A 57671-nucleotide genomic window follows, 5' to 3' on the forward strand; every position below is an offset into this window, starting at 1 on the left:
GCGTCTGCTATTGAGTTCACGAAACTCCTACTCTCGACGCATTTCGTGAACTAGGAATCGCAGACGGATTTCTTACATTCGCTCCGCGCTAAAGGGGTCTGTTGGCACCTGGTGCCGGCCACCTGCTAGGCGTTTACCGAAAGACGCGTTTCTACGACAGCACTTCCCGGCTCAGAATCCTGCGCGATCGTGCGCCGGGCATACCCGACTTAACCCGCACGTCCCTGATGGCTGTTACCATTCGCAAAAACGACATTCGGGCCGCAAAGCTTTACCTCTTGGGCTTTGCCTGTCGCGCCTTGCCCGTCCTGCTCTTCCTGCCTGTCGTCGGTATGAGCCCCCTGGTGTATGGGGGCACGTTCGGGGTTACGCTGCTGGTGCAGGCTGCCCTTGGCGCGGGCGTGTGGGCCGGGTACCGCTGGGTCAAGCTCCTGTTGGTGACGGCGGTCACGTGGCAAGTGGCGATGCAGCTACTTAAACTGGTCGGGTCTTCCAATCCACGCGGGGCCATCCTACTGGAACTGCTTGCGTTGGGCCTGGAGGTAGGGGCCGCAGTAATCATCCTTAAGGACCTGTTCACGCGGGCACCAGCAGAAAAGACTGCCGTCTAAACAGTGTTCACTTTAACGGTGATTTAAACAGGCGCTTTGCGCTGCCCGAGAAGCAACTTTATGTTAACTACAATTCCAAGAAACAAAAGGGAAAGCCCCCCCAGCACTATTCCCAAAATCCTGTTTCATTAGGACCGTAGAAATGAGGTGTCGCTGCCAACTCCTATAGGCGCTAGCGAAAATGGCGCTGCAGAATGGCGTGTACTTTTTCGCTGGTGAGCGGTTTGGTGAGAACCTCAACCGCGATAGGCAAGGTGTGGAGGCGCTCTAAGTCGCGAGGATGCTGCGAGGACGTGAGCACGACAATCACGGCGGGGCATTGTTGCGCGAGCGGGTGCTGCTGATACGTTGCCAGAAATTCTAGCCCGTTCATGACCGGCATGTGTAGGTCTAGCAACACGAGCAGCGGGCCGACCAGCTCCGCCGGTTCGGCGCAGACCTGTTCCAGCGCGTGTAGTGCTTCCACCCCGTTGCGTGCCACCAATAGCTGTTCGGCGACCTGCAAGCGGCGCAGCAGCTGCTCATTCAGAAACGTGGCAGTTGAGTCGTCATCGACTAAGAGCACCTTGGCGATCTTTTTCATGGGCAAGTTCGTTGCCGCACCGTGTTTCTGCAGCTACCTAGGAAGTACGAGCTTTAATTTACCGTAGTAGCCCTGGGCGCGCAAACAAACGCGCACCGCCCAGCTTTTACGTATAAATGCAGAGGCTGACCTACGTATTTTCCCAGCTAAGGCAAGAGATAAAGACTCGTTGGGAACGCGGAAGCCGGCTCGCGCTTACTGGCCCGCTAGTGCAGTTCCACAAAAAAGCAACTGCCGGCACCCTCTTGGCTCTCTACCCAGAGCTTGCCGCGGTGCAGCTGCACAATTTGCCGGGTGATAAACAAGCCCAGCCCGGTGCTGGCCTCGCCTCCCACCCCGGAACGACTTGCGGGACTAAACTTCTCGAACAGACTGGCTTGCAGCGCCTCGGGAATGCCAATGCCCGTATCGCGCACCGTGAGCAATACACAGCCCGGGCATTCTTGCAGGCCCACCGTCACGCGGCCCCCGGCCGGGGTAAACTTGAGCGCGTTGCTCACCAGGTTGTCCACCACCCGCTGGAAGGTATCGGCGTGCAGGTTGGCCTGCAGGGGCTGAGAGGGCACGTCTAGAACCAGCGCCAAGCCCTTGTCGTGGGCTGTTAGCTGGTGCGCCGCCAGTCGGTTTTCCAGCAGGGCGCCTAAGTTGGTGGGCTGCTTCTTTACCTGGGTGGTGTCGAGTGAGCCGAGCAGCAGCACATCGCCCAGCAGCTTGTTGGCGTCGGCGCAGGAGCGGCGAATCAGGGCCAGGTACTTGGCCGTGTCTGTTGCGTCGTCCGTCGCGAACGTGGCCGCCTCCACTTGCCGCTGTAGCAGGTCGGTCAGCAGTTGAATGTGGGCGATGGGCGTTTTGACGTCGTGGGTGATTAAATGCAGGATTGTTTCCTGCGCGTCGTAGAGGCGCTTGAGGGATAGTTCCAGGGCCTTGCGGTCGCTGATGTCTTCCAGCTGCGTGAAGCCTAATTCTTCCCCGTTGTCGGGAAAGCGCATCGAGGTGACCTGGCACCAAAAAGAGGACCCATCGGTGCGTACCAGGCAGGTTTCCAACGTGAAGTGGGGCAGCTTGTGGGCCCAGAGCCGCTGCTGCAGAAAGTGCCAGTCGTCGCGGTAGTCGGGGTGGGCAAACTCCTTGATTTGATGGCCGACTACTTCCTCCGGGCTAGCACAGCCGAGCATGTCCAGCACCGCTTGGTTAGCTTGCCGGATCACGAGGTCCGAGGCGATGATTTTCTGCCCAAAGGGGGCGTTCTCAAAGATGGTCCGGAACCGGACTTGGCTTTCCTGGTAGCGGTCGGTCAGCGCCTGGTGCTCCGCCTTGTCAATACGGTCAGCCTCCAGCCGTTCTAGTTTCGCCCGCACCGCGCGTAACTCCGTTTCGAGAGCGTGATACCCGTCAGCTGATTTCATAGCGGGGTATACGGGCCAAGCGCCGAAAGAGAGAAGCGGCAAAGGGAAGAAAGTGGGCGGTACGGGTGCTACATGTGCCGCTTTTTCGCGTAACGACGACCAGGAATGGTTTAGCAGTTTACGTACTTTTATTTCCGGTTGCTATCAAAGGCTATCCCGCACATGGAGAAGATACAGCTTGCCGCTTAGGGAGACGACCACGGCCCCGGCCGAGACCCGCGCACTAACCACTGCACCCGGTCCTCAAGTATCTGCTGGCCCAGGGCAACCGCCCGGCCCAGTGGTGGCAGGAGGATGGGTGGCGGTCAGACCCAAGAGGTGAACTGCATTACCTCTACCAACCCCATCAACGCAGCCCAGCGGCGTGAGCAGTTTGCTTTCCCTCTTCAATTCAGCTACAAGAAGATGGGTCTACTCAGGATAGTCTGAATCGGGTACATATCAGCCACGCCCGAAAGCAGCAACCCTTACGCATTACTATCCTCGTGGCATAAAGCAAAATGCTACCTAAATCAATAAGATAAAAGGCTTTCTCAAGCAATTGTCATTTCACAAGGGGTGGCCTAGAGTATGCTATCCTTATGGTGCCCCAAGTTGTATCATGCCTGCTGCACTCCACGAGGCCACTCAGGCAGGTTGCTTGAATACGGATAAAGTTCGTTTAGCTTTTAAGCTAGCTTGGGGTGCTGGTGCTCAGGTAGTAAATTAATTGGAGGTTCATTCTTTTTGCCAGCTCTTTCACCGAGTTGCTCGTCGAGAAGCGTATACTCTCCTGACGTCTACCAAGAAGCCATGGCCCCACTTGGTCAAACGAAGTCCGTTAGATGTGTAAATGCTCGCGTTTCACGCAACGCGTACGTCGTCGTATCGTAGGAAAGTTCACAAAAGAAATCGGCCAGCTGGTAAAGCCCCACCGCGCGGTGAGTTTCCCAGCGGCAGGCCAGCAGCGTGCCTTCGGCAAACAGTAGAGCCGCTTGTTGGGGCAAGGGCCAGGCGCGAAAGCACTCCAGGGAGATGGTAGCGGGCAAAGCAGCAGACCTCATGGGTGGCGGCTTATGGCAGCCGTCAAGGCAGCGGCCTGGTCAAGCGATTGGGCTTGGGGGAGCCCAGAGCAGACGCCGGCCAGCGTCTGCTGCAGCACTTGCTGCACGCGTGCTGAAGCTCGGCATATGACCATAGGAATACCTCGCCGACGCAGCCGTAGCTGACACGACCACAGCAGCCACACCGCCGTGGGGGAAAGCGTATCGAGCAGGCGACAATCCACCCACACGGCGGGTCGGCCGCTACGACAGGCCTGCGCTAGGTGATCCGCTAGTTCGGTTTCTGTAGTTGCACCCGCATCGGGCGCCAGGGCCAGCAAGTAGCCGGTTGGCAGAGCTTCGTGATAAACGACCATGGAGAAAGCGCCAAGGAAACGAAGAAACAACGTGCTAAGGGTCTGGTAGGCCGCGGCACCCCGATCTAGGTTTATACCTAATCGTGCAATCGTGCGGTTGGAACGTTGCTCGCCGCACACCTGCTGAGCGAAGAATATGCTGCTCCGCGCTAGCCAGAGCAGCAATTTAGCATAGCAGTAAGCCCCTGTTACCGGCCCGTTTACACATGGTCTGTAACAGAGGCTCGCTACGAGATAAATCGAAGTGTATTTATTCGGCTTTCTGATTGATATAATTGATGGCTAATTCATTGAGCTTCGTATCGGTGAATTGCTCTTCTTCTAAAGTTTGACGCAGTAAGTCCGCCGTTTCTTGCTGACCCAGTCGTTCGGCAAAATGCGCCGCTGTGCCGTAACCGGAAATCTCGTAATGCTCGATACGCTGCGCCGCTGCAATTAGAGCCGCATCCATCACCTCTTCCGTAGCGCGCTCCGACATGGTTTCCTGCCCCTCGGCAATGAGGCCAGCCATGGCCTTACATGTGTGCCCGTCTAGGTCTAAGCCCATCGACTGACCGATACGCTCCAGGCGCTGCACTTGCTGTTCTGTTTCATGCAGGTGCTTCGTAAAACCGGCCCGCAGGCGGCCATCTTTGGCCTTTTCGGCCATTAAGGGCAGGGCTTTCACCAACTGCGATTCCGCGCTGTACAGGTCCTTGAGTTGCATCTCGAACAGATCATCGAGGGTTTCGAGTTTATCGAACATAAGACAAGCGTAAGGGGGTGGAAAAGTAAAACTGCCGGCTTAGGAATGCCTGTCCGGCCACGTTGTTGCATACGCTCGGAAAAGAAACCTGATGATCCCACGCATACGTTGTTTAGCTTCGTTAGCGGGAATAATGTATCTATTTATTATATTGATTATGAATAGATTAAACACATGGATTTCTTATTTCCAGAACTAATTTGCACCAACTACGGAGTTGTAGATTAGGTACTATTCCAAGGTAAAATCAGTAGTTTTTGACTCACTTCAATCAGCTAGTGTTAACGATGCTGCTTGGGTGACAGCCATTCTCCTAAAAGGATTGGGAGCACCTGATCGTTAAGCATAGAAGCGCTGGCGTGTTAGTGGTGTCGTCATCGTCGACGAGCAGGGGAATTCACCTCAGCCAGCCCTTTGTGAGTGCAGTTTTCACTAGCGCGGCAGTGTTCTTGGCGCCAGTTTTTCCATGATGTTCTGACGATGGGTTTCCACCGTGCGGGGGCTGGTAAACAGCTTGTCAGCAATCTGGGCAGTGATCAGCCCGTCGGCCACCAGCCGCAGGATTTCCTGCTCTCGCATTGTGAGGCCGCTCACGGGCTGGGTAGTAACTTCCGGTACTTCCGTCAGCACTTTCTCCAGCATCGTGAGCCCTAATTCCGAGCACAAAAACCGCTTACCAGCCGCCACGGCCCGCACGGCCACTACAATCTCGTCGTGGCCTGCGTTTTTGAGCACATAGCCCTGGGCCCCGGCCGCCAGGACCTGCCCGATGGCGCGTTCGTGGTCGGCCATCGACAAAATCAGTACCCGCACGGTCGGGAACTCGGCGCGCAGCCGCTGGGTGGTAGCCAGGCCGTCGAGCCCGGGCATGTGCAGGTCCAGCAGCACGATGTCGCAGGGCGTGGTGGGCAGTTGAGCCAGCAACTGCTCGCCGGTTTCCGCTTCCCCGACTACCTGTAGGTCGGCTTGCTGCTGAAAGAGGGTCCGTAGGCCAATGCGCAAGATGGCGTGGTCATCGACGAGGAATAAGCGGATCATAAGGTAGCAGAAGTAGGTAGGGGAATTCGGATGCGGACGTACGCCCCACCAGCCGGGACGGCACCGGTTTCCAACTGGCCGCCGAGCAGGACAACTCGGTCGCGCATGCTGCGCAGCCCCAATCCAGCGGCCGTGTTCTTCGCGCCAAACCCGGGGCCGTTGTCTTCGGCTCGCAGCAGCACCCAGCCCGGCATCGTTTCCAACTCCAAGTTGGCTTCCGTGGCGCCCTGGGCGTGCTTGTTGATGTTGAGGGCCAGTTCCTGGGCCATGCGGTAGAGGGCTAGCTGCAGCGGCAGTGAGAGAGGAGCCGCGTCCTCGTCGAGCAGCACGTGGCAGCGCAGGCGCAGCTGCGGGGTGCTCATCGTGCGGCCAATATCCTGCAGGGCGGCCCGCAGGCCAAACCGCTCCAGCGTCAGGGGCACCAGTTCGTGCGAGAGAGCCCGGGTCTGGCGGATGGCCTCACTTAGCAACTGGTCAGCCTCATTGCGGGCGGCTACCAGGGTAGGAAGCGTATACAGGACTGGGGCGTGCAACTGGTCCAGGCGCAGCTTGGTGGCGAACAGGATCTGGCCGATGCCGTTGTGCAAGCTCTCAGCCATGCGCTTGCGTTCGGTTTCCTGCGCCGCCTGCACGGCTTCGAACAGGGCCTGCTGCTGGCTCAGGCGCAGGCGCAGGTTGTCGGCTTCGAGGCGTTGCAGCTCACTGATGTCCAGATCCACGCCTAGCACCCGCACGGGCTGGCCGGCCTCGTCGCGGAGCACCACAGCCTTGACACGCACGGTCTTCACCTGCTCGCCCACGCGCAGGCGCAGCGTTTCCTCAAAGGTGCCGTTGCCGGTCTGCATGCGGTGCACCAAGTCCTCCGCCCGGGTCCGGTCTTCGTCCACCACGTAGTGCAAATAGATGGCAGGCTGTACCGGCTGACCCAGCGGCAAGCCGAACAGCCGGTACATCCCATCGGACCACCGAAACTCCTGGCTCAGCAGGTCGTAATCCCAACTACCCAGGCCGGCCACGGCTTCGGCTTGTTCCAGCAGGCGCAGGGTTTTCAGGCGCTCCTGCTCGGCCTGTTTGCGGGGCGTGATGTCTTCACCCACCACCAGCACGCCGTCGTCGAGCTTGGTGGCGTTGCTGCGAAACCAGACCGTGAGTTGGTCGTCGTGGTAGGGCAACTCCCGGTCCTCGCCAACCCCGGTCTCAATCACGCGGCGGAAGGAAGTCAGAAAGCCGGCGGTTTCGGCTTCCGGAAATTCTTCCAGGTAGCGCCGGCCCACCAGCTCCCGCCCGCCCGCAATCTGCTGGGTAAGGGTGTTGATGAAGATGTATTCTAAGTCCACGACGTGGCCGTGCGCGTCGCGAACGGCTTTGAAGGCGCTGATGGAAGCCGATTGTGACTCGGCGATGCCGTGCAGCAGGTCGCGGCTTTGCTGTAGCTCCTGGGTGCGCGCGGCCACCTGTTGCTCCAGTTCGGCGCGGTGCCGCTCCTCGGTGTGGCGTACGTCCTCCTCGGCCAGCTTACGGGCGTGGATGTCCGTCGCGGCCCCGTACCAGGCCCTGACCGTGCCGTGCTCGCTCAGCAGGGGACGGGCCTGTACCTGAAACCAGCGGTACTCGCCCTGCGCCGAGCGGATGCGGTGCTCTTGCCCCAGCGGCTGGCCGCTAACCACGGCCGTGTGGTAGCGGTGGCTTGAGGCGGCCCGGTCATCGGGATGAATAACGTCCGTCCAGCCGTAGCGGGCGGCTTCGGCGGGCGTCTGGCCCGTGTATTCGTACCACCGCTGGTTGTACCAGGTGGTGTCGCTGTCGGGGGTGCTGCGCCAGAGCAAGTCGGGCACCAGGTTGGCCACGGCGCGAAACCGCTCTTCCGATTCGCGCAGGGCTTCTTCGGCCTGCTTGCGGGCCGTGATGTTGGTGGCCGCGCCCAGCCAGCTCGTCACCTCGCCCTGCGCGTCGAGCACGGGCACGGCCCGCGTATGCGCCCAGCCCACGGTGCCGTCGGCCTGCCGCACGCGGTGTTCCAGCGCCAGCGGGCCTTTGCGGCCGATGGCGTCGGCGATGGCGGCCTGCACCCGCGGCAGGTCCTCGTCCGGAATGTACTGCGTCGTCCAGGTGCGGGAGGGGCTTAGCGTATCGGCCAGAAAGTCTTTGCCGAGGAGCTGCTCGAGCTGCGTACAGTCGGCGCTCAGGCGGTACACCGTGTCAGAGGTGGTCGTGACCAGCAGGCGGAACTCTTCCCCCGACTGGCGCAGGGCTTCTTCGGCGCGGGCGCGCTCCAGGGCCGCCCAGGTGCGCTCGGTCGCTGCTTCGAGCAGAGCCACCTCGCCCGGCGTCCAGGGCCGCACGTCCGCCGACAGGGCGACGATGGCCCACTGCGGCTCGTCGGCCCCGCGGCGCAGCGTGGCGGCGACGAGGGCCCGCATACCGAGCGCCCCCAGGTTCTGGCGGTCCGTGTCGGAAAGACCTTCGGTGTGGGTTAGGTCGTCGATGACCAACGTCCGATCATAGGCCACGCGCAGGGCGTCGGGAAAATCCGACAAGCGCACCTCGGCGGGCAAGGGGGGTATGCGGTGGTTGCCTACCTGCTGGGGGAAAATGCCACGGTCCTGGGCTAGGTCATAGATACCGATGTAGCAGCGGTCGAGCTGCAACTGCGCACACAGCAGGCCGAGCGCCCGGTACGCCACGTGGGGGGCACTCGTTTCCGCCCGTAAGGCATCGGAAAACCCAAGCAGGAACGCTTGCTGCTGCTGCTGCTGCTTGCGGGCGGTGATGTCGTGAAAGAGCACGCCGACCTGGCGGGCCTCCGGCGCCCCCACCCGGAAGGCGTGCACGTCGAACCAGCGGCTCACCTGCGGCACGTGGTGCTCGAAGCGCTGCGGCTCGCCCGAGCGGGCGACCGCGCCGTAGGTGGTGAACCAGAACGGGTCCAGGTCGGGCAGCAACTCGCGGATGCTGCGGCCCAGCGTGTCGGCCGGCAGGCCCGATTGGTGGACAAAGGCCGGGTTGAGCTCCCGGTAGCGGAAATCGATGGCCTGCCAGCTCGTTTCGTCGAAGACTACTTCCACCACGCAAAAGCCCTGGTCCATGGCGTGGAACAGGGTCTGGTACTGGTCCGTGGCCTGCCGAGCCAGCTCGCTCTGTAGCTGCCGCGTGGCGGCTTCGCTCTGCTGGAGGGCCGTAATGTCGCGGGCAATGCCGAGCACGGTTTCCACCCGCCCATCGCGCAGTTCGGGTACCAGGCGGGAATAATACTGCACCTCTCCGTGCGGCGTAGGAAACGGATTATAGTGTTCCTGCGGCTGGCTGGTGTCGAATACGCGCTGCAGGGCGGCCAAGTAGGGTCCGGTAATATCGGCCGGCACGTCCATCTCGGCGAAGGTGCGGCCGAGCAGCGCGTCCAGAGGTTGCCCAGCCTTAGCCGCAAAGGCGCTATTGGCATAGCGTAGGCGCAGGTCGGGCCCCCACCGGGTAAGTACGTCGGGGGTGTTTTCGGCCAGGGCCTGGTACTGCTGCTCGCGTTGCTTTTGGGCGGTGATGTCCTGGCCATAGAGCATCCAGCCGGGGGATATCGGAGTGGCCCAGAGCGCAATCCACTGCTTCTGTCGCGGTAGAAATATCTCCCGGGTTGCTGCCTCGTCTGGCTTCAGCAAGGAGAGCAGCGTATCCCGGACGGCCGCGGGCAGGTCCGCTTCTGCCAGCGCTTGCCCTAGCAAGGCTTCGGGAGGAACCCCGCACCACTGGGCAGCTTGCTGATTGATGCGCTGAATGACTTGGTGTTCATTTAGCATCAGCAAGCCCCAGGGCAAGGCAGCGAGCAGCTGCTCCGCGGTTGGTTGAGTCGGGGGTGGAAATTGTTCGGGGTGGGCGTCGGCAGGGGATTCCATAGCACCAAATAGCAGCAGATATGCGCTCAAGGTAGCAGCCAGGAATTAGAATCCGCTGTATATACTTCAGCTATTTGATTGAAAAACAATAATATAGCTGAACGGTAGCCGTGAAGTTAGTACAGCTACCGGCTTACGGCCAACCACTTGTACCACTTGTTTTCTACTAGTTTTCGACCAGTACTACTCCGCAGTTTCGAGGTTAGGCACCGGTGTCTGCCGGTGAAGGCGTTGGCTGCGCTTCAGTTCTTGGCGTTGACTCAAAGTAGAGCCCGTTGCCTGTTGTGTACGTTACTCGTTTGCCCCACCATAGGACCCGTGGAACGGGCGGTGCCAGGTGCCCATAGCGACGTAAGCTACCACTGAGGTTTGGTTTGTCACAGTAGATAGATAGCCACACCGGCTATCAAGCACTGGCCACCGCGGTCAGGGCCAGGGGTACGCATCGCGCAGCTATTCGGTAAGCGTGGTGCAACACGCGTCAGGTAGGTCGAACGGGGTGAAACCGGGGCTAGATAAGCATTAGGCTACTTGGCTTGCTGCGTAGTCAGGGCACGGCTTGAGGCTAACCCGCAGTGAAAATTCAGTAATAGCTGGACTCCCTAATTAGGTATAAACCCAGACCCGGTGCATGCTTACCTGTCTGATCTTTGAGGTGTTGCTTCTTTGCTAGTTTCTTGACGGTTCCTCCATGGTCATTTATCACGAAGCTCTCCCAACTGGCTATTTGCTGGCGTTGGCCCCCGATGCTGGCGCCTCGAACGAAGCGGAACTGGCCGACCACTTGATGCGAGCCTGTTGCAGCGGCCGGCCCGCCGTGTGGGTGGATTGCCGCCTGCTCGATACGCTTTCGGCTACGGCGGCTTGGCTGCTCTGGTCGTGTCAGCTGCGGCTGCGCCGGCGAGGCATGTGCTTGGTCTTGTGTCAGGCCTCGGAGCGCGTCCAGCAAGCTTTGCACCAGACATTAGCGGGGGAATGCGCCACCCTATGCTATGCTTCCTCGCTCGAAGAGGCTGTGGTCCTCACTGCTCCGACGATCAGCCGGCTATGACGCCCTCTACCCAATCGGCTGCTGTTTCTCTGGCGCGCTTTCGTGCGTTGCCGCTGCTACAACAAGCCGCCATGTTCTGTGTCGAGAGAATCAGAATGCTCCTAGCCCAGCGCTGGGCTAGGAGTATCAGGCCATACAGTCCTATCAACTCGCTAATTTCTTCTGTGAGCTGGCTTACGATACAACCACCTACGCCGGGCGCGGGCGTCTACTCACCTAGCCGATTTCGTTTGCTGAGCCGGGGACGTGACAACTGTTGCCTTCAGACAATTGGCAGATAAGCAAGATGCTTCCGGCTACGTTGTCTACGGGTGCGCTTTCCCCAGCGGTTACTGCCTTACAACCGAATTAGTCGCCGGCAGTAGTCTCTCCAAATTCGAAGAAGCCCAGTTAACAAGCAGGTGCTACAGCACTTCCTATAACGCCCCGCAGTAACGCCATTTGGCCCTGGAGTACGTCGCCCTAATGACTTTGAATCTCGACTTACGCCCCACTTGTAGCCACCTCCTTTGCCCCTGCTCAGGTCGTAGGGGCGCGATCGGCTTCCGGCGGTAGGAACTGCAACAACAGACGACCCAACCCTTCTTCCTCGAACGGCTTACTCAAGCACGCATCCAGGCCGGACGCCAGATACCGTTGCTGATCGGCCTGGAAGGCATTGGCCGTCAACGCAATGAGGGGGATCGTCGCCCGCCGCGGATCAGCCAGTTGCCGCACGGCTTGCGCGACTTCCACCCCGCTCAGCCCCGGCATCTGGATGTCGAGTAGAGCAACATCGTAGGGCTGACTTTGCAGACGGGCCAAGGCGTCCGTGCCGCTCGTGACGGCTTCCACCTGCACGCCCCAGTGTTCGAGAATCATCAGGGCAATCCACTGGTTGACTAGGTTATCCTCGGCCAGCAGCAGGCGTCGGCCTCGCAGCGCTTCGTAGCTGACCGGAGCACCGGGGGCCTCGACCGGGCCGCACGCGGCCCGCGGCAGGGAGAGGGTGAAAGAGAACGTAGTCCCTTGCTGCGGGACGCTGCAGACCTGCAACAGGCCGCCGAGCTGCTGCACAAGTTGCGCACTAATGGTGAGGCCCAGGCCGGTGCCGCTCGCCGGCGACGAGCCGGGGGCACTCGCCTGGGCGAAGGCGTCAAAGATCTGCTCCTGCTCCCCGGCTGCGATACCGACGCCGGAGTCCTGCACCCAGAAGCGCACCCGCACTTGCGTCGGAGTGTCGGCGAGCATGACCGCTCCGAGCTGTATCCACCCCTGCGCGGTGAACTTGAGCGCATTGCCCACTAGATTCAGTAGTACCTGGCGTAGCCGGCAGGCGTCGCCCAACACGTAGAGCGGCGTCGGGGTCGGCTCGCGTACCGTTAGCGCCAGCCCCTGTTGCTCGGCCACGGCGGCCAGGGTTTGGGCGGCTTCCTGCAGCACCTGTCCGACCGCCAGCGGCTCTTGGGCCAGGGGTAGCGGCGCGGTGGAGAGCTTAGTCAGATCCAATACCTCATTGACGAGGGTGAGCAAGTGCTGCCCGGCGTGCTGGAGCGTCTGCACGTACTGCTGCTGCGGAGCCGACATCTGGGTTTTCTGCAGCAAAGTCGTTAGGCCCAGCACGCCGTTGAGTGGGGTACGGATCTCGTGGCTCAAGCGAGCGAGAAAGGTTTCCTGCGTGCGGGCTTGGGCTTCGGCCTGCTGCTGGGCTTGCTTGAGGCTCGTCACATCCGTGCCAACCACCAGTATCTGGGGGCTTGCGTCCCCGTCCTGAAAGGGATGCATCTGCACCTGCAGATAGTGGGTTTGCCCGGAAGGCAGTGGGACGGGCAACTCGGCCGTGAGGGGCTGCTGCGAGGCGAACACGTGCTGGTGCCAGGTGCGCAGTTGCTGGCCCGGGGCACCCTCATTGCCACCATCAGGGGTTCGTGGGGAGCAGTGAAAACAGCTACTGGCTTGCGCAAAGGCGGCATTGCGAAATACGAGTTCGTCATCCTGCTGCACGACGTATACCAGATTCGGCAAGGTATCCACGACCAGTTGCAGAAAAGCTTGTTGCTGTGCCAGCTCGCGGGTGCGCTGCGCGACTAGGGTTTCCAACTGCTGATTCAGGGCTTGCAAGCGTTCGCGCGCCAGCACCTGCTCGGTCACCTCGTGGGCGAAAACCACTACGCCGTCCACCTGCCCGTGCTCGTCGCGCCGGGCCTGGTAGGTGAAATTGAAGTAGCATTGTGCGAGGGGACCGCCCTCCTCTTGGGCTAGGGGCACGAGTAATTCCCGGCCTTCGATCGTTTCACCCGTGGAGTAGACCTGCCGTAGCAACTGTGGTATCACATGGGTGGCCAACTCAGGTAGGGCCTGCAGGATAGGCAAGCCCAGTAGGCACCGCCCCGCGGCCAAGCGCTGATAGGCCGGGTTGACGAGTTCATAGACAAAGTCGGACCCCACCAGCACGCAGACGGGTTGCGGGGCGTGGTGCAGCCACTGCGCGAAGCGAGTATGCCACAGCGGATCAGCACGTAAGGACGGTACGGAAACAGGGGGGATATCCATAACAAGGGCCAAGAGCGTAAGTACAGAAAGGCAAACGAGAGTATCGCGAGTGCCGCCGGAAGGCCTAGGTCGGTAGCCTAACCTGGGCTATGCTTACTCAGGATAAACAGATCTGCTTTTCTGGCACCTGCAGTTGACCGCGGGCGGGCGAAAGCACTTCTGCGCAACCAAGGCACAGCTGCTGAGCGCTCCGATACGTGGTTAAGGTAAGGATTACTGAGAAACAGATGCAACTACCCCGTTTTAGTACTACGCGAAAAGGTTTTGCAGCATATCTGGCTATGGAAGCTATTAGGGCGAAGGCAGAAGCTCTCCTCAGCCCACATGGTTTGCTCGCGAAGAACGGACTGCGACTAAGTGGCGCAACTAGATTTATGGCCGTCGGTATTCTTCAAACTGGTAGGTCATTCAACAAGTCATAGGTTTCAGGCCCTATCCTTTTCCTTATCAATTCTGCAACAAACGCTCTAAAAAGTAGGGCTAAGAAGTGGGGCCAGAAAGAAAATAGCGGTTGTCTTTGTGATCCTAGCTTTTTTAGCCACTAGCAAGAGGTGTATTTATTGCGCATTTCAGTGTCACAGATGCTTTTATCTTTTACTATTAAGTAAGCAGGCTGACACAGCCTACACGGTAGACTGGCATGCTCTCAGTATATCCTTTACCTCACCGCGTAACCCCGTCATGTTCAACTTAACCGCCCCCATACTGCCGGGCCATTCCGCCGCAGGTATTCGGTTAGGGCAACCCATCGAAGAGGTCTTGTTCCATGCCCCTGTTCCCATCGTTGAAACCCTGTCCACCCTCACTGTGTACCGGTTTGGGGCTATATGGGTCTGGGTCCAAGACGGACGGGTGCACCAAGTCGGCGTGTTTGTCGGCTACGCCGGCACGTTGCCTTCGGGCGTGGGCTTGGGCACGTCCTTGGCCGAAGTCCAGCGTCGCATAGGGCGGGTGGTACAGGACTGTGACGGCACACTGATAGTAGAAGGCAGCGACGGGTGGTGCTTCGACACGAGCGCGTGGAACGGCTTCGAAGTGAAACAGAATCTGGAGGCTATACTAGTCGAAATGTTTGTGCACGCCTCAACTAATGGCAAATGACGAAGTGTTCAATATTTCGCTCCTTTTCGTGTACACCTTCACGAGCAGTAGCAATTGAAAAATTGGGCATTAAGAGGCCGCTAATCAGTTCACTAAACTAGTACAAGGAGCGAAGTACAGAATACATATTTCCTACGTGAGAAACCTGTAATCGTGCGATGATAAGGAGCTACGCTCCTCGCTACTACCTAAGATTAGAATCTCACCTATAATGATAGAGCCGTAACAGCAGGAGCTACCGAAAGCCCCAGTACCAGCCGCCTTACCCCTGCGGCCGTGAAGTGGCATCCTCGACGGGTCCGATACCCGGAGGCCGTAAGCTTAGCCGCAATGCGCCGATAATCCCACTGTTGGCTGCGGTACAACCGCGCCAGCTCGGCCGCTTGGCGGTTGGCCAGACTCGCCTGCGCATTCAGTTGGCGCTGCTGCTGACCCTTGACCCGCGCTTCGACCGTCAGGTTGGCGGGCGTGCCCAGCTGAAAGCCCCTCGCCTTCTTAGCTGCCAGCGCATCCTTCGTGCGGGTCGAGATGGCCTTGGCTTCTTTCTCGGCGACGGCGCCGAGCACGTGGATCGTAAACTCATCGGCGGCGGGCATATCCACGGCCTTGAACCGGACGCGGCTTTCCATAAGCGCCGTGAGGAAGGCCAGGTTCCGGGCCAACCGGTCGAGTTTGGCCACTAGCAGCACGGCCCCTGTCTCTTTGGCCACCTGCATCGCTGCTGCCAGTTGGGGGCGGGTATTTTTACGACCGCTCTCGATTTCGGTGAACTCCGCTAAAATCTGTTCATCACCCGAAAGAAATGTGCGCACCGCTGCTTCTTGCGCATTAAGGCCGAGGCCGGACTGGCCTTGGCGGTTGGTGCTCACGCGGTAATAGGCAATGTAGTTGGGCACGGGTTACTATAGTATAAGGAGTAGAACAGCCAAGGCTCGAAGCTACCAGTTTTGGTGCGTATCATTACACAAACGGACGTTTATGTAATGATACGACTGCAAGCTTAGCTCAAATGGCCATACTACTGGTTTCCGGTTGGTACCCCCCTTACCTATTTTCCGTAGACCTAGATCCAGGTGATTCCGGCGGGGTCTTCATCCGCTTATTACGGGTAGTAGTAGGAAGCACCTGTATTAAATCAGCGGTACTCCCCTGCTTGGTAGAGTGTCCAGTTCAGCGCGTGGCCAACCCCTCGGCTGCGTCCATCTTCCCTGTAGTTAAAGCTTCATGGCTACCATCTCCGTAAGAAACCGGCTCACGTTTGACCAAGTAGGCGCCTTAGCCGTGGGCGATCGGCTCTTGGAAGTAGACTTCCCCGAACACGGGCTGTATTTGCCGCTGCGGATTGCGTCGCCTCCCCGGCTCACGGGTGAGGGTACTGACAACCGCTATGTGACCTTTCTAGCACTGCTGGAAGATGACCAGCGGATTGTCGAGTTTAGCCTTTCCGAACAACAGTATGCGTTCGGTGCCCCGCTGTATACCCCGGAGAACGTGCTGTTCCTCGAGCAGTAAGTTTCCTTCGGATCCCTGGATGCGGGAGGCCGTTAGCTTTCGCTCAGAGCTGTGCCAGAGCAGCAGTATACTGAGCGCCATCACGCGGTATTTTTTGGGCAAAAAAATTTTGGCACTGCACTCACTACACCCGGGGGGTACCCTCCCCACCCCGGGGGAGAGGGGATATATGTGGCCTTAAATGGGAGATACGGCTTCCTTTAATCCTGTAGACGATGTATTGTGGTTTAAAACGCTGCTGGCTTACATTTCTCCCAGCCACACGGGAATAATGCGTCTTTATTCGACGGATGATAGGCATATGAAGTACCAGAACTTTCTAGTAGAAGTACAGATAACTTTTGGACTTCCAGCGCTAAAAAAGAGCCCCTCTGCCCTGTTGAGGGGCAGCATATACAGGGATCAAACGTGCCCCAATGATGTACGCTGAATGATATACACGTTGTCCCGATGTTCTGGTGACGGCTACTATTGTGAAGGGCCCATTGGAAATGTTGCGGGCCTCATTAACGATCCCGTCGGCCGCCGTGCGAGTCTTGCCACATTCTCGATCAGCCAGATAAACTAGTGAAGAGCCGCCGCCACTCTGTGCTGGGTAGCACCCGCGCCTGCCTGCTGTGGGAAGTGGTGGCTCAGGGACAACCCTTCAGCGCCGATTAAGCGGGCACCAAGCAAAGACACAGCAAGCCGCGCTTATTTTGCTCTGTATCCGTTGAAACTTGCTCAGCACCTGTTTTTTACCTAACGACTTAATTTATGTCGCTGCAGGCGGGCTCACAGGCTTAGGCCAATTGGCGGCCAGTTGCTGCGCTCGGGCAGTGCCCAGTACAGCTTCCACCACAGGGGCTACGGCTGCCCAGCCTGCCTGCGGCTGGCTCATCCCATGGCGGTGCAGCAGCAAGATTTCCCCGCGCGTTAGCCCGGTTACCCTTAGCAGGGAGAGCGCCGGGGTGGACAACCCTACCTCCAGCCGCGTTGCCAACTCGTTAAGCGCGTCGTCGGGCAGCGATACTGCCGGGTAAAGCGCCTGTACAATCGGGACGACGGAGCGCAGGTGAAATCGGGTAGCGTCCACGATGCGGCGGATGTCACCATAGTTGACCGGCACGAAGGCAGAGTTGGTGAAACGCTCCTCCAAATCTTCCAAGGGGGTGCCAGCCAGCCATGCTTCTACCAGCAGCGCCCGTTTAGACCGTCGCAGGTAAGCCACACCCACCCCCGACCCACTTGGCAGAGACTGCTGGTAAAGGCTGGCCAAATCGCCACCGAGCTGTTGGGCTACCTCGTGCGGCCAACTTTTTTCCTTGGTACCATTTTTGAAAAGCGGGGTGTAGGTTTCATCCAACTCGGGCAAAGCCTGCGTCAGGGCTAACAGTCTGGTAAGCGTCAGCGATGTGATGCTCAGCCGTCGCAGTAACTGCAGCAGGCGCAGCACCGACTCGAATGACAGGGTAGAGGTGGCGCATGCTTCTCCCACAACCGTCAGCCGCAGCATATCTTCTACCTGCTCGACGATGCCAGCGGACAGCAGTTGCTCCAGCAGGTAGCCCAACTGACTTTGTACCTGCGGCCGCCAGGCGGGATTCTCGCGGCTGGCCACGTACCCCCCGTACGTGTTGGCCAACAGCCGGGCTACCTCCGCGCGCGGCACTTGGCCCACCTGCGCCAGCAGACGCAGCACCCACGTAGCCAGGTGCGCGCTGTTGAACGAGGAAGCAAGGTCTTCCGGCCGACCTAGCACGTAATGCTGAAACAGGTGTCGGCGCTCCATTGCGTTGCGGGCAATGATGAAGGACTGGCCGCGCTCGTTGTAGCCCAGGCGCCCGGCCCGGCCCGCCATATTTTTGTATTCGGCAATAGTGAAGGGCTGCTGGTCCTCACCGGTAAACTCAGTTTCACCCAAAATCACCGCCGAGGCAGGGGTATTTATGCCGGCCGCGATGGTGGTGGTGGCCCCGAGCACGCGGATGCCGCCCTTCGGGTCGCGAAACGCCCGCTCTATCACCTCCCGCTCCTCACGCGCCAGATTGCTGTTGTGGAAGGCAGTGCCGCCGCGCAGGCACTCGCGCAGCCGAATGGCCGTGCGCGACTGGTCCTGCGCGGGCAAGGCCGCCGCTACGGCCGGCGCCCCGGGCAAGTGCAGGTCACGGGCTAGGTAACCAGCAACTCCTTCGGCCTTGCCACGCATGTTGCGAAAGACAATCACCTTGGCAGTTGTAGCCTGCGCCAGCAGCTGTCGCACTAGCGGTACGATAACATCTTGATTGCTGGGTTCTTTGCCACGCTGTACAATGGCGGACGACGGCAGCAATTGAGTGGTATACGCTTGGTTCGTGGCTGGGTCCACGTACTCGAATACGCCAGCGCGGTCGATGACCCCCTCTTCCAGCGGTACCGGCCGGCGCAGGTGCACTAGGGCTCGGCATTGCAACCAGTGCTCAAAGCCGTTGGTATCTCCGATAACGGCCGACAGCGCCACCAATTGCGGAGAAAGGCCTCGCTCGCGGGCCGTGAGCAGGTAAGTTAGCAGCAGTTCCACGCTTATGCCCCGGCCGGGATTGGTGATAAACTGCGCCTCGTCGAGCACCACGGCTCCGATGCGATTAAGCACCCCCGGGCGGCTGACCAGTAGACTCAGAAACATTTCGTAGGTAAGCAGCGCTAGGTCATACTTGCCGCGTACGAAGGCGCTCGTAGCATCTTGGTAGTCGCCGGTGCAGCGAATTACTCGCAATCCAATTGACTGCTCATAGGAAGCCACGAATTGCTCGTACTTCTCGTTAGCCAGCGCCTTGTAGGGCACCAGAAACACGGTGCGCCGGGTGTTGACGGCCGCCCGCACGGCCGCTAGCTCGCCAATAAATGTTTTCCCGCTGCTAGTAGGGGCCACCACCAGCAGCGACTGTCCATCCAGCACCCGGTACTCATTGATAGCCGCCAATTGCAGCTCGTTGAGCCCAGCAGGAAACTGCCGCTCCCACACCATGAGCACCTCCTCTGGCAGACCAAAGCCACTCAGTTCCCGCAAGCTGTTCGACACGCGCAGCCCAGTTTGCTCGGGAAATGCCCGGTAATAGTGTGGGCCAGCCTGCAGGGCTGGCAGCGCAAAACTGCCTTCTACCTCCCCTACCCAGCGAGGTGTCTGCACCGCACCCAACCGCTGAGCTTCGGCCTGTACCCGACCGCTTACTTCGGTCAGTAGGCTGGTTACGGCCAGCTCGCCCGATGCTGCCCGTAAAGCAGCCAGCAGCGCAGCCGTAAGCAGCCCGTGCTGGCCTGACTCCCAGGCTTCCTCCGTGACATTGGCAGCCGCCAGCAGCACCCGGCCGCGACCGGTGAACGCCTCCTCCAACGCATAACCTGCGCCCCGAGGTAACAGGCCGTCTTCGATTACTTTAGCGGGCGCCCCCCCACTGAAACAGCAGTCTAGTACCAGCAAGATGTGCCGGGCTCGGCTGCGACGAAAGCGCTCGGCCAAGCTAGCCATGGCAATGGTAGTGGCCGCCAAGTCGTTCAGGCTGGTATCGTAGGCGACCAGCCGGTGGTTGTGCGTACCATGCCCGGAAAAAGTCAGCAACACGGTATCATGCTCAGTGGCCTCGTCAAGCGTCCGAGTCAATAGCTGCTCGATGCCAACGTGCGTAGCTGCCTCGTCTACCAGCAGGCAGGGCGAAGTAGCGGGCAGCGTATCCTGCCACAGCGCCCATAAGGCCGTGGCATCACGTCGGGCGCAACTCAGTTCCGGAATCTCGGCATCCAGGTGGCGGTTAATGCCAATAAAGCCGGCCAGCAAGCGGGGAGTTTTCATCACGCGTAAAGGTGGGAACGTTCCGGGTAGTAGGTCCTATCGGCGGTGCACTTTTTGCCAGCCCGTTTCTCACTACCTGCGCCCATCCAGTTACACATCCTCAGCGACCGGCACCTGCAGGCCACGCAGCAGTAGTGGCAGAAAGCGGGGGTCAAACTTCGGGGCTGCCAGCAACTGCTGCCGAAAGTCATCCCGGCCGAGCCAGGTTGCCAGCGAGTCACGCAGCGGTTCAAATACGTTCACCAGCAGACAGTAGAAACCTGTATGTAGGTCGGTAGCGTCGAATACTAAGTCTAGCAGCGCGACTTGCTGCAGCGTGGCGCGGGCTACCCACACGTACTTGGGTAGAACGCTCACTAGGATGCGCCGTAGGGGCTCCCCCTCCACCGGCCGGCGCTGGCGCAGTTCTTCCTTGTAGTGATTGCTGTAGTCCAGGTAGATGTCCCACACTACGTCGGCCCGCTCCTGGATAGTGCCCGCGAACAGCTGCTCAAATAACACGGTCTGCCGGAATACCTGCTCGTAGGTGATGCGAATGTCGGCCGTAAGGGGCACGAAAATGCTGTAGAGGGAGGCGCGCCGGTACGCGTGCCAGGGCCCGGCTGGCTCCCAGTCGTCCAGCGGCCAGGGAGTCAGCAGGCGGCCGTCGTCGGTAAAGCCGTAGCGGGCAAATGGTCCCATCTGGTCGTCGTGCACGTAGAGGCGGTCCAGCGCGTCCGAAGTCAGGGCAAGTTCGACAGGGCACTGCGTGCGGCTAGTCGCTAGGCGGTAGCCGGTGACCGTTACCAAGTGACCTCGCTCTTCCCGCTCGTCGAGTAAAATAAACAGCAGCACGGGCAGGCCCAGGCGCACATAAGCGTAGATGAGTCCTTTGGCCCCCCGCAACTGCTCGCGCAACACCACGGCGGCGGCTTCGGAGTCCGCCCCCCACTCCGCAGCTTGCCGATAGTTAGTTAAATCGGCTACCAGCCCCACAGACTGAATTGCTTCTCCTATTTGGGTGTGGTCGAGGCCGGTGCTGGGAAAGGTGCGGCCCCGCCGGTAAAACAGGTTACGGGCGGCCGACGTGATGTGGTAGGGCGAGGGCTGGGTGGTGTGAAACAGCGAAGCCGTCTTGTGGAAAGCCATCCACAGAGCAGTTGTGGCGCAGGCGCTAACATTGTTGTCCTGCTCCTGAAAAATCAGGGTTTCCAGGCGTAACTGCTTGCCCAGTACGTTGATTTCATAAGGGCGCCGTGCGGGGTAAGCCCGCTGCTTGTCAGTCGCGGGCTGGTAGGGCTGCAGTAGGGTTGCCCCAATCTGTCGGGCCGGCAGGGGTTTGATGACGATGTATCCCAGGTAGGAGTTCCACAGCTCGCCCCCGGCCTGCGGGTCTAGCAGAGCCACTTCCAGAGCGGCTTGGTCGAACGCCTCCCGAAAGAAGTGGACTCGCTTGCACAGGCGCTCGTAGGCCGTAAAGCCCCGGGCGTAGTAGTCGGCATAGTCGTCCAGAAACGACTGGCTCAGGTACGGGCTCTCTACCATGATAGTACGCGCCCCTAAGCCATCGTGCTCGTGGCCCAAGTACTCAGCAAAGTAGTAGAAGTGCTGCCGACGGCGAGTAGCCTCCGCATCTACCCATTGGTTGCTGAGCGCCTCGGCCAGCGCGGCCGGCGTGAAGGGAGATACGGTGTAGGTAATATGTTGAGGCACACTATGGTGGCTAAAAGGCCAGGTTAAGGCACAAAAAAAGGCATCCGTTGCGGGATGCCTGCCAAGCTGTCGGCGCGGGCCGCCCTACAGGCGGGCCCGTACCTTCAGGCGGTCGCGGTCCACCACGGCCCGGTCAGAAAGTTCATCGGCCGTGCGCAACGCGCGAGCGACGCGTTCTTGGTTTTCACGGCCCTGAAACTGGGCCCGTTCCCCCCGAAACTCAATCACCAGCTTGGGGGACTGTTCAGTAGTTGGCATGGCAGTAGCGGCAAAATGGAACGGCAAAAGTACGCTATGTCGCGCAGATTGCCGCAAATTAAGTCAATAATACGCTGCTTTACGATAAATTCGTGCGGGCAGTTCCTATAAGGCACCCTGAGAATGGTGCCAGCGCGGGCACCCGCCCCGAGGTAGCGCGCCCAGTGTTTCGGGCTATCTTGCCGGAATTTCGCTTCTTCTTTTTTTTCTAAAGCTATGCGCGCTGCCATCTGCATTGGAGTTGACCGGACAACCAGCCTGCCCCCGCTGTCGGCCGCAGCCAAGGGCGCAGAAGACTTTGCTCGCTGGGCCGGGGCACAAGGATGCGACGTGCAGCTGCTGGTTGACCGGACGGAGCCCGTGCGGCTCCACCACGTGTTCGAGGCTGTGCAGCGGGTGGTGGAGGCCGCTACGTACGCGCAGCTTTATATCTACTTCTCGGGTCATGGTATTCTTAGCGCACCCGGCACAGAATATTGGCTGCTTTCGGGAGCTCCGCGCAACCCTAACGAGGCGATCAACCTGTTTCGCAGCACCGAAGATGCCCGGCAGGCGGGCATCCCCCATGTCATCTTCGTCTCCGATGCCTGCCGGTCGGCCGCCGGTGGTGCCCCGCTGAACGGGGTACTCGGCGGGGTTATCTTTCCTAACCAGCCAGCGCGCTCCGCCAGCACGGGGGTAGACGTGTTCTACGCTACGCAGCCCGGTGACCCAGCCTACGAGGTGTCGGAGGCGGAGGCCGCGGCACACTACCGGGGGCTGTTCACCGATTGCTTGCTGGCTGCTGTCAGTACCCCTGAACGTTCGCTGGTGGAGGACCTAGCCGCCACGCCCCCGGTGAGCATCATCACCTCGCACCGCCTGAAGGACTACCTGGAAAGGCAGGTGCCCAAAGCGGCGGCAGCCATTAGCCTGAAGCTGAACCAGCGCCCACAAGTACGCGTCGAAACGGTCAGCCCGAAATACTTTGCCCTAACCGCGGCGAATATGGCTGCTATGCCCACTGCCCCGGTGACCGAGCCCGCTACGGAGCGGCCACTAGAGCCCTTTACCACACGCCCCGTCTTCCCTTGGTCGGAGCAGCGGAATAGCCGGGGCTTAGGAGCTCCCTGGCTGGGGCCGGTAGCGGGTACCCAGGTTAACTTAGTGCCGCGCATCCGGGATACAAACAGTGAAGCAGTCGACGAGCTACGCCGCTACGCCCAATACCTGCCCGCCGATACCGCTACCGGCTTTACCATAATCGGAGCGGAGTTGGTCACGGCCGTGGTTTCTCCGGCTTGGACTGTAGAGCGGTTGCCTGCACCCGCCGCCCGGCCGGACGCGCACTATCTGCGGCTGACCGTGGACGCGATGGCTCTACCATCAGCGCTCGCCACCTCAACCATCGTGCTGGAGTTTGCGGGCGAAACGGGTGCGCTGCTAGCGGTGCTACCAGGCTTTATTGGGGTTGTTGTCGTGGAGCGGAGCCGTGTTGTCAGCGTAAACTACCGGCTGGCTCCGGCCACCCGGCCCCAGCGGGGGGATGCCCACACAGTGGCCTGGGAGGAGTTGAAAGCCGTTGCCGCCGTGACTTCCCGGCAGGGTAGCTTCGTGCTACTCGACCAGCAAGATGAATTACTCGCGCTGACGCGATTCTGGCAGGCCCCCGACCCAACCATGGCCCTGTACCTAGCTTATGGTTACGCCGAGCGTGGCCGCCCCGATCAAGTGGTAGCTACCCGGCAGCAATTGGCCGGTGAAGATACCCTGCCCCGGCTGTTCGATCTAGCCCTGCTGACGGCGCGGCACCAGGCAGTGTACCCTGCAGCAGCTGTTACTGAGCTGGTTCCCCTGGCCCCGCTGCTCGCCCAGGGCTGGGCCCTGCTTACGCCGGATAGTCCTTTGTACCAACCCTGGCACGGCCAGCTGCGTCCACACCTGCTGCCTTCCTTTTGGAGTACATACACCCGCGCGGGCTTGGACCTGGTCCGCACCACCTTTTTATCTAGTCTATAGTCTATGAAACTTGTATTAATACACGGCCGGGGGCAGGCAGGCCTCGACCCGCAGCTACTGCAGCAGCAGTGGCTGACAGCCCTGCACCACGGCTGCGCCCGGGCTCGCGTGCAGTTGCCGGCCGACACGGTCGTGGAATTTCCCTACTACGGCGACGCGCTGGCCCAAGCAGTTGCGGAAATAGACTCACCCTTGGACGCTGCCATCCGGGCGAAAGGCCTGCTGGCAGGTCCAGACGTAGCCCTTGCAGGTGAAATTCTGCTGGAGTTGGCCGCTCACGCAGGTATACACGAATCGGATATCGTGTTGGAAGTTGGCTCGGTGCCAGTAGAGCGCGGACCTGCCAACTGGGGCTGGGTGCAGGCCTTGCTGCGGGCCGTTGACCGTCTGCCTGGGCTAAACAGCCAGCTGCTGACCGCCTTTACGCGCGATGTATCCGTGTACCTAAGCTACGACGGCGTCCGGGCGCGGGTCAACGACATAGTAGCGGCTACATTGAGTACCACCGAACCGTGCGTGGTGCTTGCCCACTCGCTCGGTACAGTCGTAGCCTACGATATACTGCGCGAGCGGGGTGCTAGTCCGCAATACCCCGGTCTGGTGACGGTAGGCTCGCCGCTAGGTATCCGCGCTATTCAGCGCCAACTGGCCACTCCCCTAGTATCACCGCCCGGCGTGGCCCACTGGTTTAATGCCTACGACAACCACGATGTAGTCGCCCTGCTGCCGCTGGATGCCCGCTACTTTAACGTTACGCCGGCTATTGAGAATAAATCGGATGTGCTCAACCATACTGAAGACCGTCACGGCATCATGGGTTACCTCACCGACCCTGTGGTGGCCCGGCGCATCGTTGAGGCCCTAGAAGGCCGGCACCCGGCCTAAAAATGATTGGTAGTGCCTAGCTTTACGCAAGTCTACATGTACGGTCTGTGGTTCTCCAGACTACTGATTGGCGTTTTGTCGTCCATGCATCAAGGAATACCCTGTTGCGTTTGGGCCTAGTTGTGCGCTAGATCATTCCCCCAAAGCTCACCTTGTCCTTGAAACAGAATACTGGCGCTATTGGCCTGATGAACATCGATTCGCTCGATAAACGCTTCACCGTTATATACCTTTCGCGTCTCGACACTGGTGAAGCGAACATCAACCAGTTCTTTATCTTGTAGGATACGCGTAAAGGGAGCCAGCTCATCCGTTTTAAGCGGGAGAGTTATTTCAATGACCCAGCTACGCTCCCGGCCAGGTTGGTCGACATTGAGCACCGCATCGACGCTACCGACCTACATACAAGTTTCTACTGCCTGCTGGTGAACGTATTTGAACCGCTGCCGTTGGCTTTGATGTGAGCCCAGTTTACGTAAAACAAAGATAATGAATCCTATAGAGCGGGTTAAGTGAAGGAAAGAAACCACTCCCAGTGCCTGTCACGGGCCATCTCCACGGTGAGGTTGCTCAAGGTGGGCGTGGCGGCCATGCCTAGGCCGTACGTCATACACCTAGCCTACAGAGTAAGAAAGTAGGTCCAGAGTGCAGACGGGGTTTCCGCACCAGTCTTAGGCCACGAAGGACTTCGGCTCGCGGTCGAAGGAGATGATGCTGGAGCCGGAATGACACGCCAGAGGCTTGCGAATCTTGAGGGTGCGCTGCCAGTCGCTAGTAATGATCTAGCTGGGCTCAATGGTGAGGATGCGGGGTTCCATGCTTATCGTTAGCTACGGAGCTGGTAGTCGTCTTCGTTTTTGACCGTAGTGGGCTTGAAGGTGAGCTTGATCTCTTGAGAGAGCTGGGCCTTGATCTCGTTGAGCAGGGTGTTACTTTCTACGACCAGCTGCTTAACGTCCTGGAGCAGGTCGTGTAGGGTGGGCTGGGACTCGGTGGGAAGGGTCATGCTACGTGGTTGGTTTAGTGCGCTTTAATTTTGGCAGCTTAGATTTGAGTTGCGAGATTAGCCTAACAAGCGCCGGAGCAGGGCCATGCCTTTCACGGCCTTCACGTAGAGTCGGGGGCGGCAATGGGTGCGGCCATACTCGTTTATATGGGGCTTGGGATATTTGACTTCAAAATAGTCCTTGTACTTGGCGTAAGGCGTGCCGCTCTTCTTGATGACGACATCTCGCTCGATCAGGAGCTTATACAGCTTGTTCTGGCCGATCCGGGAGTTGGGCAGCATATTGGCGGCCTGTTGCAGGGTGAGCAGCTCGTTGCTAGCCGTGAGGAAGTCCGCAATGGCTACGGACTCGGCCTGCTGCTGGATCACCTGGTGGGCGGCTTCGGCCAGTTGCATAACGCGCTGCGACTCCTGGAAGGCGGCCTCGGCGCGGCGAGTTTCCTGCTGAAGCTGCTGCTCTAGCTTTTCATTGTTCTCTACCTTTTCCGCCAACTGGCGTAGTGCGTCGGCATAATTAGTTGGCAGCGGGTGAGTGTTGACCATTTGCTGGATGGCTTGGCGAGCCTGGCGGTAGAGCTCAAACACTTCCCGATTGCCACGGACCACTAGATACTCTGCGCAGGAGATGCTAAGTTGAAAGATCTCTACCGTCGTGGCCCCTACTTCCCGCCCCTCCACGCGGCGATATGACTGATAATCATGGCCTTCTGTAAACTTACTGCGCAGGGCCTTCACGGCGCCATCCTTGCGCGCATAGCCAATGGGCCACACGTGATCTAGGAGGACAGGAAATAGCTCGCCGGTTCGCTCGGCCTGCAGGATGGTGGTGAAGTAGCGCTGAAGCTTTGCTGAGTTGGTGGGGTGGCCGTTCGGCAGCTGAATAACTTGGTGCTGGGGAGTGGCAGGCTGGGAGTCCATCATGTGGGAAACGTATTTATAAGTGTTATGGGAAAAATCTGAGCCACTCTAGATTCCGGGGTGGTTCTTTTCGTTTAGGCCTGCGGGGTGGCCAGCGGATTGAACCAGTCGAAGGTGGCTCCCGTGGGCACCGGCTGCGGGGCTGGCTGCTGCAGGACGTCTGGGAGGGGCTGGTAGCCAATGCTGCGGAATGCCTCGTACACGCGGTCCAGTACAGCCACGCTGGGTGTGGTCTGATTGAGCAAGTTGTGCGCGTGGCTGGCGCTGATGTTGGCCTCCCGAGCTAGTTGCGCCAGGAGCGGCCGGCGGGGACGGTGAGTGGCCCACCAGGCCCGTAGGTGAGCCAACTCGGTCGGTAGATCACGGTTAGGTGGAGTAAGAACGGGGCGGCCTCGACGGCGCTTGACGTATGTGAGTTGTTGCTCCATATTCCGTAAATACTCGCCCCGGCTTGCGCCTTTTTAGAAATTCAGCCAATGTGCCCGTTCTGTACCTTCACCCGGCAAATAACACGCTGTAAATCAGGTAAAAATTATTTTTCAAAATTAGGCTTGCGTGTACCCCGGAGCGCCGACCTGATCGTCTGAGTGTCAGTAAAAATCGCTACGTAAAAAGCCCATACTTGACCTGCGAGGCGCTCGTGTCCCACTACTCCAGGAGCCGGAGGTAGCGCTTGACGCGGGACTCGCTTATCTTGGTCGCGACCACCGTTACGTGCACTGACATTGCCGCTCCAAGCATTTCTTTACCTGGGTGAACTTGGCCTCATCTACGCCGGGGCGACGGCCTAGGTCTTTGGCCAGGGCGATGCCGACGGCCGAACGCTCGCGGATACTCTCGCGGTTGTATTCGGCCAGCGCGGCGATGATACCTAGTACCAGGCGCCCGGCCAGGGTGTCTATGCCCAGGTCCGGGGCCACTAAGCGCACGCCCCGAGCGCTGAGCTCGCTGACGACCTGCCTAATGTGGGCGCTGTTGCGTCCGAACCGGTTCAGGCGGGAACAGTCACCTGATCGCCCGCGTGCACCGTGGTGAGCAGTTTTTGCAGTTCAGGGCGCTCGGTGGTGGCCCCGGAGCCCTTTTCCTGGATAGAAGTGAGCGGGGGCGATACCGGCGGCCGTGAGGGCACCTAGCTGGGTGTCGAGGTGCTGATCTTTGGCTGAGACGCGGGTGTAACCAAAGTGCATGGTCGGTTCAGGAAGTTGGGCCCCACAATGCAATAAGTTAGACCCACATTTAGTCCCTGATTTTGCGGGGCTGAAGGGCTGCCGAATAAGTGGGCATACAAGGTGTACCTTTCTGAACGTGGCCAGGCGCCCCGCTGCGGAACGCGGGCGGGCGTACATACGTGGGCGCGCGGTGGTGGTTGAAGCCCCTACGCTGCTTCTCACTTCGCTCCTTGCTCCTCCTTCGTCGTCACCGTCACTCAGTAGACCTGCGGCACAACAGCTCACCGTAAGGGACGTACTTTTCTTTATTCGATAAGGAAGCCCGAAGTCAAGGACTACGGCAACGGTGGCCGCGCAGCAGTGGCCGTTGTCGCCTTCCATATGGCGCTGGTTTTTGTTACGAAATGGAAAACCGTTACAGAAAACCCGTTTCGCTGCGGATTATTGAATCACGGAGCCGGGGCTCCATTTTGAGAAGGCCGCCGCCCTACGCCATCGCTGCGCTCGGCTAAACCCCAACGGAAAGCTAAAGCTTTACTATCGGTATTGGTTTTTATATCAGTGTGCCCGAAATCGAGGAAATCTCGAAGAAAACAGCTTTCATTTACAGGTAACCCACTTTTTCTTCCGCTGAAATGGTGGCCATTAACCACCTACTTGTAGCCCAGTAGCGGGCCCAGAAGCGGATGCCGTAGCCCGAATCAGTAAGCCGCTTACCGGTAGCCTAATGCTGAGCTTATAGCACCCATCCATTTTTATCGTGAAGCAACCTTTTGCCCGCCCCGGCGTTAGGCCGCCTATTATACTGAATATTAGCGAGTTATTCCATAACGGCAGGGATGAATTTTGCGTATAGTTGTACGGTTGCAGCATGCTTAAATATTTTTTCAAATTTTTCTCTGGAAACGGCCATTTCCAGGGGAGCTGCAGTTTGGAGCGCGTATTTAAGCTCGTGACGGTAGTCGTCACGGTCCCAACAGACCTACCTGCTGGCGGCTGGCCGGGGAGATTGGTGTGTTGCTCCCCGGCCAGATTCCACCGCTTTTTACGCACCACCTGCTTGGAATCAGGTACTGCCTCGGGCTGGCGATAACACCAGCAGCAACACACCCATACATGCCTTCAGCCGTTACTAAACGCCTTTGCCTCCCGGCTAACCTTGACATCCCGAAATTCTTACACGATTTGGCTCACTTTGGTGAGAAGATCGCTGAAGGCGGGCTCTGCTTTCTTTCTTACGTAGTACAAGCCGGCAGCTATGGCGATCACGTCATTGATGACGGCTTCGGCCGGAACTGGCGCCAGGTACACTCCGATATTCCGCGCAGCTTTCTGACCGATGACTATGTCGCGGTCCTTGACTGCATGATAGCCAGGGGCTACATTGAGCGCATGGATGCCGATCCGGAAACCGGCGAGTACTTTGCGGATGGTTTCTACCTGCGGCCAATCGCCAGCTTGAAAGGTCGCGAAAGTCAGGCTAAGCAATTTCGCATCCACGCTCAGCAACTGGGGAGTGACAAGAAGTATAAGGTACTCAACGTAACCTTGGGTCAGCGAGAGCTTAACAAGTTTGTAGGTATTGAGAACCGCGTAACTTACGTGAATGAGAAATACCGTAACCTGGTGCGCGAGTCGATGAAGAAGATAGTATTACTGGATACGGCCGAGTCGCGGGCTGCCATCAAGAAGCTCTATGAGGAGAACAAGGTGCGCGTGACGCCGGAAATTTTTCTGGACGTCTTTAATAACCAACCTTTCAAGGAGGTGCAAGTTGACCGCTTTGGCTATCGAGTGCACTCGCAAATGGTTACTGTGCCGAAGCTTTTGCGCGAGTTCTTGCGCTTTGACTTCGACATGGTTACGTCGCTGGTAGAGATCGATCTGGTGAACTCGCAGCCGGCCATCTTTGCCTCCATTACGCCGGCGCTCATCAAGCGCTTCGCACCGGAGTGCAAGGGAGCCATCCCGCTGTTTAAGGCGGTAGAGAAAGATGCTAACTGGCAGCTATTTCAGCAGCTCTGCTTCGATACGACGATTTACGAGACGCTGCAGGATGCTTATAACAAGGCCTACCAGCATAAGATGTTAAAGAAGCTGACGCGCGACGAGGCTAAATTGATCTTTTATCTGGCGGCGTTCGGAGACTACGATTACCTAGAGACCGAAAACGTTGGCCATCTAGAAGGGCTAATCAATGAGGGTATTTTATTTGGTGAGAATGACGAAGTCATCGATAAGCTAAAGAAACGCATCTTCGCAGCTCAGGCCTACATCATGTTCAAAAAGCTATTCCCGACGGTGCACCAGCTCTTCTATGAGCTAAAGGCCCTGAAGTGGGACTTTAACCCCGGCATTAGCTACTCCAATAATTGCCTGCTAGCTCAGCGCATCGAGTCCGGCCTGGTCTATACTACGCTGGTGAAAGCCACGCACGAAGCCGGTATTGAAGTGGTGACTATTCACGATTCCTTGCTGGTGCGCCAGGAAGACGAGGTCCGCGTGCGGACCATCGTGCAGCGCGAGCTGGCAAAGCTGAAGCTCAAGTTGCGCCTGAAGAAAAAGGCGTAGGTCCTCCCCTACTTCCCCCCTCTAATTAAGCTCAATTATACATGCTGATTGATATAGTCTCGCTGCTAATCTTAATGCCTGTAACTTTTATACTCAACACGATCGCCCATGAGTTAGGCCATGCTGTAGCTGGTAGATTGGTGGGGCTAACTATTCACGAAATATTAATTGCAACAGACGTAAGAAAAGGCCAAGTGAAGCCACGGTTTACAGTGGCTGGCACCGAGTTCTACTTGGCCCCTAATAGTCTCTTATCGTCTGTCACCACATCAGGTGTTGCTTTCAGCCAACATCCCATTAAGCAAATTATCTTCAGTCTGGCGGGTCCACTGAGTGGCGCTTTAGTAGCAACCGTATTCGCCTACTTTTCTGTGGGCCTCACGGGCACTGCTGCCGTCAACGTCATTGCGCTGAGTATTTCCATCTTCTATATCATTATGGACTTGGCCAACCTTGAGCCGCAGTATCAAGCGTATAATATACCCAGTGATGGTATGAAAATACGCAACGCTTGGCGACAACTGCGAGCCAGGGAGTAGACGTTAGCGCTTTACCAGGTAGTCCACCCCAGCGCGGCTTTCCAGCTGGAAGCCCTGACTCAAGTACAAGCGCAGCACGTGCTCCTCGAAGGTTTCCTCCACTAAGATCTTTTTCAGGAAGGGGCCGGGGTTAGTAAACATCTCCCGCACCTCGGCCAGCGGCAGTGCTACTTCCTTCGCTGCTAGCGCCTGAGCCTTCGCTGACCGTTTCGGAGCAGGCCGAGCTTGCTCCTCCAGAAACTCGGCCAGCAGGTACTTCTCGGCCAGCGCTTTATAAATGGCCCCCGAGGCTCTTTTCACTTTGCCCAACTCTTTCTGCTTGGTGACCCGGTTGAGCACAAACTCTACGTAGTCTAACCCGTACTCGCCCGCGGCCAGCTGACCAGCAATTTGCTCCAACGACCGTTTGCTCACGCCAACGGCTAGGAGCGGCTGCTTCCAGTCAGCACTCTCGGCTGGCTCGGCACTTTCAGTATGCTCAGTATACTGAGCATCTTTGGTAATTTCAGTATTCACAATTTTCTCAGGATGCTCAATCAGAAATTTGATGCGCTGCACAATCTGATTTTGCCGTTCGGTCTCGAAGTTGAATGGCATATCGGTGGAGGCTAACTCCCGCTGGGCCTTATCTAACACCCGGGCCTTGAACGAAGAAAAACGCGGGTACTCGTTTTCGGCAATGTCCAGAATAAAGCGCAACTGCTGCAGCGTCATCGTGCGCTCGCCAAACGTAGCGTACTCCTTTAGAAGCCAGTAGATCCGGAGCGCATACGGGCTTTTCAGCTTCCGGAGCTCTGCGAGGGTCGCCGTCGTGAAGTTGCCCGATGACCGGAGCTGTAGCAGGTACGGCATGATCAGCGGGTTGAAGATGGCCACTACTCCCCCTTCGTCGCCTCTGTATTCGGCCTTGGCCAGCAACGGGATGTACTCGAAGTGGGGCTTCTTGCTTCGCTTTCGGGTGCCCTCCTCCAGCTTCTCGATGTAAATGGTAAACGAGCTAAGCTTCTTACACATCAAATCGATCTGGTGGTAGGCCGACCCGCCCTCCGGTTGGAAGAAGATCTCGCGGATCGGAATCACGTGCTCCTTGAAGTCGGCGTCCTCGTACTCGATGCGGGCGAGCAACGACAAAAACAGGCGCATCTGCAGCGGCTCAAAGCTAAATCTGGCATTGATTAACGCGTTGTGCTGGGCGACAATACGGGCGTTGTTGTCCATGGTCGAAGGGAGTGAGTCGGGGCATTTTTGTTGCACCCTGAGCGGTTTACGTTAAAAAGGTAGCACCCTGGTGAAGCATTCTGTTGCGCCCTGACGTCATTTTTGTAGCACCCTGGCTAGTGTGGATAAGTCAAGGCATTCTTGTTGCACCCTGATCGGCGCAGGGCATTTTTGTTGCACCCTGACGGCATTTCTGTTGCGCCCTGGGGGCATTCTTGTTGCAGCCTCACGGCATTCTTGTTGCAGCCTGACCGTACATCCTGCTGAAATTCAGTTAGATATGACCCCTGTAATACTATAATATCAATAAGTAAAGTAAACTAGCTAGTAGGAGCTTCTTCAAAGGGCATTCTTGTTGCACCCTGACCAACTGCCCCTGCGGGGCATAAGCCGGTAGTACAAGAATGACGGGCAACTATAGACTGCCCCTAATGGGGCAAAAAAAAGTTTATTGCTTTAAATATAGTTTTTTACTAATATATACTGTCTAAACCTCCGAGGGCGGCTTTCCATTCATTAATAGGTCCAACTTTAGTACCCGATACTTTGCTTCAACGATGCGAATGATTTCCTTCAGCTCTCCTCGTTGACGGACTCCTTTCAATCCAAGAGCTACCGTTCCAGTGAGCTTGAAAACGTTTGGGCCAAGCAATAACCACACATCGTCATTCGACATTTCACTGCTTATTTCGCAGTAGAGAAGCGATGTTTTTGATTGGAGGCCATTAAGGTGCTTCAAGAGTTGCTCGAAGGTGTTTATAGCCATTATGCCCCCAGTTTGCGATTAGTTTTGCGCAGCTTCTCCAGTACCTGGGCGGGCAGCTCCCTTTGTGCCGCGGGTAATTGCTGCAGGGCCTGCTGCAGGGCGTTGTCCACAAACTCACGGATCTCGAAGCCGGGCTCGTAGTACTCGGCCTGCTTGAGCTGTAGATAAATGGACCGGTGCACGTAGGAGCCAAAGGCCACCCAGGGGTCGGGGTCCTCCGGCGGCGGGGCGGGGGCCTGAACGGGCGCCGTGGCATCGGGGAACATCAGCCCATTAGGCGCGTCTAGTAGGGACGGGCTGGGCTGGCTTAACTTAGTCTTCAAACGTTCAGAACGGGCGCTCATAGTCGGGCTAGCATTTCGGTGGTAAGTTCCTCGTAGTCCTGGGCGCCGGCGCTCTCAGGGGCGTAGGAATAGAGATCTTGCTTTTCAATCTGGGCCTCGGCCAGCTTGCCGTTCTGGCGGATGCTGGTGGCCATCAGCAGGGGCGCCATCACGGGATTGTCGCGCATGACTTCCACCACGTCGTGGTGCATGCCGAACCGGTAGCTGGGCGAGTATTTGGTCAGGAACAGGCCGCCCACTTTGAGCTTCTGGTTGAAGTTCTTGGCCATCACGCGCACGGCCTCCAGCAGGGTATTAAGCCCCTCGTAGCCGAAGAACTCGGGCTGGGTCGGAATGAAGACGGCATCACTGGCCACCAGGGCGCCATACGTGAGGCTGGTGAGCGCCGGCGGGGTGTCGATGAGGCAGTAGTCGAATTCGGCCGCAACGTCTTCCAGCTGGTCGCGCAGAAAGAATTGGTAGGCGGGCTGCTGACCGAGCACCTTCTCCAGTTGCGTGAGCTCCAGAGCCGCCGGCGCCAGGGCCAGGTTCGGGCCCACCTTGAGCAGGATCTGGCGCAGGGTTTTCTCGCCCTGAATCACGTGGCCCAGGTGACTGACCACCTGCACCGGGAACGACATGGTCAGGTTGTGCTGGGGGTCGCAGTCCAGCAGCAGCACCCGGTGGCCCCTGTGGGCCAACTGCTGGGCCACGGCCAGCGTGCTGGTGGTTTTGCCCACGCCGCCCTTGTGGTTGGCAAAGGTAAGAATCCGCATGTGGTAAGAGGGTTAGTTGGCCCAAACATACCTGGTAAATCGAATATTTCCAATATTTATAAAATATTTAATATGTTTGGCAATCTCGGTATACTAAAAATATTGAATATACTGGGCGTATTTAGTACGCCGGGTGCAGCAAGCGCCGGTCGTAGTATCTTCGCGCCCCAACCAGCGCGACCGATTAGCGCCAAGAAGCTAAGCCTCCCCGACAACTTAACCGCCTACGGCACCAATAAGGCCTACATCCGTATTTTCAAGTATACCCCGCTCAAGCAGTTTGATCACCTGATCTGCATCAATGGGGACCGGAGGCAGGGGACGACCGGCGAAGTAGCCCACCTGAAGATTAGCGAAAAAGTCTACAATGCCATCGCCGAGCGCTACCCGATTGCGCAGCGGGAAGCTGGCCTGAAACGTAGTGAGCTATTCGTGGTCGCCGACGTACTGGAGTTAGTGGCGTCCGCCTAGAGGCCAACCATAAGCCAGGGGACAAACAAAAAAGCCGGCTCCTGTTAATAGGAGCCGGCTTTGCAGCATGAAGTAATTCGGCAAACAACTAGTTAATGGCAGGCCACTTTTCCAGCTGCCCAGTTGGCAAGCGGTGAGCCAGCCGGCAGGCATCGGCCAGATTACGCGCGGTAGTTTTGTCGATGGTGCCTAGGATGAGAGCATGTGCCGGATTGGCCGGCTCTGTGATTGTTGCGTCTATTGCATCTGGCACGCAAGTAAGACTGCATTCTTGGGGCTTAGCAGCTGGCAAAAGGCCTGCCATGAAAAAGCCACCAGCTTTGGTTCTTTGACTAAAAGCTGCTCTATCCAAGCACTGTTCTTCGGTATTTAAGACGGTAAGCCACACCCGCATGATGTCCACCGAGACACCATCCAACGCGTGGGTAGGCTTGTACTTGAATACAGCACTGGATAACTGTGGGCGCTCTTGCGCATCAAGAATAAAGTTGCCAGCCGCGTCCAGTTCTACGTGAGAGGGCTGCAAGGGAATACGCCGGATTAATTCATCCACAAGGGTAATGGCTTCTGGCATTACGGGCACCTATTCGTCGTTGAAAATTGCGTACCAATTCACCGCGTCACTCAACTCATAGGTTTCCCATAGCACTTGGTTGGCTGGCCCAAAGAAAGTGAATTCTAGTCTTCCATTCGGGCTGATTTCAATTTCTAGCGGCCAGCGTCCCCCGTTTATATCTAACTGTACGCCCCCGTTGCTAAGCGGGTACGCCGCTAGGCGGGGGTGCTTAGCAGCTAGCAGTTGTAGGAAGTCAGGTTCCTGCATAACTGTCAACGCGGCCTCTATGGCGGCAGCCTGGATGGTCTGCGCCCCATAGGAATCCCAATCGAGGGGCAGCGTGCTGAAATCTTGCACTACACGGGCCACCCGTTTCAACAAGTTCACCAGTCGGGCGAAGGTGTTATTGGCTGGCGAAACTATTATTCGCGGAGTTTGATGCGCGGTGGCTTGGTACACGGCCGCGTCTGCGACCATATAGTGATGCCAAGTACGGAGCGCCAACACCTGCGCCTGCTCGACGTTGAGAGCGGAACGGGAGCCAGCCAGCGACTGGCGACGGGTTGGAATTAAGGTATCAGGCATGATCGGAGGGGCGCAATTCGTAGTTAGCCAGCTTCAGTATCATAGTCAGCACTAAAAAAGCGCTTTCCAGTCCATATTCAGAGTCATCCATCAGACCGTGGGCAATGCGGTTGCGCAAGTTCTGACCAACTTTCTCCTGCAAGTAAAAGCGAATGTAGAACAAGTCTTCGGCTTCGATGCGGCCATCCTCCTGTAAGTCGCGCAGCAGCTCATCGAGCAACTTTTCGTGCACGATACCCGCTCGTTTGGGCCGAAAGGTAGGGATACCGAGCAGCTCGCAAAGGTAGCGGAGCAAGTATTCCACCTTCAAGACCAGCGAATCGGTGGAGGCAATAAAATCCGGTTCTTCCGTGTGGCCAGCCCGCCAGCGGTCTAGCTCGGCGAATAGCATCCGGATACCAGAAGCGAGCAGGCGGAGGGGTTGTGTCTGGCTTTCGCGGCCATGCTCACGTATGGGGCGGGGCTGGCCCACCCAGGTCTGAGCCAAGTGCTGAAGCACGCCTTCGGCTGTGAACTTGCCGGCTTTGTAGGCTTCCAGCATCAGTTTCACTAACGACTGGGTAGCAAGCTGGCCGAGCAAACCGTAGGCTTGCAACACCCGAAACTCCTGTTGCTCCTCTTCGGTCTCGAACTGCTGCACGGGGTTGCCGTGCTTATCCTCCACAGTGACGGGTAGAGCATCGAGAAACGATGTATGGGTGGTTTCCTCGTAGGCTCGTACGGCGGCCAGAGTAGGGAACATGGGCGTCAGTGTCATGATATCCAGTAGCTCGTTCTCGGAGCCCTCCTCGACGTGCTGCATAATGGCGGCCAGCCGCGCCTGCTGCTCATCGGCCGGCAGGGAAGTGCTGACTTGCCCTAACCCAAACTTGGTGCGCCATTCCTGGTATTGTTGCTCTAGGCGGGCCACGGCAGTGTGGTCGTTCAGCTCTTGATACAAGCGTAGTGCCTGTTGCGTGAAGGTGACGGCCGCCGAGTTGCCATCGGCATCGGCTTCCTGGCTGAGCAACTCGTATTGTTTGGCCACCAGCAGCTGCCACGGCCGGGTGTCGAGCTTGGCTAGCTTGGCTAGCTGCGCCGTGGCTTGGGCTAACTCCATTGCTCCGTACCGATAGGACTGACCCAGCACCTCAATGGCTTGGCGGTTTTTCTCCAGGAAAGCTGTCAGATTGCCGTTTGGAAGGAATAGGGTGAGCTGTTCGGCCACAAGGCTGGTAAACGTGCCGAGCAACATGGGGGTAGGTCGGCGGGTTGGATCCCAGGCTTGGTGTTGGGTAATGATGGCTTCAACTAGAGTGGTAAGCAAAGCCGCAACCGGCTGGTCGCGCTGTCGGCTGATGGCTAGGCGGAACGCCAGTGCCAGCGCCTGCACAGCATGTAGGATGTAGTGCTGCGCAGGTTCCTGTACGTCGCGCTGGAAGTAGTGCGTGCTGAGCTGAAGTAGCACGTCCACCAGCGCCGCCACCTGCTCAGGGCGACCCGCCTTCTTGCGCAGGTACAGAAACAGCCCATATTCACTTTTCAGATACAGGTTGCCAGTAGCTTGGAACCGGGCCGTGAGGTAGTCATACTCAGCGGAGGCGTAGGCACTAGTATCGGGCCAGCCCACTTCCTGGGTGGAACCGTCGGGGGCGGTACGGGTTTGGGAAATCTGGTAGCCCACGCCCGTATCAAGCCGCTTGCTGGCGGCCAGTACCTCCTGTTCAATTCGGGCCATTCTGGCAACTTCAAGCTCTCGAGCAGCTTCTAACTGTATGGCCAACTCGCCTAGGTGAGCGGTAATATCATGTTGCTCGTTTACGTCGGCTTGGCGCTCGGCTAGTTCTTGCAGGTAGATTTCTAGGATGTTGGGCATAAGAACGGGCAATTGACGGGTATGCCGCCACGGCTAAGGTAAGGGGCGAAGCGTAGATAAAATACCACCCGTCAGGCTGCAACTTGATAGGCTAATGTTAAAAAACAAAAAAGCCGCCGCACAAGGAGGGACTGGCCTTTCACTATGGCAACGGCAAAAGCTTATTTGGTCCTTTTTCGTCTTTGCCGTCGAAGACAAGTCAGCAGCTCGCCGGTATTGATGAATGTGCTGGAGCTGCTTGGCTCGTTGGCAATGCGCACCATGCGCACCGGATGACTTTACCAGCTTACAGGTTTTTAATTAAGTGGGGTAGTGGTAAGTTATGCAAGCGGGCAAAAGCTGAAAAATCAAACAAACAAAAGTATACTGGCTAGCGAGCTTAGCCAGGATTATTGGGTTAGTGCTAGTTTTATTTGCCGAACTTTCTGCCTTGACCCCTGTCCCTGTGAATTATCCTGACTTCGGTGCCCGCTGGCTTAAATCCGGCGGCGCCAAGCATTCCAACTACCGCCTGTTTCTGCAAGACCTGTGCGACCCACTGGGCATGCCCCGGCCCCAAAACCGACGACGCTGCCCAGGATACCTATGTGTTCGAGCAATGCAAGCTGTGCGGGCCGTAGTGCAGCGGACCGCCGCGCCACTGAACGCTGCCGCCGTGGCCGCCCGCTTTCGGGGCAGCAGCGCCAAAAACGTTCAGCCGCTGCTCGACACGCTGGCCGCGCTGGCACACATTCGTCAACTCGAAAACGGAACCACCTATGCCACCTAACTATCCTAGAAGCCAATTTGAAGGCCTGAAGGGTATCAGTGAAAAATGCAGCCATCTTGTGCGGCCAGGCGAGTTGTTCTCCGGTTTGGCCTTGTCCAGCGGTATTGCTCAGGTTATGCAGATTGCCAATCCTTATTGGGAGCTGCACAAACGAATACAGGCAATGCTGCCCAAGACCCCTGACTTTTCTGGTGTGTTGGCTGCCACTCAACATACCCAGTCTATCTCAAAGCAGCTACAGTCCCTATATGGGTTGGCCCGTCCATTCGCACAGTTCGACTTGGCAGCACTTGCGCCCAAGAACCCGCTTGGTGAATGGGCCAAAGCGCAGCAAACTCTTGCTGCGCTAGGCGACTGGACGAAACTACAGCAGAATGTATTGAGGCCCCTAGGGGCGCTGCAGCAGCAAAACACCCCGCTTGCGTCCTTAGGCAAGCAGCTAACCCAGAGCTTCAGTGGGTTGCAACACATTATGGATTGGGCGCGCACCAGCCAATCCGCCTTATCCCCAGCGACGTGGTCGACCCAGCTCCTATACTGGGCTGGTAGTTTCGACGCGGCTTTTGCAAAATTTGATGACCAAGCAGAATACGACCTGACCTCGGAGCAAGAGGATGTGGCCATGCCCGACATGGTCTACAGCCTAACCCCGCTAAGTGAGCAATTCGAAACGCTGGAAGTCACCACTGCCGCTGATGTAGCGGCTCTGCGTGCATATCTTGAAGAGTTATATATAACGTTGGCAACGGCAGTTAGTTTGGCTACTTCGTACCTGCTACGAAACGGCAAAGTCGGTGTTGCCGGCCTATTGCTATATGCTGGGTCGTGGGGCGGGCTCCAGTTTCTCATAGGCTTGCCAGCAACCATAGACTTCTACCTGCAAAAGGTAGACATCCGGCTCCATCCCGAACACTCGGCTGCTACGAAAGAGGACCTAACGCAGCTGAAAGCCGACATCATTGCTAGCATCAAACAGCATGCGACTGAACAAGGCCAGTTACGCGCCGTGGCCCGACGGCTCCGGGTCCGGATGAAGCCCACTGAGCAATCCACATGTCTGGGTACTATTGAAGCGGGCCAGCAGGTGGTAGTTCTGAGGAGGGGCAAACGGGCATATATCTCCTATCAAGATGTAGACCAGCTACCCATGCACGGATGGGTACTGAAAAAAAACTGCGGATTGTAACTAATCCACCACAATTGGTCCACTAAGGAGAAGCTGCTGGCTGCGTATCTAACTATTCAGTAGGTCGTTGCAGGATTGGCAAAAACACTATTCTTAACCACTAATTATGAATCCATTATTTACGGCCGAGCAGTTGCGGGCTCCGCTAGCGCGCTTTCGCCTAAGTCAGTTCGCCGACCTTCGGGCTAAGCAAGCTCTACTTGGCGAATGGATTGCACAATTAAAGTCGGGCAAACTCACCAGCCTGAAAGAAGAGGAAGTGAAGTCTCGCTTTGTAACAGACTTTTTCGGCGAAGTGCTAGGCTTTAACAGCGGCAACTCTCGCACTTGGCAGCTGCGAGAAGAACTACGTACGAAGGTAGATGCCACCAAGGCAGATGCTGCGCTAGGCTATTTCAGCACTGACCGCGCAACGGATATTTGCCGAGCCGTTATTGAGATTAAGGATGCTGCTACGGAGTTAGATGCCCGCCAGAAGCGTCCCGACCCCAAATCGGCCGTTGACCAGGCATTTGAGTATGCCCCCAAAATGCGTGGCGAGTGCCGTTGGGTAATTGTTTCTAATTTTCGAGAAATCCGCTTTTACTGGGCCAATGACCGGAGCCGCTACCAGCATTACCTGCTGGCCGAGCTAGCCCAGGAAGAAAAGCTGAAGGAGCTACTGCTGCTGTTTCACAAAGACCGATTTATCACCCGAATTGGCGAATCACGCACCGATAAGCTGCTTCACAGCACAGCAACTCCGGTGCCCGTTGCAGGTGAGCAGCACGTTGTGGATGAGCTATATCAATGCTTGCAGCGCTTCGAAGGGCTGAATTTTGTAAATCCCAATTACCTGGCGTCACTCTACCCCTTCAATATCCTCAACCAGCACGTGTGGCATTACCAGGATGGCACCCTCCTGACGCTAAACCCACACATTTGCTGGTTACTCGAAGGCTTGTCAGTACAGGACAATCAATTGGTGCTCAGCGAAGCCTTGCATGATGAATTAGTAGGAGCCGGGGTAACTAATTATGAGCACAAGCTTGCATGGACAATCCGGTACCTGAACCGCTGCCACATCACGTATTTTAAGGCCGTTCGCGACTACCAGGCTATAGACGCCCGCCACAAAAACACCATTGGCTTCAGCTACCGCCACATGTTTTACGTCGGCGAGCAGGATGGCATCGAGAAAGAGCTGGACTTGTCGCCAAAAGCTACGTGTCAGTGCTTGATATGCCTGTACCGCCGCCTTGACCTTACCGCGTTTCTGGAAAAGCTGAAAAGCGCCGCTGGCTACGAAGAATACTACACGCTTGAATATGCCTATGGCAACTACCTAGCTGCCACAAATAACTACCGAACGGCGCACGACATTTACCTATTTATTGAACGCCAGGCCAAAAACCAGCAAGACCAGGGCGTTACCTACTTTCTGGCCAAGCAAAACCGCTTGCACCTGCATAACCTGCTTCAGTCCAGTTATTTCCACGACGATCAGGAGCAGTTGCTGGCCAATATCCGCGACATTGACCTAATAAGTGTCATCAGTGACGAACTGGAGGGGGAAATCCATCCTGAAGTACGCAAGTACCTGCTCGATATTGAACGCGACGACCTGGCCTATAAAGTACAGGACGAGCTAGATGAGCGAATAACACGCCTGCTCAACCGCCAACGGGCCCTAATGCGGGGTGGTACCTATCAAGGTCCTGATGACCTCCTGCACCTGTGGTACCAATATGATTTGCTCTACCGGCACATCAACCTGAATTACTTTGTCTACGATGGGTTTACAAAGTATCGTTCACTAGCCAAACGGCTTTTTGAAGCAGCGCTGATTGGTTATTCCATACCGGAAGCAGACGAAACAAGGATGCATGAGTACTTTGTTAGAGAAGCCATATTTCACATCAACTCCCGCGACTTGGCCGGTATACTGAAGAAGACCAAGAAGCTAGTAGTAGCCGAGCAGGGCCGGCAAGATTTGCTGAGCCAAACTCGCAATTTGCTAAAGTCATTTTACCAAAAGGGCATTTTTAATGCTCCTTATGCGACATCATTACTACAAGAGTTCTTGCTGAACCGCCGCTTTGAAGAAAACATCACGGATATTTTCAGCAACCTTTTCATTATTCTAGCCCGCCTTAGGCTGACCGTTGAAGATGTCAATGAAATGGCAGAAGCATTGGCCGGTTTTCTATCAGTAGAAACGGTTCTTGGCTGGAGCGATGTTGAACATCTTGCGTTTTTCTTGCAACGCAAAGGCAAGCTGTTCACCCAAGCGCATTTGCACAAGCTGCTAGAACTTGTGCTGCTGGAAAATCGGGTGCGCGGCAACCGCTACCAGCCGCTGATTCCGCCCATTGTGGAAGCGTTGTACGTGCAATATCCCGACTTCAAAATCACTGAAAAAAGCTTGATTCGCAAGGTGGTAGCCAACTGCTACTCAGGCACAGGTGTACGTGCTGGCTTTAAGCACCTAGCCCAACTGCATCGCATCACAGACTCCGCTTGCACGACATATTTACGAGCCGAGTTTCAAGAATATCTCAACGAGCACTTTGACACGGATTTGTACCGCTCGCTGCTCTGGCATGATGCTCTGGCTTACGACGAGCACACTTATTTCGCCCAGTGGGTACAAGAAGTAGCCCCAACCGCTCATAGAAGCTTCGGTGGCTTTCAGAATGGTAATCCTCAGTTTCAGAATTACACGTTCTTAAATTTTGCTTTACTGATTTACGAGAAGAATATTCCTTTTGACACAACGGCTTTACAGCAACTCACCGACCTACCTGATTTTGAGAGTTGGCTCATACGCCCCGATGAGTTCGATTATGAACTGTTTGATGTGAACTGGCTCACCGTACTACGGCCCTATAAAGCCTTTTTTACTCGTCTGCGCACAATAGCCCCTTTGCACTATGCCACCAAGCATTACATAGAGAATAATTTCAATCCAGATGTGTACACTTTGTACAATAAGCATTTACAACCCGGAACCGAGAATGATTGATTTTTTTAGGGGTGCTATAGCTCGCAGTTATTTCCATACAGTTGGTTTATCAGTTGTCATTTACGCTTTAAGTACTCTTACAAGCACACCATAGCCGTGCGGTCGGGGCTGTGTCCATATAAGGCATGACAGTTGAAACAATCAAGCTCGGCATTAGCATAATGCTTATCATATAGTCCTTAAATAACTGGAATAAGCGTGAGAAAGGCACTGCTATAATTTTGCTGGTAGTAAACGATGATAGCGGCCTGCACAGTGGGAAAATGCTTGAAAATCGGAGTATTAATCAAACCTTTGCTTCAGGATGACGCACATCATAGGAGAAGTGATAGTGCTGTCCAGGTAAGCCAGAATTTTGTCTTTGGAAGTCGGTAGCTCAGCAGCAAGCTGCCTAATTCTTCTAAAATCGGCCGCCTAATTAACGCTGGGCTGATTTTTAGTGTTCATTGGTTCAGGACCCATTCATTTAACTTATCGGCTCCTGCTCTGCTTATGAATAGAGGCTTACTTGTCGACTTCATCTACCTTTTTTCTGAGCCTACCTTGCCCATTAAGGAGTATCTTGCGGGTATCAGCCGGCTACGGCGCCTGCAATATGTGTCGCATTTATTAGGCTACCTCAGCCAGATACCGGCTCCAAAGCGGAACCACATCACGGACATGCAGCAGTTCTTTGGCGCCCACAACCACCTGTTTGCCGACGAGGTGTACACACGGGTGAAGGTGCTCCAAAACCGGGGCCATGACCGGCTGAACTTTCTTCACCCTAAAACGGTGTTGCAGCTTTACTGTTATTGCTTTGAACTGCCGGATGAGCCCGACACTAAGTCGGCGGCCGAATTAGAAAAGAGCTTATTTAAAGCGTGTCTGCTACTGAACGGCGCTTACATCGCCGAGCAAGACCAGGCTTCGGCTGCGGCGAAAGCACTGCTCCCTACCCAGCCGCTCGCGGCTATGGTCTTGGCGCTCACGTTTTCCGATTTTGAGCTGGTGAACCTACGCTTGCTTAATATAGCCATCCTGCAGTTAATTAAGTCAGTTCGGTTATTCGAGTTTCTGGAGAAGGAGGCCCGTTTTGCTCCATTACTCCAAGCTTTTCTGCAACGTTTCGACTGTAAGGACTGGCCTGAATACTTTCGAAAACTCAGCGGTATAACTAAGCCTGTCATGCAGGCGGAAAATCCGGGACGTATTTCAGTGGAGATACCCGACAGCCAGCCGGACTGCGAGGGTGGCCGGAACTTCCTGCGTTACTTTGCGCTACGCGAAGGCCAGCCGCTCGATAAAGCGGACTTCACTAGTTTACGGGCTACACCGCTGGTAGAAGAAACGCCGGGTACTTTCGTGTTGGCCTACCCAGTGCTTGTGTTGGAAACTATGCATAAAGGTCTATACTTTCAATTTAACCTGGCTAACCGGTCCCTGCCAAAGGGCCAGCGAGAGCCCGATTGGCGATCAGTATACTGCGACTTGTTCTCAGAGCAATACCTGCTTTATCTACTGCTCAATACCATTTTTCAGGGCCGAGGCTTGGCACTGAGTGGCCGGGCCATTTTCGAAGGCTGGCAATTGAAAGGGCAATCCGAACCGGACTACTACTTCCGCCATGACCACCGGGCTGTGCTATTTGAGTCAAAGGACGTGCTGGTACACAAGGATGCTAAGGCCGGCCACGACTTCGCTACCTACTTGGAAGAGGTAAAGAAGAAGTTTTACGAGGATGAAAATCACCACCCCAAGGCAGCAAAACAGCTAGCTAATAACGTGGCGCGCCTACTGCGCCATGAATTGCTCTTCGACAACGACTTCGCCCCGGCCGAGCTAATTGTTTATCCCGTGCTGGTGGTGCACGACCGGCTTTATAACCAGCCAGGTCTGAACTTAGTCGTCAATGACTGGTTTCAAGAGGAATTGGCTAGTTTGAAGCAGGAAGGGCTTCCAGTGCACAACGTACATCCATTAATTATCATTGACGCGGATACCCTTTTAGCTTATCACGAAGACTTCCGCGACGGAAGGATGGTGTTCGAAGATGTATTGGAGGAATACGTAGCCTATATGCGGGCTCCAGCTTGGGCAGGTATCAGCGCGGTCGAGGACGAGCAGCGGCTACTGCAGAGCATCCACCCCTTCGCCTTATTTCTAGAGAATTATGCAGAGAGGCGCGGTATGCTGGGCATACCCAAGGACATGCTTTACCAGATTCTGCCCATCGTAAATCGAGGCGCGGCCGAATAGCCAAGAGCATAAATGGCCCAAAGTTATCGAGCTTCCTGTTTTGTTACCTTTCACTCATTTAGCCAGAATCTAGAGCTTGGTGTTTCTTGATACCGAAAATCTAGCCCACTGCCATGTTGTTAAATCTGACAAGCACTTCCTAACAGATACAAAATGTCCAGTATGACAGTCTTAGTCCCCGATTTAGCAGTAAGTACTAGGCTGAATTAGCAAGTATATTCGCTCCGAATTCGGGGTAGGCTAACTCACTGATCCCGCGACGGTGCGTCGGGCGTTAGATGAGATTTACGCGCTACTGTTAAAAACTTAGAGCAGGTAGCGGTGGGTTCTGCGGAGTGTAGCCGAAAGTATCGTGGAATAGTTGCTTTACATAATCGGGGTTGTCTAATGCATTTTGTTTCTATGCTATTTGCTCGCTAGCTCGGGTGGAGTCTCATCCCGTAGCAAGTTGCTCAGCTTCTCATCTCGCTGAGCAAACGGAAACTTCTCGAGCAGCGCTTCTATAAAATCTGCCTTAACCTGGACTTTAGGTGCCTTCGACAACCACTGTTGTAGCAGCACCTCTTGCGTGTGCAGGACAACCCCATCTGTGGTGGCCGTAAGGTCAGTGAAGGTCACCTCGGGTGCCCATAATCTAATTTCGTATCGTATATTGTCTATGAGACAATCGCGGCAGGATTCATAGAACTCGGGTATAGATAACATAGCCATGCTAGAATTTGTACAAAGGTCATGCCCATTCCCCTGTAGAGTAGGTCCCGTCACAAGCAAGCCATTAGAGGAAACGAGTATACCGGTAGTAGCTCTCCACTAGAGTCCCGCAGCCATATGGGTGATGTCCGGCCGCGATTTATGTGAACTCGTAGCTTAAGAGGATGCTTTCAACTTCATCAGATGCAGCCAGCATAGCTGCTCCACGTATGGATAGCGTAGGCCTTACTGACTATGCCCAACAATAAAGAGAAGCGTCGTACCCCCAACAAAGTAACTCTGGCACAACCAGAAATAGCTACTGCTCTGCCAGAAGAGTTAACCAGCTATATAGAGGAATTGGCCGCTCGCCGGGTGGGGGGCATCATTAACTTGCGGGGCATCAGTTTCCAGTTACTCTATGCCTGCGAACGAATGCTCAATCTGCTTCTGCCGGGCAGCCCAGTTGCCATTCAACTGGAGGGGCTAGAAGACGTGGACCTGCACAATGTGCTTGTTATCGGGCAGTCGGAGTACGTGCAACTGAAAACATCCGTGAACGATTTGGCCGCCGCCCGCTTCTGGGAAATGGGGGTTCTGCAGAACTTTCTCGAGGTATATAAAGGCGTATCAACGGCCACGTTTACTCTGGTGCATAATATGCGCCTAGCCCCGGCATTGCAGTCGCTAGTGCAGGGCGAACCTGCTGCTCTGGCGCATTGGGGCGCCAAGCTGCAAGCGTTCGATAAGACCCTGAGCCGTGAGCAGGCCACAGTTTTCCTGCAGCGGCTGCGCTTTGAGTACATCACCGAGGCGCAACTGCACGAGCGATGCGTGCAGGCCTTACTGGCCAACTTTGACATCCATGCCCGTAGCGAGGAACAGTACCTAAAGGCGGTCTTCTATCACGCTTTTGACTGGTCGCGGCAACGGGTAACGGTCACCTACCGCCACTTAGCTGAGAGCATTCAACGGGTAAAGGATAGCTATTCCTCTGCCCCCCTCAACGAGGCCCTGCGGCACAACTGGCTGGAACGAGTGAGTTACGGGGGGGAAGTGCAACGACCGGCTGCCGCCTACTTCGCGGGCCAAGCAGCGCGCCCTCATCACATTGCCGACCATTTGCCGGTACGTCGAACATCCTGGGAATCGCGCATCGAAGCTGGGCTGGCGGCTCATGCCGCTGTAGTGGTCCGATCATCCAGTGGGCAAGGGAAATCCACCTTGGCCTGGCAAGCCGGCTACGCGCAACAGCAGCGCGGGGGGCAGGTATATGAAATCCGACACTGCAGCCAGCTGGAAATGGCCAATGCCATTGTGGAATATCTGCGAGCGTGGGTACGGGTAGGCGAGCAGCCATTGGTCGTGATTGATGGCTTAGGTCCTCAGGTGAGCGAATGGGCGGCAGTGGTCGAACGGGTAGCTGATCTGCCCGTTCGATTTCTTATTACCTCCCGGGCAGAGGACTGGTACCGCTTCGGTTCAACCGGTGCTATGTTGCCGGTGCACATCATCGATGTGACGCTGGCGCGGGACGAGGCGGAGCGCATCCACCAGGAGCTGAACCGGCGTGGCTTGCTGGACACGCACACCGGCCACTGGCAACCGGCCTGGGAGGCTGTTGCTGACCGGCAATTGCTTATTGAATACGTGTACCTGCTCACCCAGGGGCAGCAACTACGTGAACGGTTGGCTGGGCAGTTACGCGAACTCAACCGAGAACCACGCAACGCCGCGGCTATGCTGGAAATCCTGCGATTAGTGGCGGTGGCGGACTGCATGGCCATTCAGCTCGATACGGCCCAGCTGGTGCGCTATGTGGCCGATACTGTCGGCTTCGACTCCGACCGAGGCGAAGTACTCCAACAACTCGAGCGGGAGTATTTTTTGTGCTTCGGTACCCACCAAGTGGAAGGATTGCACCCGGTACGGTCGCGGCATCTGGCCGAATTGCTGCACCAAGTGCTGCCCCTGGCTGACACACTCGCTGGGGTATGCCAGCTGCTCAGTTCAGAGCAGACACACGAGTTTTTCGCCGGTTTGCCGGGCTTGCTGGTGGCCACCGACCGGCGCCAATTGTATGGGCAGCTGGCCCCGCTGCTGGCCAACCGAACTTTCTTGGAAATGACGGCCGCCCTGGACGGCTTGCTTTGTGGAGAGGCCTTACACTACTGGCAGCAGAACCAGGCTGTGCTCGACGAAGTATTTGCGGGTGGTGGCCTGGAACTGTTCGTGTACGAAACCATTCCCTTTGCTAAGCCTGACGTGTTGAGCAGCCTAAGCAACATAGAAGGAATGGGAGAAGGGCCGCGGCATTTGCTGGAACGTTCCCACCAACTGGCCCCACTGGCGTGGACAGATTCCGAGCTACTGCTGTTTGCCACGCTGTTACATGCCCAACAGCCGATGACCAAAACGCACCCCAGCTGTCGTGGGCTTGGCCGACTGGGAGACTGGCTGCACCGCCTAGATTTGCCTTTGCCACTACTGCCCGAATGCGAAGAGACGGCCCTGTTGCAGGCCTTGCGTACCAAGCCACTTGCCGAAACTCAAGAACTCTTTACTTACTTATGGTTGGCCAACCCGGCAGCAGGACGTGACTTTACGACGCAGCACCGAAAGCTGCTGCTGAGTTACTTAAAGCAACACACCGATACGCCCACGTTGGAAGAGGAGGACCAAGACCTAGTGGCCGAATACTTGCTGGATCTTAGCCAGGGCGACCAAGGAAACAGCCTGAGTGTAGAGCGCTTAGAAGTGTTGGCGACCTTTTTACCAGAGTACGCCCATTACCACAGCAAGGCCTTTCTTTTTCCACTCCGCCCGGCATATCTGTACTCGGTCGCCCTGATGAATGCCGAAAAACGGATGACGGCCAACACCTTGCTCATCTCTCGGTCTGCGCGCATCAACCGGATGTGGGCCGATACCATTCTGCACCTGTACCGGGCTAAATCAGTTTACGAATGGCAGCATCACTTACTATCCATGCGGCAACTTGCGCTAGAGCTTACCAAGCGTATGGTTCGACTTCTCGAAACGATGCTCGAGCAGCAAAGCGGACGGGCCAAAACCGCGTACGAAGCTGTCCGGGTGCAAAGCGAACTGCTGGAAGCGCATCGGCAGCGCCGGCCGAAACTGCCAGCAAATACCTCTGACTCGATGTTCGGAGATTATGCGGCGGTGGAACGAGGGGTCGAGCAATGGATGGCTTCAGTACGCAATTTCGTAGGCCAGTTTAATGGCCTTATCCTTCCAGTCAATAGCAATAGCCGAAACTTAGCCACCTATAATCTAAACAACGCTGTTCAACAACTGCCAGCCATGCAAGCCGCACAACGAGCCATTAGCGCCCGTCATGACTACTTCGAACTGGCTGCGCTGGAACAGGAAGAAACCGGTTGGTATCCACGTCTTCTGGATAGTGTGCGTTTTTATGTGCACTGCCAAGAAACACTAGCTGACGCTAGAGTATATGGCGTACGCGAACGTATCCGCCAGTGGATAGATACCGACAAGCAGGCCAGCCTAGCAGCGGTACACGCCATCCTGCGTGCCAGCGAGCAGATCCTGAACGTGTACTTTCATCTACCAACCTACTTCATACAGGAGGGAGCACTGAAAACAGCTGTTATAGGGGTAGAAGGGGTCGATTTCAGGGAGCAAGAGCAGCTGTTCCCACTTCTAGTTTCATTGGTCGAACTGAGCGAAACCCAGGCGGATTATTTTCTGCTTCTGCCCGTAGTTCGCTGGCAAGCAACCCAGGGCATTCGTTACAACAAAGCTGTTCTTAGGTGGATCAAGGCACTTAACGAGGGCAAAGAGGTAGACACACCTGCCGATTGGCAACTGCCGCAGCCAAAAGTGCCAACAGCATCCGATGTACAACCTCTCCCCGGAGTTAAAGTCCAGGAGGTAAAGATATCGGGAGAAAGTGAGCGTGTGACCAACACGTTACAGGCCCTATGGAAGATTCAGCAATACCGGAGACGCTTAGCCGATACACCTACCTCGGAACGAGCATGGCTAATTCAGTTGGAAACTGCAACTAGGAGGAATGTGGAAGCAGATTTACGCTGGCTGAAACCACGGTTAAGCCAAGCGAATTACGCTACACTTGCTGAATGTGCAACTGATTGTCTGAGCAGCGAAGGCTGCGTAGATGAAGATGAATTGGTTGATTTGTTAGAGGCACTGCTGAATGCTTCACCCGCGCAAGAAACAGAAACTTGATCTGGTGTAGGTGGTCGAAAACAGGTTATGCTACGGGGATACGTTTCGATGCTCTCGAGATTCACAGAGCTGCATACGTCCTCAGGCGGCTAGTGCCCGCAGCCCTCTTAGTTAGCACTAGTGAAGGTGCTTAGGACCGATACCACTTACTTGTAACAGGCTGCAAATAAACATTTATAGAACGTTATAAAGCGCTCACGACCGACGCGTGCGTGGGCTTGTCTGTCCTGGGAAAGGCGATGGCTATTTGAACACCCATCTACTGGACTACGGGACCATAATGGCCACAGAGTTCACTTACGGTGTCTGCTTATACCATTTTGCTCACGCTTATACTTTCTTTGGTCCGCGGCAGTCAGAATACGGCATGTAATGGTCCCGCCTCCATCGGTGTAGCACTGATAGGGAATGCGCGCTTCAAAGGCGCGACGCTGGGCCAGAGTAGCTTCCGCCTCCACGGTTTGAGCTACAAATGAGAGCACGCGCTGGGCTTCCGGCAACGTACCTTGGGAGGCCGGGTTGCCATAGGACTTAACTGCGTAAGTGGTTGTTGTCGCATACTCCAAGGTGTAGCTGATGCCATCCAAGATCGGTTTCCACCCCACAATGGCCGTTTCATCGGGCAGGGCGCGCAGGTGCAACTGCTGTAGTGAATCAAAGAGCCCACGCACGGTGGCCGAGTCCAATGCCCAGAGGACCCGGTGTATTCGGTTCGTCAACGCATCATTTTTAGGGTTAACTTCTTGTACCCAGTTCAGTACTTGTCCGCTGTAGCTCCCGTCGGATGTCCGCCACCCCTCCACCACTTGCCCGGGCGCAGAGAGCCGAAAATGGGCTACGTGAGTGGCTATCGGCAATTGGGGCAGAGATAGGAGTTGTTGACGGGTTCGCAGCCAGTCGGGGACGTGGGTCGTGTCCGCCGAAACCAACCAGCCTTGGCCCTGCACAGGGAGGGGCAACCGACAGAGCAGAAGTAAGAACATAAGTCGATACATAGAAAAGCCCACTAGGAGCAGGTATTGCCGGAGTGAGGATATCAAAGGAGGGGGTTTTCTCAAGAGTGCGTTTCGTACCTTCAGTTGAAGCACTACCTGCGACAAAGTACCACGTTGGGAGCACTCCGTCTAAGGGCACAAAACTGGCACTATTCCGAGGTGGGCCCGAGAACAAATCTTATATTAATGAAATAAAAGCGAAAGGTAGAAATGCTGGCATATAATGTTGTTTCTGCTTTTTGTCTAACTAGTTTAGCGCTGTAATAGGTCTTTGTTCGCCCTCACTGTCTACGTGAAGCACTTTCTTTACCTTCTCCTAGTACTGATAAGTTGCGGGCTTGTGAGCTGTCAAGGGGAACAGCCAAATCAGACAAGTGTCGTTCCGGCCTCGCTGAAACGACAGTCGTTGGATTCGTTGACCAACGCTTTCCTCGTGCATGCCCATGATTCGGTGGAGACGCCGAGCGACACCTTGGTGAGTCAGCTGACCCGGGTGTTACAACAGCAGGGAGTAGACACCCTTCTCTACTATAGCAGTGGCTGTACGGGCTGCGACATTCTGCTAGAAGAGGGGGAAATAGATTGTGCGTGTACGACCACGGAACAAGAATCGTATCTATATTGGCAGCAGGCCGGAGAGACCTTTGTCAAGAAACTGGACTGCTGTCGGAATCATCCAGCTGTGGCGACTACCGCCGAGGCGTTCACCTTTTACTTTCAGCACCAAGAGGACTTCCAGGCCCGGACGCAATTTTATCGCGACCTAGCGCAGTACAACCAAACGCATCCGGGCAAACTTCGCTTCTTACCGAGCGGTCCCATTCATGACTTGGAAGTCAGTTACCTACTCCTGCGGGTGGGAAAGCAGCAGCAGGAAATCTATGTACGCGGGGGCGAATATGACTCCGTCGGTACACCGCTCTTCTTAGACTATGCGTGGCGTCGCACCCAATGGAAGTGGACTAAGTTATTGAAAACATTGCCTACTAAGGAGGACAAGCGAGTCCGATAAGTACCAGTTATGTTCAATAGAATATCCCTTCTCCGTCGCTATGCCTCTTGCTATTGGACCCGCAGCAAGTGTCCGCTATCCCCCGCTGGGCGGCCAGCAGCAGCGGGCCGCACAAAAAACGCCTGCAGAACTCGTCTGCAGGCGTTTTCTTAGGAGCAAAGCGGCAACTTAGTGGTTGATGACCAGACGCACCGTTTCGCGCTGCCCGTCTACCAGCAACGAGCAAGTGTAGAGGCCTGGGGCTAGTTGTTGCCCGTCCAGGGCCAGGGTGTAACGCTGGCCTTGGTGCACGGTGCCGTTATAGAGTGAGGCCACCTGCCGGCCCAGCTGGTTGTAGACCAACACTTGCGCCGCGCCATCCCGGGCGGCCCGGAATTGTACGGTTGCCTGCGTGCTCATCGGATTGGGGTAGACGGCCACCTGGTGTGCACTGCGGGCAGCCTCCACTGTTCCCACCTGGGTTGCTGCTAGTACGAAGTTCACCGGGGCCTCGCTCGCCTGCCCATAGCGGATGGTGGCGTAATCGAACCCCGTGCTGTTCCCAAACGAAGTACCGGCCACAACCACTGCGTTGGTACGCGTGACGGCCAGCGCCGTGACCCGATCGGCCCCGTTGTCGGGCCCGTTGTAGCGGGTAGCCCAGCGCACCTGCCCGGTGGCGGCCGCGTAGCTGACGGTCGCATAGTCGGTGCCCGTGCTGCTGTTCGGGCGCGTGCTGCCCGTCACGACCACGTTGCCCAGGGCATCGGTGGCCACGCGCGCCGCGTACTCGAGCAGCGTAGCGTCGTGGCGCGCGGCCCACACCGGGCTACCGTTAACCGCGTACTTCACCGTCGCCGTCAGACCCGTTACCACTACGTTGCCGCTCGCATCCACCGCTAAGTCCGTGGCCCGGTCGCCCTCGCCAACGCCGCTGCTATAGGCGCTAACCCACCGCTGCTGGCCGGTCGGCGCATACTGCACCGTCATATAGTCGACATCGAGGGGGAAGCTCGTGCTGGCCCCCGAGCCGGTCACCGACACGTTGCCTACCGCGTCCACGGCGATACCGATCGGCTCTTGGTCCTGCACGCCCACTTGCCCGGCGAAGAAGGCCACCCACAGCTGCTGGCCCTGCGGGGAATACTTGAGCGTGGCGTACTCCCGGCGGTTGGTCCGCCCATTGAGGAAGCGGCCAGCCACGTAGGCGTTGCCCGCCGCATCGACGGCCAGGGCCACGACCCCATTCGTGATTTGGCCCGGGTAGCGCGCTTCCCAAAGCAATTGGCCGGTGGCCGCCGCGTATTTGCCCGTCACATAGTTCGTGCTAAACGCACTCTCCTGATTGCCCGCCACGACCACGTTGCCGGCCGCATCCACCCCCATGCCCACGCTAAACCCGCTGATGGGCGTTTCCCATAGCAACTGCCCGTCGGCCGCGTATTTACGAATCATCCCCTGCCCGCGGACGTACACCTGGCCCGCCGCATTGACCGCCACCTGACTGCCGCCGGGCGCCGTCCAGAGTTGCTGCCCGTCGGCGGCGTACTTGACCGTCCGGTTACCCGTTACGTAGACGTTGTCGCTGGCATCCACCGCTACGTCACTTACCCGGTCTTGCGTGATCGGCCCCCGGTAGCGCACCTGCCACAACGATTGCCCGGTGGGAGTGTACTTACAGGTGAGGTAGTCGCTGCTGCTGCCACCGGCGGCGGAACCCGTAACGGTTATGACACCGGTGATATCGACGGCCAGGCTCGTGGCGGCGGCCTCGCCGGCACTGGCCTGCGGCGACCGGACCTGCCAGAGCGGCAGCCCGGTGCGGCCGACGTACGCGACGGTGGCGTAGTCGCTCGTGCCCGTGGCGTTGTAGGAGCGCCCCGTCACCACCACGCGGCTCTCCCGATCGATGACCACGTCCCGGGCCTCATCATAGCTGTTGGCCGCGCCATCGTACGTGTTTTGCCACGTCTGTTGCCCGCTGGCCGCCGCGTACTTGATCGTGACGTAGTCCCAGTTGCTGCCGCCCGTATCGGCGTACCCGGTCACGGCCACGGCGCCGTCGTTGTCGACGGCCACGGCGGTGGCCTCGTCATAGCCGTTGCCGGGGCCGTTGTAGCGGGCCGCCCAGAGTTGCTGGCCCGTGGGGGTGTAGCGGACCGTGGCATAATCGTAGCTCGGGCCGCTCTCGCTGGTCCCGGTGACGGCCACGTGGCCCGTGTTATCCACGGCCAGGTCACGTACCAGGTTGTAGCCCCCGGCCGGGCCCGCATACGTGGCGACCCACCCCTGCTGGCCCGTGGGGGAGTACTGCAGGGTGGCGTAAGTACTGGCAGCGCTCGCGTACGCGGTGCCCGCAACCACCACGTTGCCCGTGCGGTCCAGGGCCAACCGGGCAGCACTCGCCGCGTTGGCCGGCCCACCATACTGGCGGGCCCACTGAAGTTGGCCGCTGGTAGAATATTTCACGGTCGCGTAGTGGTAGCCGCTGCTCTGCTGCCCGTAGGTTGTGCCCGTCACGACCACGTTGCCCGCGTTGTCCACGGCTAAGTCGGCTGCCAGGTCGTCGCTGCTCGGGGTCTGCCCCCCGGCTTCGCTGGTGTAGCGGACGGCCCAGAGCTGCTCGCCGCTGGCTCCGTCATACTTGACGGTGGCGTAATCGTAGCCGGTGCTCGCCGTGCCGTAGGAATAACCCGTCACGTAGACGTTGCCGGCTACGTCCATGCGGAGGCGGACCGGCACGTCATCGCCGCCGCCGCTGGGGCCGTTGTAGCGGGCTTCCCAGAGCAGCTGGCCGGTGGGGGAATATTTAACGGTGGCGTAGTCGTAGCCGCCGCGGGGGCTGAAGGAGTAACCCGTTACATAGACATTGCCGGCCACATCAGCCGCCAGGACGTCCGTGGCCCCGTGATACCCCTGGGCATTGCTGTCGTCGAAGCGCGCCACCCATTGTTCGCTGACGGGGCCCTCGGCCAGGGCGCGAACCTCGGCCGGTGGGGTAGCAGCCGGGGTACTCGGGCGGACGGGCGGACGGACTGGTCCCATCGGGCGTGCTCGGTCAACTGTTCTGCTAGCGGTCGGCAAGGCATGGCGCAACGCGGGCGCCCCCAGAGGCAGCAGGGGCTGGGGGAGCGGCGAGAAGCGCTGCGGGGCGCGGTCAGGAGGGGAGTTGAGGCGATCCTGGGCCTGCGCTGCCGGCACGTGCAGCAGTAAGCCGGCCGCTAACGGCAGCCAACGAGTATACCGTTGTTTCATAGAAAAGGGGAATAAGGAAGTAACGACTGGCAGGCAATGGCTGCCGGCGGGGAAACGCACGGACAGCCGCTGATTCTGGGGCAAGCACCGCAAAAATGCAATAATTTCACAAGTAAGCACCACAAACATGCCCCAGTAGTGAAGCGACTTAACTGAAGAATAACGTGGACTTCGCAGCAAGAAGCCATCCCGTGGTAGCAGCTTAGGGTGAAAGCAGGAGGCTATACTTTGCCTGATCTCTCATAACAAGTGGAATCTGGTACCTGGCGCTAGCTAATTGCTAGGCGTTCACCGAAAGGAGCGTTAAACTTGCTTTACACTGCTCCTGCCTCGCCACTCCGTTATATGCCCAGCTACGCTCCTAAACGCTTTCGACGATGGGCCATCTAGGGGAGCCCTGCCGCGCGCTACGCTCCCCGTTCGGCTTACTGACAACGTGCCCTAAAGCAATTCAGTAAGTGCTTGGCGTGTAGAGCCGCTCTGTTGTAAGAAGAAATCCTCAAACCACACCCATGAATGAGCGCAACGATTCTCGCAATTTGCACGCGCCGAATGAACCTCCGCGGTCTGCGCTGCCCGCCGTCGTGTTTATGGTCGTCTGCTCCCCCATCTGGCTTGCGCCGCAACTGCTGCCGGTTCCCCATCCCGCGGTCCTCGTCGTCGCCCTGCTGTTGCTGACCTTCCTTTTCTTGCGGCGCGAGAATCGTTCCCTCGCGGTGCTCGGCCTCAATGCCTCGTGGCTCCGGATGGGTCAGTTGCTGGCCGGGCTCATCGGGGGAGCATTGCTCATGCTGGTCGTCGCGCTGTGCATCAACGTGTCCCTTCCGTTGCCCTGGGCGTATAACCCCTTGTTTTCCCCCACGGCGGCAGTACTGTCTCTTGTGGCATTGCTGTGGGGGAACGCCGTGGAGGAACTCGTTTTTCGTGGGTACAGTTTCGAGCGGCTAATCGCCAGCATTGGCCACTGGAAAGCGCAACTGGTGACGGCCCTACTCTTCGCCCTGTTTCACCTGGTGCAGGGGTGGCCCTGGCAGGTTGCGCTGGTCGGGACAACGGTTGGCTCGTTGCTCTTCGGGTTGGTCGTTGCCCGCTGGCGGAGCGTCCCCGCCGCGATTGGAGTACATGCCGCTCTCAATTGGACCACTGGGTTGCTGCTCCAAGACCCGCCAAATGCGAAGACCCTTTTTGCACCCCTCTCACCCCGCCCCTGGACCACCACCGAGGTGATGATGGCAGGCGCGATTTCCAGTGGGGTGCTGCTCAGTGCTTGTGTCGTCTTGTGGAGACAATACCTGCGTTCTACTGAGGCAGCACGTGCCGAGGTCGCCTGCAACGTTCCCGCTGAGCAAGACCAAGTCGAGCCCTATGAGCCATAGGCCGAGGCGCGAAGACAGGGAGGCCTAATGGTTCGAGAAAACGGTAATTTAAGCTGTCCGAGAAGCAACTTTATGTTAACTACGATTTCAAGAAACAAAAGGAAAAAAAGCCGCCTGCTACCTTGCCCAAAATCCTATTTGCCTACTAGCAAGCAACAGGCTGTTAATGGAAAACATAATCGACTATTCGTGACGAGACGCTAGCTGTTCAATCAGTTCTCCTATCTCGGCTGCCCAATCAGCAAGTGACATTGGAATGCAGGTCTCCGCAATAGCAGGTTGCGTGTCGTTTGGTGCGAAACCCCTCTGCTACGTGCTCACCGCACATTTTACCTGCTATAAACGCACACGTTTACAGCCTGTAGTAAGCCTTTAAGCCGCCTCGTTAAGTCGTGATAGCTTGTTTGTAGCCGCCAGGAGGAGGCTACGCCGGGAGGTGCACGGTAACGGTGGTGCCCACGCCCGCCTGGCTTTCCACGGCAATGGTGCCGCCGGCATTGTCCACGATTTTCTTGACCATGTACAGGCCCAGGCCGGAGCCCTCGACGTGGGTATGCAAGCGCTGAAACATCCCAAAGAGCTTGGGAAGCTGCGCCTCGCTCAGGCCCAAGCCGTTATCCTGTACTTCCAGCACGGCGCTGCCGCGGCCGGGCCGGCAGTGCAGCCGTACGTGCGGGGCGCGGTCGGGATGGCGGTACTTGACGGCGTTGCTGAGCAAGTTATAGATGACGGAACGCAGGTTTTTGGGCGAAAAGGAGAGGGTGGGGCAGGCACTGACCGCCACTTCCAGACGGGCTCCGGCCGCGGCCAGCTGAGGGGCCAGGTCCAGGCGCACGGCCTCGACGAGCTCGGCCACGTCCACGGGTTCGGGCGGCTGAGCGTGGGCCTGCTGGAGGCGGGTCAGGTCGGTGAGCTGGGCGATGGTGAGCTGAAAGCGCTCGACGGCATTCTGCATCAGCTCCAGTAGCTGCGGCACGACGGCCGCGCCCGGACCGCCTTCGGGCAGGTGCTCGCGCAGCTCAATCAACAGGCCTTCAATGTTGCTGATGGGAGCCTTCAGGTCGTGGGAGGCCGTGTAGATGAAGTTGTCCAGGTCCGCGTTGGTGCGCCGCAGCTGCTCGTTGGCCAGCTTGAGGTCGGTGACGTCCACGGCCGTGTTCAACAGGCCGTACACCTGGCCTTCGGCGTCGCGTAGCGGGATGAAGCTGTAATTATAGCAGAAGGTTTGCGGCGTGCCCTGCATGACCACTTCGAGTTGTTGGTCGCGCAGGTGCAGGGCCTGCCCCGTCGCCAGGACCTGGTGCATTTGCTCGATGACGCCATAACTTTCCATTTCGGGCACCACGTCGATATAGCGCTGGCCGATAACATCCGGTCCCTTGCCCAGGCCGTCGAGCATGGCCTGGTTGGCCAAGTGAAAGCGCAGCTCGGGTCCGACGTACAGGCCCATCAGAAACGGGGCGTTGTCCACCAACGTGCGCACTTGCTGCTCGCTGGCTTCCACCAGGCGGTGGGCCTGGACCTGCTCGGTGACTTCGAAGCCGAACACGAGCACGCCGTCCACCCGGCCCTGCTCGTCGTAGCGCGGCTGCTGGACGTAGTTGAAGTAGCGGTCCTCCAGCACCCCGTCGGTGGTGCGCGCCAGGGGGGTGTGCAGGGCCTGCTGCGCGTTGGTTTC

43 protein-coding genes (1 of these 43 running past the window's edge) are annotated in these 57671 nt (G+C 57.3%); 17 read left to right on the forward strand and 26 right to left on the reverse strand.

Annotated features, from left to right (window positions below):
• The first annotated feature begins 227 nt into the window (after positions 1-227).
• Positions 228-611: a hypothetical protein gene (locus tag MTX78_RS24835; protein WP_243803502.1), complete on the forward strand. Its 384-nt coding sequence runs from the start codon at positions 228-230 to the stop codon at positions 609-611.
• Between the two features lie 172 nt (positions 612-783).
• Here MTX78_RS24835 and MTX78_RS24840 read toward each other — a convergent pair whose 3' ends face one another.
• The 7 genes from MTX78_RS24840 to MTX78_RS24870 form a co-directional block, all read right to left on the reverse strand.
• Positions 784-1194: a response regulator gene (locus tag MTX78_RS24840; protein ID WP_243803503.1), complete on the reverse strand. Its 411-nt coding sequence runs from the start codon at positions 1192-1194 to the stop codon at positions 784-786.
• Between the two features lie 206 nt (positions 1195-1400).
• Complete coding sequence (locus tag MTX78_RS24845; RefSeq protein WP_243803504.1) at positions 1401-2600, reverse strand: PAS domain-containing sensor histidine kinase; 1200 nt, start codon at positions 2598-2600, stop codon at positions 1401-1403.
• An 806-nt stretch (positions 2601-3406) separates the two neighbouring features.
• Positions 3407-3643, reverse strand: a complete 237-nt coding sequence (locus tag MTX78_RS24850) for a hypothetical protein (RefSeq protein ID WP_243803505.1) — start codon at positions 3641-3643, stop codon at positions 3407-3409.
• On the reverse strand, positions 3640-4164 hold the full coding sequence (locus MTX78_RS24855) for an STAS domain-containing protein (RefSeq protein ID WP_243803506.1): 525 nt from the start codon (positions 4162-4164) through the stop codon (positions 3640-3642). The genes MTX78_RS24850 and MTX78_RS24855 overlap by 4 nt, the downstream gene beginning before the upstream one ends.
• A gap of 85 nt (positions 4165-4249) precedes the next feature.
• Positions 4250-4744, reverse strand: a complete 495-nt coding sequence (locus tag MTX78_RS24860) for a YciE/YciF ferroxidase family protein (RefSeq protein ID WP_243803507.1) — start codon at positions 4742-4744, stop codon at positions 4250-4252.
• A gap of 432 nt (positions 4745-5176) precedes the next feature.
• The gene (locus MTX78_RS24865; RefSeq protein ID WP_243803508.1) at positions 5177-5782 is read right to left on the reverse strand and encodes a response regulator transcription factor; all 606 of its coding nucleotides are present in this window, start codon (positions 5780-5782) and stop codon (positions 5177-5179) included.
• Positions 5779-9666: a PAS domain-containing protein gene (locus MTX78_RS24870; RefSeq protein ID WP_243803509.1), complete on the reverse strand. Its 3888-nt coding sequence runs from the start codon at positions 9664-9666 to the stop codon at positions 5779-5781. Before MTX78_RS24870 ends, MTX78_RS24865 begins: the two co-directional genes overlap by 4 nt.
• Before the next feature lie 691 nt (positions 9667-10357).
• Here MTX78_RS24870 and MTX78_RS24875 point away from each other — a divergent pair.
• Positions 10358-10717: an STAS domain-containing protein gene (locus tag MTX78_RS24875; RefSeq protein WP_243803510.1), complete on the forward strand. Its 360-nt coding sequence runs from the start codon at positions 10358-10360 to the stop codon at positions 10715-10717.
• Positions 10718-11236: 519 nt separating this feature from the next.
• On the opposite strand, the gene MTX78_RS24880 is transcribed toward MTX78_RS24875, so the two are convergent.
• A complete protein-coding gene (locus MTX78_RS24880; protein WP_243803511.1) occupies positions 11237-13249 on the reverse strand; it encodes a hybrid sensor histidine kinase/response regulator in 2013 nt (670 codons plus the stop codon).
• A gap of 681 nt (positions 13250-13930) precedes the next feature.
• Here MTX78_RS24880 and MTX78_RS24885 point away from each other — a divergent pair.
• Positions 13931-14350 carry a hypothetical protein gene (locus tag MTX78_RS24885; RefSeq protein WP_243803512.1) on the forward strand — a complete coding sequence of 140 codons (420 nt, stop codon included), beginning with the start codon at positions 13931-13933 and terminating at the stop codon, positions 14348-14350.
• 206 nt (positions 14351-14556) lie between these two features.
• Here the strand turns inward: MTX78_RS24885 and MTX78_RS24890 are convergent, their stop codons facing one another.
• Complete coding sequence (locus tag MTX78_RS24890) at positions 14557-15246, reverse strand: recombinase family protein (protein WP_243803513.1); 690 nt, start codon at positions 15244-15246, stop codon at positions 14557-14559.
• A 328-nt stretch (positions 15247-15574) separates the two neighbouring features.
• On the opposite strand from MTX78_RS24890, the gene MTX78_RS24895 reads away from it, so the two are divergent.
• Positions 15575-15862: a hypothetical protein gene (locus MTX78_RS24895; RefSeq protein ID WP_243803514.1), complete on the forward strand. Its 288-nt coding sequence runs from the start codon at positions 15575-15577 to the stop codon at positions 15860-15862.
• 754 nt (positions 15863-16616) lie between these two features.
• Here the strand turns inward: MTX78_RS24895 and MTX78_RS24900 are convergent.
• From MTX78_RS24900 to MTX78_RS24910, 3 genes are all read right to left on the reverse strand, one after another.
• On the reverse strand, positions 16617-19670 hold the full coding sequence (locus MTX78_RS24900) for a DEAD/DEAH box helicase (RefSeq protein ID WP_243803515.1): 3054 nt from the start codon (positions 19668-19670) through the stop codon (positions 16617-16619).
• A 90-nt stretch (positions 19671-19760) separates the two neighbouring features.
• Positions 19761-21362, reverse strand: coding sequence for a hypothetical protein (locus MTX78_RS24905; RefSeq protein WP_243803516.1), 1602 nt, complete (start codon positions 21360-21362; stop codon positions 19761-19763).
• 84 nt (positions 21363-21446) lie between these two features.
• Positions 21447-21620, reverse strand: a complete 174-nt coding sequence (locus MTX78_RS24910) for a hypothetical protein (protein WP_243803517.1) — start codon at positions 21618-21620, stop codon at positions 21447-21449.
• 216 nt (positions 21621-21836) lie between these two features.
• Here MTX78_RS24910 and MTX78_RS24915 point away from each other — a divergent pair, with 216 nt between their 5' ends.
• The 3 genes from MTX78_RS24915 (at position 21837) to MTX78_RS25315 (ending at position 24787) form a co-directional block, all read left to right on the forward strand.
• Positions 21837-23618: a caspase family protein gene (locus MTX78_RS24915; RefSeq protein WP_243803518.1), complete on the forward strand. Its 1782-nt coding sequence runs from the start codon at positions 21837-21839 to the stop codon at positions 23616-23618.
• A gap of 3 nt (positions 23619-23621) precedes the next feature.
• Positions 23622-24503: a hypothetical protein gene (locus MTX78_RS24920; RefSeq protein WP_243803519.1), complete on the forward strand. Its 882-nt coding sequence runs from the start codon at positions 23622-23624 to the stop codon at positions 24501-24503.
• Between the two features lie 158 nt (positions 24504-24661).
• Positions 24662-24787 (forward strand): hypothetical protein, encoded by a 126-nt coding sequence (locus MTX78_RS25315; protein ID WP_262924478.1) that lies wholly within the window; start codon positions 24662-24664, stop codon positions 24785-24787.
• A gap of 542 nt (positions 24788-25329) precedes the next feature.
• On the opposite strand, the gene MTX78_RS24925 is transcribed toward MTX78_RS25315, so the two are convergent.
• The 5 genes from MTX78_RS24925 to MTX78_RS24945 form a co-directional block, all read right to left on the reverse strand.
• Positions 25330-25509: a hypothetical protein gene (locus MTX78_RS24925; RefSeq protein WP_243803520.1), complete on the reverse strand. Its 180-nt coding sequence runs from the start codon at positions 25507-25509 to the stop codon at positions 25330-25332.
• A gap of 57 nt (positions 25510-25566) precedes the next feature.
• Positions 25567-26430: a phage antirepressor KilAC domain-containing protein gene (locus MTX78_RS24930; protein WP_243803521.1), complete on the reverse strand. Its 864-nt coding sequence runs from the start codon at positions 26428-26430 to the stop codon at positions 25567-25569.
• A gap of 71 nt (positions 26431-26501) precedes the next feature.
• The gene (locus MTX78_RS24935) at positions 26502-26855 is read right to left on the reverse strand and encodes a hypothetical protein (protein ID WP_243803522.1); all 354 of its coding nucleotides are present in this window, start codon (positions 26853-26855) and stop codon (positions 26502-26504) included.
• Positions 26856-27137: 282 nt separating this feature from the next.
• Positions 27138-27422, reverse strand: coding sequence for a recombinase family protein (locus MTX78_RS24940; protein ID WP_317258953.1), 285 nt, complete (start codon positions 27420-27422; stop codon positions 27138-27140).
• Between the two features lie 54 nt (positions 27423-27476).
• Positions 27477-27614 (reverse strand): hypothetical protein, encoded by a 138-nt coding sequence (locus tag MTX78_RS24945; protein WP_243803523.1) that lies wholly within the window; start codon positions 27612-27614, stop codon positions 27477-27479.
• Positions 27615-28712: 1098 nt separating this feature from the next.
• Here MTX78_RS24945 and MTX78_RS24950 point away from each other — a divergent pair.
• On the forward strand, positions 28713-30167 hold the full coding sequence (locus tag MTX78_RS24950; protein WP_243803524.1) for a hypothetical protein: 1455 nt from the start codon (positions 28713-28715) through the stop codon (positions 30165-30167).
• 41 nt (positions 30168-30208) lie between these two features.
• Positions 30209-30706 carry a M50 family metallopeptidase gene (locus MTX78_RS24955; RefSeq protein ID WP_243803525.1) on the forward strand — a complete coding sequence of 166 codons (498 nt, stop codon included), beginning with the start codon at positions 30209-30211 and terminating at the stop codon, positions 30704-30706.
• Positions 30707-30709: 3 nt separating this feature from the next.
• Here the strand turns inward: MTX78_RS24955 and MTX78_RS24960 are convergent, their stop codons facing one another.
• The 3 genes from MTX78_RS24960 to MTX78_RS24970 all read right to left on the reverse strand — a co-directional run bounded on the left by MTX78_RS24960 (position 30710) and on the right by MTX78_RS24970 (position 33789).
• Positions 30710-31924 carry a replication initiation protein gene (locus MTX78_RS24960; RefSeq protein WP_243803526.1) on the reverse strand — a complete coding sequence of 405 codons (1215 nt, stop codon included), beginning with the start codon at positions 31922-31924 and terminating at the stop codon, positions 30710-30712.
• Between the two features lie 765 nt (positions 31925-32689).
• The gene (locus MTX78_RS24965) at positions 32690-33013 is read right to left on the reverse strand and encodes a hypothetical protein (protein WP_243803481.1); all 324 of its coding nucleotides are present in this window, start codon (positions 33011-33013) and stop codon (positions 32690-32692) included.
• A 17-nt stretch (positions 33014-33030) separates the two neighbouring features.
• A complete protein-coding gene (locus MTX78_RS24970) occupies positions 33031-33789 on the reverse strand; it encodes a ParA family protein (RefSeq protein WP_243803482.1) in 759 nt (252 codons plus the stop codon).
• Between the two features lie 102 nt (positions 33790-33891).
• On the opposite strand from MTX78_RS24970, the gene MTX78_RS24975 reads away from it, so the two are divergent.
• Positions 33892-34260 carry a hypothetical protein gene (locus MTX78_RS24975; RefSeq protein ID WP_243803483.1) on the forward strand — a complete coding sequence of 123 codons (369 nt, stop codon included), beginning with the start codon at positions 33892-33894 and terminating at the stop codon, positions 34258-34260.
• An 88-nt stretch (positions 34261-34348) separates the two neighbouring features.
• Here MTX78_RS24975 and MTX78_RS24980 read toward each other — a convergent pair whose 3' ends face one another.
• From MTX78_RS24980 to MTX78_RS24990, 3 genes are read right to left on the reverse strand one after another with little or no spacing between them, the layout of a single operon-like run.
• Positions 34349-34813: a hypothetical protein gene (locus MTX78_RS24980; RefSeq protein ID WP_243803484.1), complete on the reverse strand. Its 465-nt coding sequence runs from the start codon at positions 34811-34813 to the stop codon at positions 34349-34351.
• A gap of 30 nt (positions 34814-34843) precedes the next feature.
• Positions 34844-35401, reverse strand: coding sequence for a hypothetical protein (locus MTX78_RS24985; protein ID WP_243803485.1), 558 nt, complete (start codon positions 35399-35401; stop codon positions 34844-34846).
• Positions 35394-37256: a DUF4209 domain-containing protein gene (locus MTX78_RS24990; RefSeq protein ID WP_243803486.1), complete on the reverse strand. Its 1863-nt coding sequence runs from the start codon at positions 37254-37256 to the stop codon at positions 35394-35396. Before MTX78_RS24990 ends, MTX78_RS24985 begins: the two co-directional genes overlap by 8 nt.
• 430 nt (positions 37257-37686) lie before the next feature.
• Here MTX78_RS24990 and MTX78_RS24995 point away from each other — a divergent pair, with 430 nt between their 5' ends.
• From MTX78_RS24995 to MTX78_RS25015, 5 genes are all read left to right on the forward strand, one after another.
• Entirely contained in the window at positions 37687-38025 is a 339-nt protein-coding gene (locus MTX78_RS24995) for a hypothetical protein (protein WP_243803487.1), read from the forward strand.
• Positions 38026-38278: 253 nt separating this feature from the next.
• A complete protein-coding gene (locus tag MTX78_RS25000) occupies positions 38279-39211 on the forward strand; it encodes a hypothetical protein (protein WP_243803488.1) in 933 nt (310 codons plus the stop codon).
• A 106-nt stretch (positions 39212-39317) separates the two neighbouring features.
• Positions 39318-42215, forward strand: a complete 2898-nt coding sequence (locus tag MTX78_RS25005) for a type IIL restriction-modification enzyme MmeI (protein ID WP_243803489.1) — start codon at positions 39318-39320, stop codon at positions 42213-42215.
• A 492-nt stretch (positions 42216-42707) separates the two neighbouring features.
• A complete protein-coding gene (locus MTX78_RS25010) occupies positions 42708-44453 on the forward strand; it encodes a hypothetical protein (RefSeq protein ID WP_243803490.1) in 1746 nt (581 codons plus the stop codon).
• A gap of 945 nt (positions 44454-45398) precedes the next feature.
• Positions 45399-49376, forward strand: a complete 3978-nt coding sequence (locus tag MTX78_RS25015) for a hypothetical protein (protein WP_243803491.1) — start codon at positions 45399-45401, stop codon at positions 49374-49376.
• A 293-nt stretch (positions 49377-49669) separates the two neighbouring features.
• Here MTX78_RS25015 and MTX78_RS25020 read toward each other — a convergent pair whose 3' ends face one another.
• Complete coding sequence (locus MTX78_RS25020) at positions 49670-50359, reverse strand: hypothetical protein (RefSeq protein ID WP_243803492.1); 690 nt, start codon at positions 50357-50359, stop codon at positions 49670-49672.
• 694 nt (positions 50360-51053) lie between these two features.
• On the opposite strand from MTX78_RS25020, the gene MTX78_RS25025 reads away from it, so the two are divergent.
• Complete coding sequence (locus tag MTX78_RS25025) at positions 51054-51383, forward strand: hypothetical protein (protein WP_243803493.1); 330 nt, start codon at positions 51054-51056, stop codon at positions 51381-51383.
• Between the two features lie 168 nt (positions 51384-51551).
• On the opposite strand, the gene MTX78_RS25030 is transcribed toward MTX78_RS25025, so the two are convergent.
• Positions 51552-54617, reverse strand: coding sequence for a T9SS type A sorting domain-containing protein (locus MTX78_RS25030; protein WP_243803494.1), 3066 nt, complete (start codon positions 54615-54617; stop codon positions 51552-51554).
• 512 nt (positions 54618-55129) lie between these two features.
• Between MTX78_RS25030 and MTX78_RS25035 the strand changes: the two genes are divergently transcribed.
• Positions 55130-55993 (forward strand): CPBP family intramembrane glutamic endopeptidase, encoded by an 864-nt coding sequence (locus MTX78_RS25035; RefSeq protein WP_243803495.1) that lies wholly within the window; start codon positions 55130-55132, stop codon positions 55991-55993.
• Positions 55994-56417: 424 nt separating this feature from the next.
• Here the strand turns inward: MTX78_RS25035 and MTX78_RS25040 are convergent, their stop codons facing one another.
• Positions 56418-57671 carry the 3' portion of a PAS domain-containing sensor histidine kinase gene (locus MTX78_RS25040; protein WP_243803496.1) on the reverse strand. It continues 729 nt past the right edge of the window, so only the last 1254 of its 1983 coding nucleotides appear in the window; the start codon falls outside the window, past its right edge — the gene reads right to left on this strand; it ends in the stop codon at positions 56418-56420.

It is taken from the genome of Hymenobacter tibetensis, assembly GCF_022827545.1.
GTDB lineage: Bacteria > Bacteroidota > Bacteroidia > Cytophagales > Hymenobacteraceae > Hymenobacter > Hymenobacter tibetensis.

Bases quoted from the DNA above. Each gene is read 5' to 3' on its own strand.
- MTX78_RS24935 (WP_243803522.1), bottom strand. From the start codon at position 26,855: ATGGAGCAACAACTCACATACGTCAAGCGCCGTCGAGGCCGCCCCGTT.
- MTX78_RS24955 (WP_243803525.1), top strand. From the start codon at position 30,209: ATGCTGATTGATATAGTCTCGCTGCTAATCTTAATGCCTGTAACTTTT.
- MTX78_RS24985 (WP_243803485.1), bottom strand. From the start codon at position 35,401: ATGCCTGATACCTTAATTCCAACCCGTCGCCAGTCGCTGGCTGGCTCC.
- MTX78_RS24930 (WP_243803521.1), bottom strand. From the start codon at position 26,430: ATGATGGACTCCCAGCCTGCCACTCCCCAGCACCAAGTTATTCAGCTG.
- MTX78_RS25015 (WP_243803491.1), top strand. From the start codon at position 45,399: ATGCCCAACAATAAAGAGAAGCGTCGTACCCCCAACAAAGTAACTCTG.
- MTX78_RS24900 (WP_243803515.1), bottom strand. From the start codon at position 19,670: ATGAAAACTCCCCGCTTGCTGGCCGGCTTTATTGGCATTAACCGCCAC.
- MTX78_RS24870 (WP_243803509.1), bottom strand. From the start codon at position 9,666: ATGGAATCCCCTGCCGACGCCCACCCCGAACAATTTCCACCCCCGACT.
- MTX78_RS24860 (WP_243803507.1), bottom strand. From the start codon at position 4,744: ATGTTCGATAAACTCGAAACCCTCGATGATCTGTTCGAGATGCAACTC.
- MTX78_RS24865 (WP_243803508.1), bottom strand. From the start codon at position 5,782: ATGATCCGCTTATTCCTCGTCGATGACCACGCCATCTTGCGCATTGGC.
- MTX78_RS24850 (WP_243803505.1), bottom strand. From the start codon at position 3,643: ATGAGGTCTGCTGCTTTGCCCGCTACCATCTCCCTGGAGTGCTTTCGC.
- MTX78_RS24880 (WP_243803511.1), bottom strand. From the start codon at position 13,249: ATGGATATCCCCCCTGTTTCCGTACCGTCCTTACGTGCTGATCCGCTG.
- MTX78_RS25005 (WP_243803489.1), top strand. From the start codon at position 39,318: ATGAATCCATTATTTACGGCCGAGCAGTTGCGGGCTCCGCTAGCGCGC.
- MTX78_RS24840 (WP_243803503.1), bottom strand. From the start codon at position 1,194: ATGAAAAAGATCGCCAAGGTGCTCTTAGTCGATGACGACTCAACTGCC.
- MTX78_RS25035 (WP_243803495.1), top strand. From the start codon at position 55,130: ATGAATGAGCGCAACGATTCTCGCAATTTGCACGCGCCGAATGAACCT.
- MTX78_RS24910 (WP_243803517.1), bottom strand. From the start codon at position 21,620: ATGCCAACTACTGAACAGTCCCCCAAGCTGGTGATTGAGTTTCGGGGG.
- MTX78_RS24895 (WP_243803514.1), top strand. From the start codon at position 15,575: ATGGCTACCATCTCCGTAAGAAACCGGCTCACGTTTGACCAAGTAGGC.
- MTX78_RS24885 (WP_243803512.1), top strand. From the start codon at position 13,931: ATGTTCAACTTAACCGCCCCCATACTGCCGGGCCATTCCGCCGCAGGT.
- MTX78_RS25030 (WP_243803494.1), bottom strand. From the start codon at position 54,617: ATGAAACAACGGTATACTCGTTGGCTGCCGTTAGCGGCCGGCTTACTG.
- MTX78_RS24875 (WP_243803510.1), top strand. From the start codon at position 10,358: ATGGTCATTTATCACGAAGCTCTCCCAACTGGCTATTTGCTGGCGTTG.
- MTX78_RS24920 (WP_243803519.1), top strand. From the start codon at position 23,622: ATGAAACTTGTATTAATACACGGCCGGGGGCAGGCAGGCCTCGACCCG.
- MTX78_RS25010 (WP_243803490.1), top strand. From the start codon at position 42,708: ATGAATAGAGGCTTACTTGTCGACTTCATCTACCTTTTTTCTGAGCCT.
- MTX78_RS24950 (WP_243803524.1), top strand. From the start codon at position 28,713: ATGCCTTCAGCCGTTACTAAACGCCTTTGCCTCCCGGCTAACCTTGAC.
- MTX78_RS24970 (WP_243803482.1), bottom strand. From the start codon at position 33,789: ATGCGGATTCTTACCTTTGCCAACCACAAGGGCGGCGTGGGCAAAACC.
- MTX78_RS24835 (WP_243803502.1), top strand. From the start codon at position 228: ATGGCTGTTACCATTCGCAAAAACGACATTCGGGCCGCAAAGCTTTAC.
- MTX78_RS24915 (WP_243803518.1), top strand. From the start codon at position 21,837: ATGCGCGCTGCCATCTGCATTGGAGTTGACCGGACAACCAGCCTGCCC.
- MTX78_RS25020 (WP_243803492.1), bottom strand. From the start codon at position 50,359: ATGTTCTTACTTCTGCTCTGTCGGTTGCCCCTCCCTGTGCAGGGCCAA.
- MTX78_RS24925 (WP_243803520.1), bottom strand. From the start codon at position 25,509: ATGACCCTTCCCACCGAGTCCCAGCCCACCCTACACGACCTGCTCCAG.
- MTX78_RS24960 (WP_243803526.1), bottom strand. From the start codon at position 31,924: ATGGACAACAACGCCCGTATTGTCGCCCAGCACAACGCGTTAATCAAT.
- MTX78_RS24945 (WP_243803523.1), bottom strand. From the start codon at position 27,614: ATGCACTTTGGTTACACCCGCGTCTCAGCCAAAGATCAGCACCTCGAC.
- MTX78_RS24845 (WP_243803504.1), bottom strand. From the start codon at position 2,600: ATGAAATCAGCTGACGGGTATCACGCTCTCGAAACGGAGTTACGCGCG.
- MTX78_RS24990 (WP_243803486.1), bottom strand. From the start codon at position 37,256: ATGCCCAACATCCTAGAAATCTACCTGCAAGAACTAGCCGAGCGCCAA.